Here is a 57,671-nt window from a genome sequence, read left to right as displayed (position 1 = left end):
TTGGGAACAAGGTTTGATACAGAAGTTCATATTACCCAAACCCAGAATCGGGATGAAGGTGCTGAACATGATGAATTTTTAGTGATTTATAAACCAAATTGAGTGCAGCAGCATGGCTCCTCCTCACCTTACGCTTTCACCAGAGTTATTGGCGAAAGCTTTTCCCTTCCACTTCGCATTTAGCCGTAACCGTGAAATTGTACAAACTGGTGATGTCTTGGGGCGCATTAGTCCTGAGCCATTAGTTGGTAAATTGATTGAGCAGCATTTTCAAATCAATCGTCCAAAAATTGTGGTCGATTTTGATACTATTTGTAAACAGTCTCGTGCCCTATTCATTTTAGAGTTTCTCCACAATGGAATGCAGCTCAAGGGTCAGATGATGTATCAACCAGAAGAGGAGGTAATATTTTTTTTAGGTTCACCCTGGATTACAAATACAACTAGCCTGACTCCTTTGGGTATAAAACTCAAAGACTTTGCGATTCACGACCCAATTGTTGATTTCTTGTTTCTGCTGCAAGCTCAGAACACTGCTTTGGCTGATGCCAAAAACTTAACAAGCGAACTGAAACAACAAAGAGCACAACTACGGAGTGCGCTGCAAATCAAGGAGAACCTAGCGGAAATTGCTGAGGCTCAAGCTAAAAGATTGGAAAAATCCCTCCGGGAGCTACAGCAAACTCAAGCCCAATTAGTTCAGGCTGAGAAAATGTCCAGTCTGGGACAGTTGGTTGCAGGAGTTGCTCACGAAATTAACAACCCCGTTAACTTTATTTACGGGAATTTAAAATATACAAAAGATTATACACAGTGTTTACTGAAGCTTATATATCTTTACCAGCAATTTTATGCCAATCCTGTGCCAGAAATTAAAGAGTACATTGAGGAAATTGAGTTAGATTTTTTACTAGATGATTTGCCAAACATTCTAGATTCGATGCAAGTAGGAGCCGAAAGGATCTCTGAAATTGTCTTGTCTCTACGGAACTTCTCTCGTCTTGATGAAGCAGGGATGAAAAAGGTTGATATTCACCACGGACTAGATAGTACTTTGCTGATTTTACAGAATCGATTTAAGAATAGCGTGGATCATCCTGGGATCAAAGTAGTTAAAAATTATGGCAACTTGCCTTTGGTAGATTGCTACGCCGGGCAACTCAATCAAGTGTTCATGAATATTATCAGTAATGCCATCGATGCACTCGAAAGCCATAACGATAAACGCGCGATCGCAGAAATTCATGCTAATTCTAATAAAATTACAATTACTACAGAAGTCATTGAAACGAGCTGTGTTATCCGAATTGCTGATAATGGTTCAGGAATGACAGAAGTAGTCAAGGAACGACTGTTTGATCCATTTTTCACAACTAAGCCTGTAGGTAAGGGTACAGGATTAGGTTTATCAATTAGCTATCAGATTGTAGTTGAAAAACATAGGGGAACACTGAAATGTGTATCAGAACCTGGACAGGGAACTGAGTTCTGGATTGAAATTCCCCTCTCTATAGACACACAAGCAGTTAATTGCGTCAAATCGTTGAGTTATGTTTTATGAATTATGAGAATTCAGAAATGCTTGCAGTGAGGGAGAGGGACTAACCATTTTCTTTTTTTGACTCTCTAAATTCTCAATTATTTTTAAAACTACTGCGTTTAATGTATAAAATATTTTTTTAGCTGCGGTGTAGAGATGGTACGCATAGCTTGCTTTGTTGTAAGGGTACGCCAAGCATAGCCAACGCAATTTGTCAAAAATATTTAACTAACCGTGTATTGAAGTTAAAAACTCTAAGATTTATAGTTTTAAAGACTACTTATGAGTTATAAGTTATGATTTATGAGTTTTATTTCTAACTCCTAATTCCTAACTTTTTACCTGTACTGCTCGTGAATCTACGCCGCCTGATTCCAATTTTTGATAGTTCAGTTTCCAACTGGGCACTAGAAGCGCGGTTGTTGCGCTGGTTAACGTTGATTTGGCTGTTTGTCGGCTTGATAATGCTATTTTCAGCATCCTATCCCGTCGCTGACGCGCGTCAGGGTGATGGATTGTACTACTTTAAGCGTCAACTACTGTGGGTCTTCGTTTCTTTAATCGGATTCAATATTATTGTTAATTTGCCGTTGCAGAAAATTTTGGGAGTATCCCATTGGTTTTTGTTGCTGTTTTTGGCGTTAATTTTTGTCACACTGATCCCAGGATTGGGAAAAAAGGCTTTTGATGCAGCCCGTTGGATTGCCATCGGGCCAATTCCGATTCAACCTTCAGAATTAATTAAACCCTTTTTGGTGCTACAAAGTGCGCGGCTTTTTGGTCAATGGGAACGTATCAGCTGGCGGGTTCGCTTTGCTTGGTTGGGTATTTTCGGTTTGGTACTTTTAGGAATTCTTGCCCAGCCCAACTTAAGTACAACAGCACTTTGCGGCATGACTATTTGGCTAATTGCTCTAGCAGCTGGTTTACCTTACAAGTACTTGGGAGGAACAGCAATTGGCGGAGTAATGTTGGCAATACTCAGTATTAGCATAAAAGAGTATCAGCGTAAGCGGGTGATGTCATTCCTCAATCCTTGGGCGGATGCTACAGGAGATGGCTACCAGTTGGTGCAAAGTCTACTAGCTGTGGGTTCTGGTAGAACTTGGGGAGCCGGATTTGGGCTTTCTCAACAAAAGCTGTTTTATTTACCGATTCAGGATACCGATTTTATTTTTGCCGTGTTCGCTGAGGAGTTTGGCTTTGTTGGGAGTATGGTGTTGTTGGCACTTTTAGCTACATTCGCCACTCTCGGATTAATTGTGGCGCTGAAGGCTAAAAATATAGTACATCGATTGGTAGCGATCGGCGTGACGATTGTGATGGTAGGACAATCACTCCTCCATATTGGTGTGGCTACAGGTTCTCTACCAACTACAGGCTTACCTTTGCCCATGTTTAGTTATGGTGGTAATTCCATGATTGCTAGCTTAATAGCTGCTGGGTTGCTGATTCGAGTAGCACGCGAGAGTAATGAAGCGGAGGTAGTACCATTGCGAAAACCCCTGTTTCAAAATGGGCGAAGACATAGGGGTTTTCAGAAAAATAAGAATTAAGCTATTAAGAGTCCGCGAGTTAGAGCTGGGAGTCGTCACTTCCGTCGAACTACTAGGAAACTAGATTGTTTCTCTTAAGACATGACGAATGCTGTTCGTTGGAAGCTCACGTAGGGTTAGTGAGGATCAAGCGCCTTAATCCAAATGTATTGGCTCATAAGTATTTGTAACAATTTAGACATAAATTATTGACAATGAAAACACTGTAGGAATATGCTACCCTCAGAGTGTTTTTACATATCTTAAACAATATTTCATTTGTTAAATAACCTAATTTTAGTGGTAACTAAGAAATGAATAAACTCATAGCCCGTAAAGTATATGACTCTAGTCTTTCTGACTCGTGGGCAAGTAGCCTGAGAAAAAAGCGCTTCTCTTTGTTCGTATCTATATTAGACTCACTGCCCTCTCCTATAAAAATACTCGATGTTGGAGGAACAGTAAGCTTTTGGGAGAATTTAGGCTTTTTGAATAAAGAAATTAAAGACGTAGAAATTACTCTACTAAATTTGAAATTTCCCGAAACAAGCTCAACACATCCAAAAATCAAGCAAGTTGTTGGGAGTGCTACAAACATGGTAAATTTCCAATCCAATGAGTTTGATATGGTTTTTTCCAATTCAGTGATTGAACATGTAGGAGATTATGATAAACAGTACCAGATGGCTACTGAAGTAATGCGAGTGGGAAAAAGATATTTTGTTCAAACACCAAATGTTTTTTTTCCGATTGAACCTCACTTTGTTTTTCCTTTATTTCAATTTATTCCCGTAAATTTTCGGGTATGGCTACTAACCAATTTTGCTCTTGGATGGTATGACAAGGTGGCTGATAAAGAGTTGGCTAGGACTATAGCTACTTCAATTAAGCTGCTAAGTAAGAGACAGTTCCTGAATCTGTTCCCTAGAGCGCAACTTTATGAAGAAAAGTTTTTCGGTTTAACCAAGTCTTTCACAGTCTATGGAGAATATCTCTAAGAGGCGGATAAACCTTACCTCTGAGGTAAGGGGATCTTAAATGAGTTAGGTGGAATTGGGTTAATGCTAGGTATAGGAGTAGGCACTACTTTTTTGAGGACTGTGATTACAAATCCTTTTTGCTGGGGTGGTTGCTTATTAGATATATCATTAACTTGCAGTGTGATTTGAGGTGGGAAGGCTAGATTAACTGGAAACTGCTTTGAGTCACTTAGTGCAACTTCATCGCCGTATGGCAGAAGTTTAACTTGAATATTTTCTTTTTCCCCTTCTACTCTCCAACTCAGAGTAGCAGTTGTTCCTTCATTAAGAATCAGATTTTGTTGCTCACTACCGTTAATTGTGAAAGAAATAATCCTAAATGGTTTTGGTAAAATTTCTATTTTAGATTCAGTCTTTTTAAAACTAGTTTTTTGACTTCCATTAGAAAAAGCTTTGATTTGAAAGGCAAATTTTCCGGCTTTATATGCAGGTAGAGGAATATTTGTACATCGTAGCTCTTGATTTTGTTGTGTACATAGCTTTTTAAGCTTAGGGTCTGCAAGATTACCTTGATTAATTTTATAAGCAATTGGTTCGCCGTAGGATGTCTCATCATCTGCACTGCCACCAATTTGAATTTGTTGCAGCAGTAATGGACGCGCAATAGTCCAACTTAAAAGAATATTTTGACCTTTTGTATACTGTGGTTTATCTGCTTGAAAATTAACAACTTCAGCAATTGGTTTCTCAGCTATTTCTACTTGGGTTGTTTGGGTTACTACTTGATTATTTCGAGAAAATAACTGTATACCATTCTGATAAGAGGCTTGTAATTGAAAAGTGTAATTTCCTTTTGTTTTAACTCCAGTTTTCACGTTGCTACAAATAAGCTCTTGTTCTTCTTGTATCTGACAAAGAGGTGTACTTTCCTTACCCAATGCTTCAGGAATGCCATTGCTAAAGTCATAGGTAATAGGCTCAATGGGTTGGGAACCTTTAGCCGTCAAAACCAACTTTTGCAACTGTTTATAGTGGTGAATTTCCCAATTCAAAGCAACCTCATCACCTTCGGTAATTTGAGAGTCTTTTGCACTAAAATTTTCTAATTTCAAAGGATCGGGATTTAAAATTCGCCAAATGATAAATCCTATTCCTCCTAATAATCCCAAAATTGCCAAAATTAACAGAATAAATTGCCACAAAGGACGGGGTTTCCATACCAAGCTCCCTTGAGGCAATGTGTTAGGTAGGGGTAAATTTTTTTGGTCTTTGATGTCAAGTTGAAAGTTAACCACTAGCCCTGCACCAAACCACGGTTTTCGCCACCAAGGTCTGGGTTTGACCGTCAAGTTGGCCACAGTACTTCTATTTGGTAATAATCTTATTTCAGTCGGATCAAATTTATAAGTATATAGTTCTTCTTCGTCTCGACTTTTTAAGCTTAATATCAGTTCGCGGACAATATTACCCTGGTTAGCTAGTGATAATTCGTACTTGCCCAGACTACGGCTAACTTGTCCCAAAATCGTATTAAGTTCTATGTCTAAGCGATAATTTGTCGGAATTTGAATGTACACCAAGTCTAGCAGTACTAAGTCGGGGGAGTTCTCCGAATACAAGCGGATTGTAGGAGAATAGCTTCCCGCGAGTGTATCCCCAGGTGGGTGAAATTTCAACAATATTTGACCTTTAGTACCAGGGTTGAGTTCTAGCGCAGTAACTTCAGATACTAATCCAGAACCCTCGTATCCACTTGCAGGATAATTAATTGTGAACCAGTCTTCGTCTAAATCTGGACAACTCAAGCGGAACCTATCGACGAGATAAGAGCGATTATCAACTATAACCTCTACTTGCAGAGGCTCACTAGGATTGAAAATTAGCGGCTTGTTGGGGTTGGTGTTAGGTCTAATGGAAAATGTCGGGTCATTCACCCGAATTGCAGTCTGTTCTTGTAGCAGAACCTTAATTTGGTTTGGGAAGGTTATGGGTGTATCTTGAGGATAATGTAGAGGTGAATCTACGACTAATGTATAGTCATAGGTTCCGGGAAGAGTATTTGCGGCAATTTGAAACTCAAATCTTACTTCGTCACTATTCTGTTGGGAAGCTAAGGCTAAACTTTCTCTAGGAGAACTAGACCAACCGGTTAAATTTTGAAATACTTCGTCAAAAACAAAATGTAAGTCAATAACTGCATCTTGGTCTCCTTGATTGATCACAACAACATAGAGTTCAATAGTATCTCCTGGCATTCCAAATTGAATTCCAGGTGGGTTGATAATAACTTGCAGTGGATTGAATTTAGCTTGCATGTCATTGACTCTCTTATTTGATGCGGTGTAGTTGGACTTGAAAATCTTCACTACCACTAACAATCATGGTTCCTTGATTAGTTTTCAAGTCGATACTATTGATTTTTTTAGAGCTTTGGTAAATTGTTTTACCTTCTGCTGCTTTTATTTTGTCGAGCTGATGTTCGGGAGTTAAGTACCAAAGTACCACTCGTCCATCATCGCCACCACTTACTAGCAAACCACCATCATCACTAAATGCCAGACTACGCACAGATGTTTTTGATGCTGGCCAGCGATCTATTGGCGAACAATTGAGTTCATTAACTTTTTCTTGCGGATTGGGATTTTTGAGAGTTTGGCACTGATTCAAATTCCAAATCGTGATGAATCCCGCAGAATCGGAGGTTGCTAGGATTTTTTCTGTGGAGTTAGGAACAAAAGCCAATCCCCAAATATAGTCTTCACGCCCAACTAATGGGTCTAGTTTTTCTAGATTTTGCACTGATAAACCTGGGAATTTTTTATCAGATTGAGTTGGGTTCCACTGCCACAAGATAAAACGCTTAAAGTTTCCGGCAATTACGAGAGTTTTGGCATCTGGGCTGAGATTTAATGCCCGGACTTGGAAACCTGATAATTTCAATGTACTTTGTACGTCGATAACTTGCGGTTCTGGCAGAAAATCGCTGTTAGGCGCTGGTCTTGACCATACTCTAACTTTACCACTGCCATAGCCACTGAATAAGTTAAGTGAGTTTGAGGTGAAAGCTAAATCAAAGACGCGATCGCCTTTTGCTTTAGGATCTTTAAGGTCTTGAAGTTCGCTAATCTTTAGACCTGATGGTACATCTCTGAGTTCAATTACACCATTATCGAGACCAACAGCCACACGATCGTTTTGTAATGGCATGAAGCGTAAGACTTCTACAGCATCATCGGTAATCGCCATTAAACCTTTGGGCTGTTGCCGTTGATCGCAAGCAAGGGGTTGCCCGGCGTATGTTACTGTATCATCGGGGTCTAAGCTATCAGCAGCAATTCTCCAAAGTCTTAATGTGCAATCATCTGAGCCACTGACCACCGATAAACCAATACCACTAAAACGGACTGAGTTTACAGAACGGGTATGCATTATATCTCTTGGTTGCAGTATTAATGCTAGGAGTGCAGCTAAGAGTGCGATCGCAGCTAGCTGTAGCCATAGAGGTATAATTGGCAGAGCCTCTACTTCTAATGTCTGCGTAGCGGGGTCTGTACTCCCTAAACGTTGGTCAGATAATTCCGATTTAGCCTCTAATAATAGAGTTTTGCCGATTCCTACCCAAGGGCGTTTTGTTTTAACATCAAGGATTACTTTACTTGTCTCTCCTAAATGGAGATTGGCATTTTCAGGAAGCTTTTTGAAACGACATTTTCGCCAGTCTCTACCCTGTACGTGGACATTAATTTGCTGGTTGAGGTTGCTAGCGTTTTTAAATAGTAATTCAAAGGAAGCTGTATCAGATTTCCAGTCAGGCAACCATGCCGATTTACTAGGAATTTTGAGGTGTTTTTGAGTGGTGGTAAAGTCTATAAAACCTACCGGTAAAACTTCAATGTTGCCTTCAGCACTGGTTGGATAACCATTATTGCTAACAGCTTCAATAGTAAAAGGGTAATTTTGACTGGGCGCTTGCACTACAGAAGGAGGTTGACATTGAAATGTGGCTTCTGCTAATCCACCTGGATCTAGAGATAATCGGCGTTCTGCACTACCTGCTAGCCAAGATGGATCAACACCTGTAAAACGTAGCCCCACATCAGTTGGTTGTTGCCCCAAGTTCCGCACCCGTATTGGTATATCTACTGCATTGCGGGGATAAACTTGGAACTCTCGCACAGGCAATTCTACACTTAAATGTGTTGGTCTGTTATCTCGTTCGATTTTCAGACGCAGCACAAGTCTGCACTGTTGTGCTAATTGCGGTGAAAAAATATTCACCATCAGGTTAACAGTACCGACAAATCCTGGAATGGGTGTATTGAATATGAAAACTTGAAATATGGTACTGCTGCCTGGTGGTTTAGCTGCTGCCACCTCTGGTTCGAGTCGATACCATCGGTATCCAGTGTTCCGGGTTTCTCCGGCTGCGGTAATTTCTACCTGAAAATTGACAAAGCGATCGCTGTCATTATTGACAGTTACCTCAAATGATACAGGAGTATCACCTGGACGAAAAGTTAGGTTCTGAGTAGAAAGGCTGGCATTAATAACACTTTTTTCCATGCTATTATTTATACTATTTTATTATTTTCCATGACTAATACTATTAAAAAATTAATATCTGCGAAAAAGTGACAATCGTTTTTTTGGTCTGATTATTCAAAGGAATTGTCTAGACCCAGTTTTCAGGTTCTTAAGATGAATAAAAAATGTAATTGGATAGTACTTGAAGATTTAGCTGAAGAATGGGAAGCTATTATGAAGTATGGTACAGAATTAGATGCTATTAATAGATTATCTGATAGCCTAAATAAGATTAACAAGTACATACCATAAATATTTTTTATAAAAATTTAGCTCGTAATTATATTCATGAATGAGGTAGAATTTACCCTTCGTGTTCAAAAAGTGGAGTCATGATTTCTAAAACACCGCAGTCGTAAGCAAACCGAGAACCTCTATGCTCACCTGTATCTCTCAGCAAGGCTTCAAAGGTTTCCCAGCTAATGTTGTGTAAGACTGTTCTTTGTTCAGCAGGCGGTGACTGGACAAGCATATTAAAATAATTCGTAATTCGTAATACTTCGGCTACGCTCAGTACAAGTTCGTAATTCGTAATTAAGTTTTGTAACTGGAATTTAGACCTTGCCACAAAACTTGCTGAATCCCTAGAATTAGTTAAAAAACTTCTTCTGCCAGGATGTCAGACAAAATTCCGATAACTTTACCTATGTCATTAATATAATACTCGCCCAAGTCAATTTCAACTACTTGCCCAATTAGCTTTAAAAATTTCCAGATGGTTCCAGTAGTAACAGTACCATAAATTGTTTTAATGTGATTTCCTTCACGTTCATTAAACAATTTAGCTGCTAGCATTTCTGCTACACACTGACCTAATCCTGCATTGATATTTGCTTTTTTCGCTTCTAAAATTTTTACGACTGCGGCATTAAAAATTAATAATTTTGTCGAACGTTTAAGAAATAATAAAATCGCAATTTCCATTTAGTTATTGTGGCGCATCTACAGTAAAATCAATACCTGATAACAAACTTCTAATTTAGCGTTGACCAAGTTCGGATACATTACTAATAGAGGCTTTTATGACAACTACTCTAACTACTACAGGTTGGGTAAGCGACGACCTTATAGGTGTTTGGACTCCATCTGCTGACAGTGTTACCGACTTAAATGGAGGCATCGTCAATCCCGAGGGTAACGTAGCAAATACGCTGGCTGGCAGAGACTCTATCGTTGGCAGTGGAGGCGAATTCGGGAGAGGTATCTCTAACAGTGGCACCATTGATACCGGGGCTGGCAATGACTCTATCTTTGGCAGTAGTGCAAGCGAATTCGGGACAGGTATCTACAACAATGGCACCATTGATACCGGGGCTGGCAATGACTCTATCTGTGCTATTGCAACCGGAGATTCTAGCACGGGCATCGTCAACAGTGCTGGCACCATCAATACCGGTCATGGCAATGACTCTATCTCTGGAAAAGGTAGGGGTATTGGCATCCTCAACAGTCGTGGCACCATCAATACTGGTGATGGTATTGACTCTATCTCTGGAACGGGTGCGGGTTTTGGCATCCTCAACCTCGGTAATATCAATACTGGAAATGGTAATGACTCCATCGTTGGCTGTGCAAGTGCAAATTCTAGCAGAGGCATTCAAAACAGTAACACTATCAGTACCGGGAATGGTAATGATTGCATTATTGGCAGTACAAGCGGAGATGAGAGCTACACCATCTTCAACACTAGCGATTCCACTATCGATACTGGAGATGGTAATGACTCCATCGTTGGCATTGCCAGCGGATCTGGAAGCAATGGCATCTTCAACATTGGCACTATCAACACGGGGGCTGGTAATGACTTGATTGTTGGCAGTGGGAGTGGAGGTGCGCGCAGCGGCATCTTCAACATTGGCATCATCGACACTGGGGCTGGTAACGATACAATCATCGCCAATGGAGGCTTCGCTGATGGTAATGGCAGCGTCAACTTAGGAACGGGTAACGATTATCTCAAAGGGGTTGGTGGAGGCTCTTTCAATGGAGGAGATGGTCAAGACACACTGGAATTAACAACAGGAACTTATACTGTTGGCATATCGGGAACAACGATCGCCTTCCAGATTAGTGAGTTCATTACTATGGAGACTTCGGGGTTTGAGAAACTGATCGCAGGTCGCACAATTTATAATTTCACAAGTTTGACCAATGGCCAGACAATTACTGTTGCCTAAACGAGTCAACCAATCAAGGAAAGACCCAACACAATTGTCCCTGGTGCTGGGTCATACGATCTGACCGAATAATTCGTAATTCGTAATTCGTAATTCTTAATTAAGAATTCATTAATTAGGAATTAATTAATAATTAAATCATTGAGGGTACAAGCCCCTAACTTCAGTTATGAAGAAAGAGAAAAAGCGTAGCAACTTTATTCAAGCCCCCGGATTTATCCGTGGGGTAATAATTACGAATTACGAAGTTAGTTATTACGAATTATTATGACTCCTTTGCTAGAACAATTTCAGATTCGACATCCAGCGTTCTGCTGTCATATATGGTCTCTTGTGGGGTTTGGAATTGGTCATAGACAGTCCACAGCAACCAGTATCTAAACATTGTCTACTGTTAACTAGAGAACCCAGCAAAGAAGTCTAGAGTTTCCTTCAATGCTTTGATGAAAACATCAATTTCTTCGCGGGTGTTGTAGAAAGATAGACTTGCTCGTGCGGTTGCAGCCAGACCTAAGTAACGGTGTAATGGTTGAGTACAGTGGTGTCCAGAACGGATGGCAACACCTTCTTGATCTAATAATGTAGATAAGTCGTTGGCGTGGACTTCCCCGGCAGTGAATGATGCAAGAGCGGCTCTACCTTCCCCTTTCGCATTGGGTTTGGGGCCGTAAATTCTAATTTGGGGAATTTGCTCTAATTGTTGGAACAAATAAGCTGTTAATTCGGCTTCGTAGGCGTGGATTTTATCCATACCGATGCTAGTAAGATAATCTATTGCGGCACCAAGTGCGATCGCTTCTCCAATTGCAGGTGTACCAGCTTCAAATTTATGTGGTAATTCTGCATAGGTAGAATGGTCTAAATATACCTCTGCAATCATTTCACCACCGCCAAAAAATGGTGGCATTGATTCTAACAATTCCAACTTGCCATAGAGAAATCCTATCCCAGTTGGGGCGCACATTTTGTGACCGGAAGCTACCAACCAATCACAATCTATCTGCTGGACATCTACAGGCACATGAGGGACACTTTGGCAAGCATCAACTAAGAATTTAGCACCGTATTTACGTGCGATCGCACCAATTTCTTCTACTGGGTTAATACAACCCAAAGTATTAGAAATATGCACCACCGACACCAACTTGGTTTTGTCGGAGATCAGCTTTTTAAACTGTTCCGAATCAAAAGTTTCTTCGGGTGTCAGTTCCACAAATTTCAGTAATGCACCCGTTTTTTGTGCTACTAATTGCCAGGGTACAATATTACTGTGGTGTTCCATCACCGAGAGAATAATTTCATCTCCCGGCTGCAAATTATTCATTCCCCAGCTATAAGCTACTAGGTTAATCGCTTCACTTGCGTTGCGGGTATAGATGATTTCCTGACGGGATGCAGCATTAATGAATTTGGCAATTTTATCTCTAGCACCTTCATAAGCATCGGTAGCTTTAGCACTCAGGGCATGGGCACCGCGATGGACGTTAGCATTATAGTGTTCGTAATAATCTCGTAGAGTATTTAACACCAACAAAGGCTTTTGCGATGTCGCAGCATTATCGAGATAAACCAAGGGTTTCCCGTTAACTTCCTGATGCAATATCGGGAAGTCAGCGCGAACTTTATCAGCAAGGGTTTTGGTAGAGGTAAAAGTCATTGGTAGATTAGTTATTACTCATTAGTCAGGGACTTGAGATTATTGACTGTGTTTAAAAGGATTTCTCGCAGAGAAGGAACTGGTATTTTGTTGATGACTTCAGCAGCGAAGGCGTTAATTAACAACTTCCGAGCATCGTTTTCATCAATTCCCCGACTTTGCAGATAGAATATTTCATCATCTTCCAATTGGCTAACGGTAGCACCGTGGGCGCATTTGACATTATCGGCAGTAATTTCCAATTGGGGTTTGGTATCAACTCTGGCTTTAGATGATAGCAGCAGATTGCGATTTAACTGGGCTGCATTTGTCAACTGCGCTGGTTTTGGTACAAAAACTTTACCATTGAATACCGCATGAGCGCGATCGCCTACAATACATTTATGCAATTGATCGCTTGTACCGTGAGGATAGTTAAGTGCGATCGCACTGTGAGTATCAGACAACTGCTTACCAGAAATGATCGTCAAACCGTTGAGAGTAGTTTGTGTCTGCTCACCAGTTTGCAAAATTTCTAAATTGTGCCGTGACAACTTCGCCCCTAAAGTTATGGCATGACAAGTATATCGACTATCACGAGCCTGTGCGATCGCAGTCTTCCCAATATGAAAAGCCTCTGCACCTTCTTGCTCAACCCTAGTGTGACTCACTTCAGCATTGTCACCAACCCAAACTTCCGTAACCGCATTGGTAAAATATACTCCTTCTTCCTTGGCGCTCTTGGCATCTTGGCGGTTCGTATACTCCTCAACCAACGTCACCTGCGAACCACTTTCCGCCACTACCAAACAACGCGGCTGCGAAATCGTCGCAGTCTCCCCCACAACCGAAATAAACACCAAATGAATTAGCGTTTCAACCACCACATTCTTCTTCACCCACACCACAGCAGCATCAGTTATCCCAGCCGTATTGAGAGCAGTAAAAACCTCCTGCGCTCCCTCAGCTTGAGCTAAATACGGCCGTACACCCTCCTGCTCAACCGCAGACAAACCAGCCAAATTACTCACCACAATACCAGATGGTAAATCTGAAACTGCTGATAACTCCGGTGCAAAAACACCATTAACAAAAACCAAACGACTGTTAGCCGCTTCTGGCAAAATATCAAATTGCAAAGACGTATAACTTCCCGTCTCTACATTAAATTGCAGCTTTCGCAGAGACGATAAATCAGTAAATCGCCATTCTTCCTCGCGAGTGGTGGGAATAGTCGAGTGGCGTACCCAACTAGCAGCACCTTCACGTAATTCCTGTAACCATCCTTCTGTTTTGGGTGCAGTTACCTGATTTAACAATTCAGTTAGATAGGTATCTTTATCTAACAGAGTCGATGTCAAACTGACAAAATTCGAGTTAGGTATTGGACTGGGAGATACTTGAATACTCATTAGATACTCGTAAACTAGTTTAGAATGTTAAGTAGTGCTGGAATTAAAAATCCCTATCAGGGATTGAAACATTACACACCCACCTCAGCAGCAGCAAATTCTTCCAGCACCCAGTCATAACCGCGAGACTCTAATTCCAGCGCCAGTTCCTTACCACCACTGGTAATAATTTGCCCCTGTGCCATCACATGCACAAAATCAGGCACAATATAATCAAGTAATCGCTGATAGTGAGTAATCAAAATTGTGGAATTTTCTGGGCTTGCCAGTTGATTTACCCCATTTGCCACAATTCGGAGAGCGTCAATATCCAAACCCGAATCAGTTTCATCCAAAATTCCCAACTTTGGTTCCAGCAATGCCATTTGCAGAATCTCATTCCGCTTCTTCTCGCCACCAGAAAACCCTTCATTCAAACTGCGACTGAGAAAACTGGGATTCATCTTCACCACATCCAGCTTTTCTTCAATCAAATCGTCAAAATCAAAAGCGTCTATTTCCTCTAAACCTTGCGCCTTGCGCCGGGAATTGTACGCCACCCGCAAAAAATCCAAATTGCTCACACCCGGAATTTCTAACGGATACTGAAACGCCAAAAATACACCACTTCTGGCCCGTTCCTCCGGCTCCAACTCCAACAAATTTTGTCCCTGAAAAATCACCTCACCGCCAGTCACCTCATACGCCGGATGTCCAGCCAACACCTTAGAAAAAGTACTCTTACCAGAACCATTCGGCCCCATAATCGCATGAATTTCACCCGATCGCACCTCAAGATTCACACCCTTCAAAATCGGTGTCCCATCAACATTAACCGTCAGATTCCGTACAGACAGCACAACTTCACTATTTTCAATAATCATCTTCTCTCCCTTCTCTTTCTCTGCGCCCTTGGCGTCTTGGCGGTTCGTTATTCTTCCAAAGACAAACACAGAACGCCTATATATCTGTGTTTATCCTTGCTTCCATTTATCCAACACTGCCTTCCAACTTCAAACTCAACAACTTATCAGCTTCCACAGCAAACTCCATCGGTAGCTGATTAAAAACATCCTTACAGAACCCGCTAATCATCATCGAAATAGCATCTTCCGAAGAAATACCCCGTTGAGCAAAATAAAATAACTGATCTTCCCCAATCTTAGAAGTAGAAGCTTCATGCTCCACCTTCGCACCGTTATTTTGCACCTGGATATAAGGAAAAGTATTCGCATGAGCATTATCCCCAATCAGCATTGAGTCGCACTGAGAATAATTTCTCGCTCCTTTTGCTGTCGGATTGACTTTCACCAAACCCCGGTAACTATTACTAGATTTACCTGCGGAGATTCCTTTAGAAATAATTGTACTGCGGGTATTCTTACCTACGTGAATCATCTTACTGCCAGTATCAGCTTGCTGCTGATGATTTGTCAGTGCCACCGAGTAAAACTCACCCACAGAGTTATCACCCACCAACACACAGCTAGGATATTTCCAAGTAATTGCCGAACCTGTTTCGACTTGAGTCCAGGAAATCTTGGAATTTACGCCCTGACACAAACCGCGCTTGGTGACAAAGTTGTAAATACCGCCTTTACCGTTGGCATCTCCAGCGTACCAGTTTTGGACAGTGGAGTATTTAATTTCGGCATTGTCGAGGGCGACGAGTTCCACAACGGCGGCGTGTAGCTGGTTGCTGTCATACATCGGTGCAGTGCAACCTTCCAGGTAAGAAACATAACTACCTTCTTCAGCGACAATCAAAGTTCGCTCAAATTGTCCCGTGTCACCAGAGTTGATGCGGAAGTAGGTAGACAGTTCCATTGGGCATTTTACGCCTTTAGGAATATAGACAAAAGAACCATCGCTAAATACGGCGGCGTTCAAGGCGGCAAAATAGTTGTCAGCGATGGGAACAACACTACCCAAATATTTTTTAATTAGTTCTGGGTGTTCTTGCAACGCTTCGGAAAACGAACAGAAAATAACGCCGTCTTCCGCTAGCTTTTCTTTAAATGTAGTGGCGACAGAGACGCTATCGAAAATTGCATCAACGGCGACATTTGCCAGCCGCTTCTGTTCCGATAGAGAAATGCCTAATTTCTCAAAGGTTTCTAAAAGGGTTGGATCAACTTCATCCAAGCTGTTTAGTTTTTCTTTCTTGCGTTTTGGCGCTGAGTAGTAAATGATATCTTGATAATTAATTGGCGGATACTTGACATTAGGCCAAGTTGGCTCCGTCATTTTTTGCCACTGGCGATAAGCTCTGAGGCGAAAATCCAGCATGAACTGCGGCTCGTTCTTCTTGGAGGAGATCAAGCGGATAACGTCCTCGTCTAGTCCACGCGGTATAGTGTCGGACTCAATGTCGGTAACAAAGCCGTACTTGTAGGGTTGGTTGACTAAGGTTTTGACAGTGGCACTCATCAGTAATAATCTCTCGTGTTCGGAACTCTTTTAGGATGGGAGGCGGGCTTTTCTCTAGCCGATTCCCATCTCCCGTTACGGAATGGTTACACGGCTGCTAGAATGGTGGTGGATACTAAAACAACTTCATTGTTGTTTAACCTATCTTCATTTTACGCTAGATTAACAACAACAATGTTGTCAAAGTCAAACAATTTTGGATTTTAGATTTGCAATTTGGGATTGAAAGAGTCCACAAGGGTACTTGGCTCAAGGATTTTAGATTGACGATCGCGCAGCCTCTTCTCTAACAAGAGGCATAAAGTAAGTGGCATTGGGGCATGTACCAAAAAACTTTTTTAATCCAAAATCCAAAATCCAAAATCTAAAATTGGCACGGTCAAATTTTCAAAGAAATTTTTGGGGCGTTCGCTGAACGTCTCGCACCAGAAGATGGCGACTACCCACCAGTCCTCAACCAAGCAAGATATCCTAGAATATCTGCACAAACACGAAAAAGCAACGGCTTTAAAGCTAGCTGAAGTTTTAGACGTTACCCCTCAAGCAATTCGTCGCCATCTCAAAGATTTGGAGACCGAGGAGCTAGTTTTGTATTCGACATCAGTGCAGACGGCGGGAATGGGGCGTCCGCAGCACCTTTATCAACTGAGTCGTCAGGGACGCGATCGCTTGCACCGCACAATGAGCGATCGCTTCGGTGATGGCCACGGCAATTTTGCGGTTTCGCTGCTAGACACCTTAGCCGAAACGGTAGGACACGATCAATTTAAATCGATTTTAGAGAAACAGTGGCAGCGCAAAGCTCAAGAATACCGCGATCGCGTCGGTAACGGTTCACTGCGAGAACGTGTGGCTAACTTAGTAGAGTTGAGAAAAGCGGAAGGCTTCATGGCCGAGTATCACCCGGTTGATGTGAATGACTGCTTTGAGAGCGATCGCTTTATATTAATGGAGCATAACTGCGCCATTTCTAACGTTGCCGAGTCTTTCCCTAGCATTTGTGGTCACGAATTAGAAATGTTTGCAGATGTATTACCAGATTGTACCATAGAGCGCACTCACTGGATTATTGATGGCGAACATCGTTGTGGCTATTTGGTAAAAGCTCGTCATTAGTCATCTGTCATTAGTGCTTTTTTTAATACAATACAGTTCAGTTAAGCTTCTCTTTCTTTGCGTCCTTTGCGGTTCGTTAAAAAAATTAACTTTGACAAACAGTAAAGTCTTAACCCAAGCGTATTATTTTTTAATAACTAATGCCCAATGCCCAATACCCAATACCCAACTAAATTTGAGAGTTTATGGACATACCACCACAGCAACCATCAGCACAATTTTTAACCCTGGAAGAGTCAGCAAAAGTTGACGCGGCTTTGTTGTCTTCTCCAGAAAAGTTTTTAACAAGATTGACAATTTCATCACTTAAGTTGTTGAAGCATATCGCTCAAGAATACGGTGTTGCTATTGAAGATTTGACAGCACAACAAGTAATTGCTTGGTTTGAAAAAGATGGCAAAATTCGCCGTGAGCAGGGAATTGAAGCTTCATATCTGAAATGGTGAATTAGGGATACAAGTAGATTAAACTAATACCCAGATCCCCGACTTCTTAGAGAAGTCGGGGATCTATTACATTTAGGAAATAGGCCTGAAAAAAAGCACCTTGAAAAAAGGTGCTTTTATTTAAAAAGAAATACAGCACTTACGGCAGCTATGAGGTACATTCCCAAATCTGAAAGCTTTGATAGGAGAGGGCAAGGAAAAAAACTGTATTGCATAATAGCCGGAAGCGCTGTAAGATTTGATTTTTCAAACAATTATTTAAGGATTGTAATTGTTAGTCCGGGGAGTGCGAGCGCCAGCTACGGCTCCTATCATTGCAGCTACTAAACCCAACAAAGAACCAAATACAAACCACCACAATCCTGAACGTAGATTAGCTGCCGTTTCACGAGCTTGCTGGGCGCTTATGTTTGCTTGTGGTACATTAACACCACCTTGCTGTTGTACCTGGTTTATGACTTCCCCAGCGTTGGAAGCAGCAACACCAAAAGCACCAGATACTCCACTTGCTAAAAGCCATGAGCTAACTGCCAAAGTCGTTGCCCAAAGAATTGCACCGTTAAGAAGAGCTGTATTACGGTTCATCGGCCCACAAGCACGGGCTGTAACCCAACCACCAGTAAATAGAGAAATTAGTAAAGCGACAGTTGACCAAAGCCCTGCATTACCCGCAGCGTTAGAGGCAATTGTTCTGGGCGCACCTGAACCTGCAACTGTACCAGCTGCGATCGCACCTATTATAGAACTTAAAATTAATTGTGTAGCTAAAGAAACCAACAAACCAGCAATAATCGGCCCCCAGCGAACACGATCGTGATATTCCGCTACTCTACCCGCTACCACCGTATCAGTAGATATAACATCATTACCTGTCCGATTTACGTATGACATCGCTTATGTTCTCCAGTGCTTTTTCAGCAAAGTTCCTGCTCAGGTACATTCATCTTTATGCTTAAAATTAAACAATGAAATCATCCGCTTTCATCTCTATCAATAGAAAGATTTAATAGGTCTATCTTTAGTGAGAAAAAAGACTTTATTTCACAACTTTTAATGCAATTTATTATTTATTAATGCCTGAATAATTATTTAGACATTTTTAGTCATAAAATTTCTAATTTTAACTTAAAAACTTTCATGAGAAACCAGCTTTAGTAGTGTTTGCAATTAAACTTAAAACAAAACAAAATTACGAATTACGAATTATTTTAACGCATCCTTACAGCTGTACCTGTGGCAGTAATCAGCAAAAGAACTCCTGACTGGTCAAGATTGATTGTGCCAGTATCAATTTCAATTCCGATTACAGCATTTGCTCCTAAACGTTGTGCCCGTTGTTCTAATTCTTCTAGTGCCTTGCGTTGACCCTGCTCAAAAAGACGCTCATAGCTCCCAGTGCGTCCACCGATAATATCTCGAATACCAGCCAAAAAATCCCGTAAGAAATTGCTGCCGTAGACTACTTCTGCTGTCACAATGCCTAAATATGACTCAATTACTGCTCCTTGAATTACATCAGTAGTAGTTATAATCATAAATTAACCTCCTAGATAATATACATATTGATTATTCAGATTTTTGTCAAAATATGTGAGAATTGTAACTTTGATTACAGAGTACAGGTTTAATAAACATCCTCTCGCGCAACTTGAAATTGCGCTTTCAGCTTTAGTATTGTCCTCAACAGAAACTAGGACTTAAAGAAACATTTTACTGATTAAATTTATCTTACCGTGTAATGACCAAAAGAAGATGTTAACGCCGCGATAATGACTTATAAAAAGGTAGTATCAAATACTAAAAATTGGATACAGAGTTAGCAAATGATTAAATTAAATAACAAACATAAATGAATATCAAACCCTGTAAGCTTGCCCTATCAAGATATAGGATTAAGTCAGATGCCTGTTGATATTTTTCGGATAATACGTATAAATACCGATTAAAAAAGGTGTCGTTTTGCTTTCATACCGTTTGATATAGGATCACTTCATTTGATTCTTGATAGCTTATACTCATCCTTCAGTAAAAACTCTCTTATGGAGTGCTGATGAATGTAAAGGAACAGTGAATGAACTATTAACATCTTAATTCATACGAATAAATACAGTTTTCAAAAATCCATATTTTTGTTTTAATGTACAAGAAAAAAGTCCTCTAAAATTTCAGGAAATTTACTGTGTACAAGCCAACATCATTCGTGTTTAGTGTGGTGTTACTAGGATGTTTTACCTTCACCATACCTTCAGTAGCTCAAGCTCAGGTATTAGTGGCGCAAGCCAAAAACCCACAATTAAAGCAACTACTAGAAGAAGGACGGAGGTTAGTAGATAGTGGTGATTATGGTGGTGCGATCGCAGTTTATCAGCAAGCAGCTAGTCTAGATCCCAAAAATGCTAAAATCCATTCAGGTATTGGCTACTTATATGCTCAACAGGGAAATTACCAGGCAGCACTAAGTTCTTATCGTCGTGCGATCGCCATCAACCCTAACAATAGTGATTTTTACTACGCTGTGGGTTACATTAAAGCCAATTTGGGAGATACAGCTGGGGCAAAAGAAGGCTACCGTCGGGCCATACAGCTAAACCGTAATAACGTTAACGCCTATTTAGGACTAGCTGTGACGCAATCTCGTATGGGAGATTATAATGCTGCTACTTGGGCATATCAACAAGCAATCGACTTGGATAAAAACAACGCCCAGACTTATGAATTGATGGGTTCGATGTATAAACAGCGACGACAAACCAAACAAGCCAACAGCTTGCTTCAGAAAGCCCGCGACTTGTACAAGCGGCGCAATGACTCACAAGGAGTGGACAGAGTAGAAGCCATGCTGCGGCAGTTAGGAGGATGAGGTTAATCTAACTAGCGTCCCGTTAATTCTACAAAAATATCTTCCAGATTAGAGGGACGCACCATCATTCTGGTTTTATCGGGCTGTTCGTTTAAGTAGACATTTACTGCTTTCAAAAATGGGAAAAACAAATATTCCCAACTACGGGCGCTATCATTTCCCACTTCAGACATACCCAATTGCCTCATCACCAAACCTTTTCTGTGAACAGAACGAAACTGTTGTAAAGTTCTCAAAGAAATCAGCCTGCCATCCATAATACCTATGCGTTCTGGCTTGGTAGAGCAAAAAGCATCGCACAAAAATTCAACCTCATCCATAAAATCCCCAAGTTTCACCAAGCTTGGTTTTGTGCAGTTTAACAAAGAATTGGTATCAAGTCGTCATACACCATAGTCCTACTCGGTCATTTATGAACAACAAAATTCCCGATTTCTTAGAGAAGTCGGGAATATGAGGCTTGAATTTTCACAAATCAAATAGGACTTATATAGCGGTTTTGATAGTAAGCCAAAATTTGCTTAACTCGTTGCCGACTTTCTGAACCAGAATTCGCTGTCCACGAGATGGACAAACCACCAATTTGACTTTGATTGTAATCAAACTGTTGGGATGATTGGGGAATTAAATCCACTTCTACCCCTTCAACTTGACGTAAATGAGCTGCTATCTCTCTATAGACAGCTAAAGGACAACCAGCGAATTCAATTTTTTCCTTAGTCTCCATCTCTATGAAGCTCCAACATTAAGAGGATTTGAGGAGGGGCGTTGTCACTGAAATAGGATTGCCATTAGCAGATGTAGCTGATGGCGTTGAGTTGACAGGCCCTTCCCCTACCATTTTGGCAACTTCGATACCAAATTGTTCAAGAATTACAATCGGGTTGGAGCCTCCATTCATTTCAATCCGTTTAATCAGTACGCCATTAGCTAATCGCTGTCCCGCCTGCACATAGCGACTTGTCGGCTCATCTGGTACTTTGATAATTGCCTGGGGTTCCTTACTAATTAGAACTACACCAGTCACAATAACTGCCCTTGCTAACTCAGGTTGTGCTGCTGGTGGCAATACAGATACTAAAGTCGAGTTGGGAACAACTTGAGGCAAAACTTTAGGTAAGACTGAAGTCAAAGTAGGATTGACTTTTTTTGGTACAGAAGCAATATTATTTTTCTTCTGATTTAAAGCTATGCGAGGTGTTGGAAGTTTTCGTCCTGCTAGCGATGCAGTCGGTAGCTTAGGCAAGACGGGAACAGGTTTTCCAGATATTTTAGGCATTCCCGAAAGCGTCTGCCCAAAAATTTGGGCAAACGGGTCAGTCCGTTCTTTTGATACTAGAATTAACGGTGCCCGCTCTGTAGGATTAGTGGATTGAATCAAGTTAACAGATGCAGGAGTAACTTGTGAAACCTGTTTGGCAGGTATCACTGGATTCTTAAAAGATTGAGCCGTTGGTGGGGACTTTGCTACTATTTTAGGAATCGGCGCAGGATTGACGGCTCGTTGTGTATCTTCAGAAGCACATCCAGCGATCGCTAAGGTTAAAATAGCTGCAATTGTAATTTTTGAATTTCTGCCCATGAGCTGTTCTCAAAAGCCATTGGAAAATTGAAAAATGGAAATATACATGCCTAAAATTTGTATCAAAGGCAAAGTATGTTACCTTTATAACCTAATTTTTTACATTTCAAGGGTTATTTTTAACACTAACAGCCCAGCATAACTGCGGATTTAGTTTATTTGCAGTTAATCGTCTGCTACACCCATAAGCTGTTTCATCAAATCCAGACCTTTCTTGACTCTACGGGAAACCGTTACGACACTTATCCCGAGATGTTCTGCAACTTGTTTTTGGGTCAAATCTTGCAAAAACACGCATTCCAAGACATCACGGGTGCGTTGTTCGAGTTGAACCAATGCTTGTTGCAAGCGAAGTTGGTCTTCTTGTGCTAATTGAAAGCTGCGATAGTGAGGATCTGGAACCAATTCTCCCAAACAAGTAGAACCTTCTTCTCCATCTTGGATTGGCACATCAAGACTTAAGGGAGCGCGATTTATCCACGCTAACTTAATTTCTTGCCATTCGTTTGGAGAAATTTCTAGCGCTGTTGCTAATTCGGTGTCTGTTGGTTGGCGATTATGCTTTTCACGCCAAGAACGTGACACTCCTATTGCTTGCTGTTGCAGTGCTAACCACTTCCGAGGAATTCGCACGGTGACACCTTTATCTCGGAGATAGTGTTGAATTTCACCCCGAATATAAGGAAGAGCATAGGAACTAAAGGCATGTCCCTTGGAAAGTTCAAATTTTTCAATTGCTCTGATTAAACCCAAACATCCAACTTGGAGCAAATCATCGTAGGTTTCATGACATTGATTTGTCCAGTAGTGAGCTTCTTTTCTCACAAGTCCAAAATTGAGTTTTACCAGTTGATTGCGAACATTTTCTGACCGAGATTGCTGATATTCTCGCAACAACTGCCAAATTTCATGTTTTAGTTCATTGGTGACTGTGGTAGGCATAGCACCGTGTTTATTGAGTAAATTAACAATCAATTACTCACTTTTAAATTCAGTTGCGAGCGGGCGATATTATGTTTAATATCGCGCTATATGTAATAGCAATTACTATGGTATTAACTACTTTTTTTAGACGAAATTCCATAGATTTGCTTGACAAACGCGCAAAATTTAAATGGGTGAAATTGGTATTTAGGTTGTTATTTATCTTTGGGATAATCTGTAGCTATTTTTAGAACTACATAGAAATAAAATATAAAATTAATCACTAAATATCAAACCGAGATTTTACTTAACTTTAATTAATTAATGGTGAAGCTAATTTCCAAAAACAAAACAACAGTAATCGGAATTTTGTTAGATAGTAAAAGTTTGATTTACAGTAAAATTACGTGTTCATTCAACCGAAATTCGGTTAATAATTAAAAATAACTAATAATATTTGGAAAATAGTATGTATATTTACGCAAGCAAACATAACAAAGTGCGAGATTGATCTTTGTCGTACTGGGGAGGTCTTGCGGGGCAAAGGATCGCTAATCCAAGCATATTAGGCTTTAAACTTTCCCCTCTTTGTCAGAAACCTATGTACCACCCTGAAAAAAGGCAGGGCTGTTTCATTCTTTCAAAGCCTCTTGAAAAGCTAAGGACAAGGGAAGGAGAAATTCTTCTCTTGTCTCTTTTCGTCTCTGTAAGGCTTTTATAGTAATGAAACAGCCCTGAAAATGGGGGCAAAGAAGTTAACTTTTGTAATGAAACCTGATGTTTACAGAATTGTAGTTCTGAATACCAGGTCAGTTATCTAACTCCAGAGAATTTAGCTACGACTTGGTTCAACCCGTGCAAAAAATAGACCGCGAATCTTGACTTCTTTAGGTTCGCCAGCACCCAAATCTGTATCAGATGGCTGTTCGCTCTCGAAAGTACCAGCAATTTCACCACTAGAGCTATCTACTTTGGCGATTTGCAGAGAAATCTTACCATTAAGATTTTCAGCACGCTTGACGTTAGTGCGGGTAAGTTCTTCATCATCGGCTTGAGCGGGGAGAGCTACGGCATTATCGTAGCCACTGACGACACCACGACCTTTGGGATCTAGAAAGGCAGCACCACGATAGGAAGGAACTTTGAAAGTGCCTTCAAAGTCCGTGGAGGTGTTAATACTGCTCAAACTGGGTTGGGTTTGAGCAACCAAGTTTTTGATGGTGAAGAGGAAAGGTACTCGCTCACCACCAGGAAGTTGAACAGTAATGGCTTGGAAGTCAAGACCATCAGTTTCCACAAAGGTCAAGCTATTATCTGAGTTGATTTTTAGGTCGCCTTGTACCTGATCAATGGTGGAAGTGTATCTGGTCAACAATTTGCCAGCAACAAATTCTGCTTCTTGGCGTTTATTAGCAGGTTCTTCTTTGATGAAGAAGCTAGTTGGTTCTAAGCAAAGTTCTTTGATGGCATAAGACTGGCTAGAATCAATGGGAATGGAGCCACGGCTTGTTTCTGCTAGTTGGGGGCATTTGTTTGCCAAGCCAGTGCCACGAATTTGGTCGTAAGTAAGTACATCTCTACTACTAGTAGCAGGAGCATCACTACAAGCAGTTATTAGTCCCAGGCACAAAGCCAAGAATGCAACAATTAAAGCGCGATACCTCATGGTCAACCTCAATCTCAAAAATTAATATCTAAGTTGTAAAACTGCATCGAAGCTTTGATTTCTGACGAGAAGCCATCCTTGAGCGGACACTGCATTGCTCTGATTACCAGAGTTGAAACAAGTGTCTAGGCATATAGGCTGGAAGTCGCCAGTCAAACTTTTCTCTGCTAAACGTAGTTAAACGTGTCGTTCTCTTGAGTTTGGGGTGTAAACCCCAGAGTAAGCCGCACACTGTATCCTTTTTGGATGTGTGTAACTAGGGGAGAAAAAACCAGCAGTTTTGCTGTTGGTGGCATTTGTTAGATTTGGGCGAGTGGATGAGTAAGCGCTATACAGAGCAGCATAAGTGCTTGTCTCAAAGAGTGCGAAGAGAGTTGTCTGCTTTGCACTTTGCTTTTGCCAATTGCAAAAGCAGCGTCGCCCAAGTCTTTTTGTATCATGTATGTGACGCTACTACATACAGCCCATTGTTTGATGGGTAAATTAGCCAGATCATACGATTTTTTTTAACTCAAAATCAAAGTACTCAAAATTCAAGAAAGTCTCGTCGCGATCGCATCTAGCTGACGTGGAGGCTATGTTAGACTTTAACGCTCCCTTTTAGGAGCGATCGCAATTGCTTTTAATAAAGATACAAATCTAGTTAATTCGACCCTTACTTAGGCAAGTGCAGGGATGAGCAAATGTGGTGAGTCTAGCAAAAAACCATCTAGAAGCCTACAGCAGGTTCATTTTCTTGACTCAATGTCTAGAGTTAAGTACTGGCAAACTAGGGAAAATTAAAAATCTCCGGTAAATTTGAGTTGGCCTCATTTATACGGAAAAGTTGGCATGAACGATAACAAAAATCTGGAATCAGGGGAGTTGTCCTATAAACTGCAAGCGATCGCAACTGTGGTGGATGATGCCGTGCAGGGTTGTAAAGGTGAGACTTCTGATCTTTTGGCTTTGCTGCGGCAATTGGAACAGTTACACAGAGAGATCCGAGATGGGGTTTTTCAAGAGAGTTTGCCTGTTAACCGTCGGCAACTTTACTCACTTTTGAAAGATATTGAGTCTGAGGGAGGCTGGCCTTATATCGAACGGATGAGGCTACAAGCCTTTTTAGTGAATTTGCCACAAGAGACTCCCCAAGAAAATAGCCGTGAAGTTTTAGAGAGCGATCGCTCCTTTGCTGATTAGCTCGAAAATAGTTTTCTAGCTCTGAATTAACAACCCCGATCGCCTCATCAACCGCTAAACCAAGAGCGGTTGCTCATTGAGGCTTTAATCTAATTCTTAATTCGTAATTCGTAATTCGTAATTAAAAATGGTTTGTACGGGGTATGCCATTACAAAGAAAGCGATCGCGCTCCTCAAGATTCCGGTTGTGCTTGAGGTAATCACCCACCCAGTCGCAACCACGAACAAGCAGATCGTCAAGGTTTAAATTCCACAGAATTATCGTGTTGTCATCACTAGCTGATGCTAGTGTTTGACCATCTGGGCTAAAACTGACACTTAAGACTGGGGCCCGATGCCCATTCAGACTTTTAATTAATTTGCCTTCATGACTCCAAAGTTTCACTGTACTATCCCAACTGGCGGCGGCAAGCAATTCACCATTGGGACTGAAAGTTACAGCGTTGACGCTATCGCTATACCCTTTTAATAAGGTTTTTAACAACGTACCATCCCGTCGCCACAGTTTTACTGTGTTATCCCAACTGGCAGAAGCCAGCAACTCATCAGTGGGACTAAAGCTGACACCTAAAACCCAACTGTCATGGGGCGAAAAAGTTTTGAGCAATTTGCCTTCACGGTTCCATAGTTTTACAGTTTGGTCATCACTGGCAGAGGCTAAAATCTGACTATCAGGGCTGAAATTTACGCTATTTACCCAACCCTGATGCCCCACTAAGGTTTTGAGCAATTTGCCTTCACGGTTCCACAGTTTCACGGTTTTATCTTTGCTAGCTGATGCCAAAAACTGACCATCGGGGCTGAAATTCACGCTCATCACACTATCGCTATGTCCGTGAAGAGTCATGATTAAAGTACCGTCAAGCCGCCAAAGTTTCACAGTTTTGTCATAACTTCCTGAAGCCAGCATTTTACCTTTAGGGTCAAAACTGACACTAGGAACTTTACTTGTGTGCCCCACTAAAGTTTTGTAAAGTCGAGTTTTGAACTCGCCATTACTAGTGTATTTTTTCCATAGTTTTACAGTGCGATCGCTACTACCAGAAGCCAACATCTGACCGTTGGGACTCCAAGTAACGCTCAAAACTCGATCTTGATGTCCTTGAAGAATAGACGGTGTTGGGGCATTTAAACTCCATAGTTTCACGCTTTTGTCGAAACTTCCCGAAGCCAGCAATTTGTTATTCGGACTGAAAGCGATAGTAACAACAGCATCACTGTGTCCTTTGAAGGTTTTGAGTAAAGTACCAGTTATACTCCAGAGGTTTATAGTATTGTCTTCACCTGCGGAAGCTAACTTTTTACTATCGGAACTAAAGCTCAAACTCCATACTGTACTGCTATGCTGCCGTAAATTTTTGTAAAGACGAAAGTCAAAACTGTCTTTAGTGTTGTTATTTTCACGCCGCCAAAGTTTCACCGTCTTGTCTCGACCTGCTGACGCTAAAAATTTACCGTCGGGGCTGAAAACAGCTACAACTACACCTTGCTGATGTCCCTGCAAAGTTGTAACCAGGCTACCATCTCGTCGCCAGATTTTCACTGTCTTGTCATCGCTGGACGAAGCGATGAATTGACCATCGGGACTGAAGTTTACCCAGTTAACCCATCCTCGATGTCCTCTCAGGATTTTTACTAATGTACCGTCTTTGCGCCAGAGTTTTATGCTTGTATCTTTACTGGCAGTAGCTAACAACTCGCCATCAGGACTGAAATTAACGCTATAAACCCAATCTTTATGTCCTTTCAGGGTTTTATATGGCTTAGGATCAAATTCACCTGTAACCGGGTTTTTATGCCAGATTTGTACTGTTTTGTCGAGGCTGGCGGACGCTAGGGTTTGACCATCTGGGCTGAAGCTTACACAGGTAACAGCATCAGTGTGACCTTTGAGGGTTTGGAGTAAAGTACCATCAGGATGCCAAATTTTCACAGTCTGATCTCGGCTACCTGATGCTAGGGTTTGGCCATCTGGGCTGAAAGTTACTCCCCAGACAATATCAGTGTGCCCTTCCAGGCGGTTGACTTCTGTCACCCCATAAACCGCCTGTTGCAGGGCTGTTACCACCCGCATTCGGGTATCTGGTTGCACTCCATCTGCCTGTTTCAGTTCTCTCCAAGCCCGCAAACTTTCTAATAAAGCATCAAACTCTTTATTAGAGGCAAATAGAGCTTCGCTAGCAGCCGTGATTCCACTAATCCTCAAGTTGGTTTCACTGCGTTCAGCGCGTAGAGTTTGGTGAATTGCTGCTGTTTTTTGCAAGTCGGCTTGCCACCATAATGCTGCTATTGTTCCCCCCATGATTGCCAGCATTGCGCCTACAAACCGTGCTTCTCGCAGTCGCCGTTGCAACACTAAATTGAGTTGCTTTTGACTCATTTGTTGGGCTACTTCTGCTCTAATTTTTTCGAGTTTGATTTTTTCAAACTCGGCGAGCATCCCATAGTTGTTTTTTTGGCGAATTGGTTCAACTAAATAATCGTGAACTAGCTGGTAGCGATCGCCTAATTCTTCTCTAAATCGCAACACCAAACCTGAACCCACCAATATTTCTAAAATCAGTTCCCCAACTGTGTCAAAGCTTGATATTGTATCTATATCATGGTTATTAACTAACGCAACCGCTAAATCAGCTTTACTTTTTAACGGTCGCGTCCCTTTTTCATCAGTTAACTCAAATAATAATCTCCAACTTAACTCTTCATTCTCAGGGCCGCAGTCTTTGATTACTTCCCCTAGCCAGCGTTCAACCAATTTTGCCGAGCCGCCACAAAGCTTGTATTGTCCAAGGTTAGTAATATTTTCTATTTGTAGTTGAGCGCCAACTATTTGTAATTCAATTGGATGTACTTCATCTAATTCTCCTGTCAAATCTTGGACTAATCGGTTAATTAATTCATCACTCAGTTCATAATGAGAACGTTGAGTAAGACTGTGAATTATGGCTTTAGCATCCTGACTAGAGAATTTTCCTAGATAATAACGAATGTCCTTATCGAGAATATTTTTATTAATTACACCTAAATCATATAGTCCAATACTATTTTTTTGACTCAAACGTTCAAATTCTAATAAATGATGTAAGTAATCTTCTCTTAAGGAAAGAATAATTTTTACAAATGAAATATTTAAACACTCACTAAAGAATTGATAAAATTCTATTCTTTGCGTGGGAGGATTACTAATAAAAAACAATTCTTCAAACTGGTCTAATATGATAATTATTGTATAATTGCGCTCGGTTGCTAAACGAATTTTTTCTAGCAGTATAGTGGATGTAGAGTCAGGATTAACTGATATTCCTGTGTATGCCAGCGCTTGGTTTAGATTGCTTATTAAGACTGTGAGCCAATCAGTATAAACAGACAAAACAATAGGTATAGGAATGCGTTCCCCGATAACTTTTCCTATCAGGGCTGGCACTAAACCAGCTTTGAGAATTGAACTTTTCCCTACGCCTGATGGCCCATAAATTACTGTAAGTTTATAGTCAGCACGACTAATTCTTTCAATCAAACGATTGACATCTTGTTGTCGTCCTGAAGCTGATATTTCTTGGGCAACTCCTTCAGGAATAAACGGTATTTTTTGAGGTTCCAATGCTGGGTTAATTCTAGATCGTTGCGGCTGTAATTGACTTGCCCCAATGAAGGCGCGAAACCCATACTGATGTTCTATCTGAATTTTTTCTTGCTTGAGTTTAAAGGCTTCTGTATAGTTATGACGCTCAAAAAAGTAAAGCGATCGCAGTTCCTCTAAAATCTCTAAATACAGTGATGGCTGATGTTGTAGCTCACAAACTACCCTCGCCCATTCCAGGCTATTGATAGCTTCTTCTGATTCACCTAGATGTCGCTGTGTACGCGCAAGCAACAGAAGATACCAACTTTCTTGTCGTCGTGTTCGCAAAGCATCTCGCAGAGAAACTTCTGTTGCTTCTTCGCAAATAGAAAGTGCTGCATTTGCTAATTCATGAGCTAGTACCCAATTCGACTCAGAAGCTGCCACATTTGCCAAAAAACCATAATTTTGAGCAATTTGTGCAGGAGTTCCATAGGTTTTATGTAGAAGTAATGACTTTTGAGCTAATTTTTTTAAGTCGTCCCAAGCTTGTAAACGTTGTAGCATTTCACAAGCGGGCAAAATAAATTTAGCAACTAAGTCTTCTCTTTGTACACCCTCCAATACATCTAGACATTGTTTAAACCACAAGAGAGCATGTTCACAATACCTACTATTACTATTGTGGTGTAAATCTGCCATGCGGTGATAACACAGCCCCAGATGGAATAGTACTATTGCTTGCTTGAGTAAAGGCGAGGGAGGAATAGTGTGAGGATATGAGAGAGGTAAAGAAGAATTAATCTCTAACTCAGCTACTCTCTTAGTTTCCTGCTGCCATAATGCTAGGCTTCTTTGATAATTGCCTAAAGCACCATTAATTTGATCGTTGGCATATTTATCTCGTCCTAACACAAATTCTAAACTAGCTTCTAATCCTGGTGTTAATTGAACACCATATAGGCGCAGCAAATCATTACGAGCTGATTCTATTTCGTGGCGGTGTTGAGACTTAGGATCTAAATCTAGGGAGGCATTAGATAAAAATGTTTCAGCACCAGCTTCTAAAACTTTGTCAAATAGAGATTCTGCTTCTTGGTGGATCAAAGCAATTAAATCTGCTTTTGCCATTTCAAATTTAATCGTAGTTGCAGCCCAACTTTTAAAATCAGGTGCTAATCTAGACAACAATGATGCCACTTCATCTTGTAGCCACAACACTACTGGAAATGGAAAAGTTGCGGCATATATATCTCGCGCTTGGTTAATACCTGTAAGTAAGTTTTCTAGATCGATTGCTGACTCAATACCAAAAACCATAACAGCAGCTGGCAAAGAGTCTGTGAGAACAGCAGGATTATCTAAAGATAATTCTGAGACTATTGTGCTGTGTAAGGAAGTAGCTGATGGATTGAGAACGATTTCTCTGATATTGATGTCTTTGGTAGTGGAGCGAATGTTTTCTAACATTTGCTCACGTAATTGCCCATAGTTACACCGAACTAAAATTAGGGCAAATTGACCTTCAGAAAGTGCGATCGCTCTAATCAGTCTTTGCAAGGTATGCTGATTTTCTTTTGTGTAGACTTGTAGCTGCTTGTCAGTAGTCATTTGTTATTGGGCATTGGGCATTGGGCATTGGGCATGGGGCATGGGGAATGGGGCATTAGTTATTAGTCCAATGACAAAGGACAAAGGACTTACCCAGCACTATTACTTTTTTTGTTGCCAAGCTAAAACTTTTTCTGTTTCTGCTAGGGCTGGACTAATGCCAAACCAGCGCCCAAGAGGATCGCGATATTCAAACAAATACATGCTTCGTAATAAGCTTTGATAGTCAGACTCACCTTTAACTCTCTGTTGTTGCACTACTTCAAACAATAGTTCCCACTGGGATTCATCAATAGCTAATAGCAGATCGTCGCGGTAGTCTTTAATCACAGCTTCTAAGCATTCTCTAGAAAAAGGTGGATCTTGTCGTTGCAGGCAGCTATAAAGTAAACCCAATAAGTTACGAATGTGGCCACCGCTAACGCGACATATCCGATCCAAGGTTTGGGAATGATCGAATAATTCTGTAATTAATAAAAGCCTTTCATTCAAAGGAATTTCTGGAAAAGCTCTTGCTAAGACTAACTGGCGTACTAGTGACATTCCTGGTTCGTAGTCACTGCCATCTCTTTGCCGCACTAACACCATCGGCAGTACTTTTGGTGCAATCCCTCCCCCCAGACGATTTTTTAGTGTCTCATACTCATTGGAGAAAATTAACGTTAGGGGAATGGTGTAAACTAGGTGGCATTTGAGTCGGCGTAATTGTTCGCCTCGGTCAATAAAGAGATATTCTGGTTGCGATCGCCCTGATGCTAAGGGACGCATATCTACTCGATCCAAATTATCTACGATCACTACCAGTCCTTTTTGACCCCGCAGCTTTAGCTGTTCAACAGCCTTTTCTAAAATTTCTTCGTTAATCGCTTGCAAAATACTATTGGTACGTGGTTCCAAATATTGCCTCAGTTGATTCCGCATCTGGGTGCTATCTTTGGTTTTGGCGGTAATTTTGGCAATACCCAAGGATAATTCTGCTTGTCCAGAAAGCTCTATGGGGGTTTGTAAAAAATCGCCTACTTCTTTAAACAAATTGGTAAAGTAACCACCTTTGAGTTTGATGTTAATGCCTTCTAAACTGGCACTGACTTGACGGGCTACACTCAGCAAAATATCGCTGATATCAATATCTGCCATGTCTAAGTCTTGACTGGACTCAAAATAAACCACATGAAATCCTGCCAATTCTAGTTCTGTTTTAAGGCGCTGCAATTCCGTTGATTTACCGCAGCCAATGTGACCCGTAAATAACTGACAGGTTGGCTCATCAGGAGAAATCCGAACTATAGTCCGTTGCAATTCTTCGACAATCTTGCAACCACGGACATCAGCAAAATCTATGTAATACTGGCGATCTAGGACGTTGCTTATATTAAGCGTGTAGCTTGGGTTACATGCTTTATAAAAACGTGACAAATTTAATGTCGTTTTCATGTATGTATAGGTGTATGTAGACACGTGTGTAGATGCAGTTAACTCGTATTTTTTATACAAACAATCTCTAACTTGGATGTAGGCACACAATTAATTCGCAAGTTGGTAGTGTCTTGCAAAAGACAGCACTTATTACAGGATCACTGTCAGTATCTGTCAGTAGTATGATGGAGATTTAATTGATCCTAATAACCTTAAACATATCTGTCCTTTTTACACCTGCTATTGAGGTTTTGACAATCTCATAGCTTTTCTTTAGCCTGACACAAACCTTGATAGCGGAGTTAATCAGTAAAAAAAGCTACTCGATTATATTATTCCCTCTTTCTATAGTTGATGAGACATGACTAGTATGAATTATAGCAATCTATACAGAGATCCAGGAATACTTCTTTATCACTTCACATTCTATTTGTCAAGAAAACAAAATCAGGAATATTTAAATTAAGATTTTGTAATCTTTAGAGAAAAAGTATTTGATGATCCCTTGTCAAAAAGACAACAGTGAGTTAAGAATGGACACCGGAAACTTTAATAGGAAGGATGACTAGAGACTATGTTCGTTTTGTAATTACTGTAAAGTGTTACTAAAAATAAAAAAAGTCTTGAGGAGAGCGGCTAACAGATGCCGACAGTGTTTACTGAGATTAATAATGATACAAGCGCGTCAAGGAATTTGGATTGTAAGTAGAAAGGGGTTTGAATGGCTGGCATAATATCAGTTTCCCGCACGGATCTAGCGCAGCGTCGTAAAAAATTACGTCGGCGACGGCAGATGAGAATTATTCAAGCTATTTGGCGAACCTTTGCCATTACCGGTTTGGCAGGTGGATTGCTGTGGGTAGCAGTTCAACCAGTATGGGTGTTAAAAACTCCCAAACAAGTAGTGATGAAATCAGGCAATCAATTACTGTCAGATGAGACAACTCAATCTTTATTAGTGCTATCTTACCCTCAATCTTTGTGGCGGATTGAACCAGCCGCGATCGCTAACTCTTTGAAAAAACAACCAACTATTGCCCAAGCGATCGTGAGACGCCGCCTGTTTCCTCCCGGATTAAACATCGAAATCCAAGAACGAGTCCCTGTTGCAATGACTCAAACAGCAAGTGGGCCAAATCAGGGCACTGGCAACAAAAAAGTCACAATCGGCTTACTAGATGCAAGTGGGGCCTGGATGCCTTTAGAAAAATACACATCACTGAATCCCACTAAGAAATTACCCAATCTCAGAGTCATTGGATCGCCCAAACAATACTGTCTCAACTGGACTCAAATTCATCAAGCTGTCAGCCAAAGCACCGTGAAAATAGTGGAAATTGATTGCCAAAATCCAGCGAATTTAATTTTGAAAACAGAACTAGGAAACGTGCATCTTGGCGTTCCAGGTTCCCAGTTGTCTGAACAAATTAAGATACTCGCCCAAATGCGCCATTTATCAGCGAAACTCAATTCTGGTCAAATAGAGTATATTGATCTGAAAAATCCCGATTTTCCCTTAGTACAAATGAACCAAAAAGACCAAAAATTAGCTCCCAAAAACCCTAAAAATATCTAGCGTGTTCAATGTATTGATAGCTCTTAGTAAATTAAGAAGCTTTATGCTGATAAATATATTTATTATTTTCAGTTTTCCATCAACTCGCACGAAAATCGGCATTAACTTCTAATTAAAATGAGAAGATCAATCATAAAATCTCTCTTGTGAGTAAAACACTCTCAAATTGTTACCTTAACATCTAATAATAGGGTGCAAGATGTCGGACAATCTAACTTTGGTCTGTTGAGGATACTTCCAAAGATAGTTTACTGAAGTTAAAATATGTAACTTAAAGTACTGTAAAAAGTCGTGTTTACGCAACTTTTGGGCAATCAGTTTGGACTACTCTGTACCAGAATTCCTAATTGGGTTACGAAACCTCTAGGAAAATCTTGATTTGTTGACCACACTAGTGAGGGTTCTCGTAAGATAGACTATTGCTCAAACAAAGTGTCCATTAAGACCCCCCAAACAACAAATTAATCAGGTATAGTCTGACAAGTAAATTCTTGCTTACTTAAACCTTAAGAATAAGTAAGTGTCAGGTAAATTTTGTGTCTAAAGCTGCAATTATCCCCAATGGTGAAACCTATTAACAATATTATTGAGGCAGATAAGATGCGCTGTAGTGTGTTTTTAGAAGTTATGTCCTCCGATGAAAAGAATGAAGAGATTAATGTCTGGTTGAAGGTATACAGGTCACTTTTAGATAAATATCGGTATACTTCTTTAGAATTGGCTGTGCGATCGGCTGCATTAAAAGCTTATCTCATAGCAAATTTTCATACCGCCAATTCTGTTAGGCTTGGCAGTAGTGAAAACAATAAGGAACAGTGCCATAGTATTGTGGCAGTGTCAAACTATAGTTGACTCTTAAGTGAATAACACCTGGAAAAGTCGTTTATCTACCCTTTCACAAATCCAATGACACTTGATAATAACCAAGGACTCACCTATAAAAATTCCCAATCTCCGGGACAGCCTGGGTTTTCTCTGGCAGTTAACTCGACCAATCCCTTTAATAACTCTGGGATGAACTTTGGACAAAATCACGATAATAAGAAGATTTTTACGGAAAATAGCCGAATTGGGGAAATTGTTCCGGGTCGGGTTGCCAACATCAAAGTGATTGGTGTCGGTGGCGGCGGTGGCAATGCCGTTAACCGCATGATCGAATCTGATGTCTCTGGTGTAGAGTTTTGGTCAATTAATACTGATGCCCAAGCTTTAACTCTGGCAGGCGCTCCCAGTAGATTGCAAATTGGACAAAAGCTAACGCGGGGTTTAGGAGCAGGTGGTAATCCTGCCATTGGTCAAAAGGCAGCTGAGGAATCACGAGACGAAATTGCTACCGCTTTAGAGGGTGCAGACTTAGTATTTATCACTGCTGGTATGGGCGGTGGTACTGGAACAGGTGCAGCCCCAATCGTGGCAGAAGTAGCCAAAGAAATGGGCGCTCTTACTGTTGGGGTCGTCACACGTCCATTTGTGTTTGAAGGTCGCCGCCGTACCAGCCAGGCGGAACAAGGTATTGAAGGATTAAAAAGTAGAGTAGATACACTGATCATTATTCCCAACAACAAGCTGCTGGAAGTGATCCCCGAACAAACGCCTGTGCAAGAAGCTTTTCGCTATGCAGATGATGTGTTGCGTCAAGGGGTGCAAGGTATTTCTGATATCATTACGATCCCCGGTTTGGTAAATGTTGACTTTGCTGATGTCCGGGCTGTGATGGCAGATGCAGGATCGGCATTGATGGGAATTGGCGTTAGTTCTGGAAAATCTAGAGCCAGAGAAGCTGCGATCGCAGCTATTTCTTCACCTTTACTAGAATGTTCTATTGAAGGTGCTAGAGGCGTTGTCTTTAATATTACAGGTGGTACTGATCTTACTTTACATGAAGTGAATGCAGCCGCAGAAGCAATCTATGAAGTAGTTGATCCCAACGCCAATATTATTTTTGGGGCTGTAATTGATGACAGACTCCAAGGTGAGGTCAGAATTACTGTAATTGCCACCGGGTTTACAGGTGAAGTGCAAGCTGCGGTACAACAAAGCGTAGCTAGCGTTCGAGTAGCACCTAATACCTCAAAGCGACCAACAACACAACAACCCGCAGTTAATCCCCCAACCTCGACTCCAAGTTCAACTCCAAGTTCAACTCCAACTCCAACTCCAATTCCAGAACCAAAAGAAAAACCTGGATTGGATATACCTGACTTCTTGAGAAACCGAAGTAAACCACGGAATTAAAAGATTTTGGACTTTCCTGCGGAACGCTACGCGAACGGCTACGCTCAGTCGAACGATTTGAGATTTTAGATTAAATTAGCAGTCTCAGGTTAGGTTGAGTGCTGTATAAAATCTGTTAGTTTCAGGGTTTTACCAAAAGCAGGGATAAGCAATCCGTTGCCATCCCTAATTTTGCTAATTGGTAATAGAAACTTGTTAACGCTACTTATAGAATTAACTTGGGCAGGGTTCTGCTAGCTCCCATGTCTAGCTGTGCTTTTGGAACAAAAAACTGAAAGACCTGCCATAAATGCTTAAGCGTAGCTCATCCTGGACATAGCTACATCTACCACCGCAATCCATTAAACTTATATTCGGTATAAAAAAGCTGCGTGGGTGAGTTACCCACGCAAGCGTCCGAAGGAATTCTGTTAGACACCAAGTAAAATAATTACATTTATGTTTTGGTTTTTAGTGACTGTTCAATCCATTGAATAACCTGATAACCAAGGCGAGTACCATCTAGACGATCAATTTCACGAATTCCTGTAGGACTGGTGACGTTAACTTCAGTTAAGTAGCCACCAATAACATCTATACCCACAAAAATTAAACCGTCTTGGCGTAAGCGTTCGGCTACTTGGGTACAAATTTCATTTTCTCTTGGAGTAATTTCGGTTTGAGCGACTGTACCACCAGTTGCCATATTATTGCGAAAATCAGTTCCGCTAGAGAGACGATTGAGCGCACCAATCGGTTCGCCATTGAGCAGGATAATTCGTTTATCTCCTTCTTTTGCCTCCGGTAGATAGGTTTGTACCATTACTGGCACTCGACCTTGGAGGGTACTGAGTTCGACAATGGAGTTAAAATTGCGATCGCTTGATTGCAAAAATAAAATTCCTTCCCCAGCTTTGTTTCCCAGTGGTTTGAGAACTGCTGCCCCCTTTGCTTCGACAAATTGTCGAATAAACTGCTTATCAGCACTGACAATCGTTTCTGGAATCGCTTTGGTAAACTGGAGGGCGTACATTTTTTCATTTGCCCCTCGAATGCCGCTAGGACTGTTAATCAGCAGAGTTTTATTTTGGTCAACATAATCCAGAATGTAGGTGGCATAGAGGTAGGAATCATTGACAGGTGGATCTGTACGTATAAATACGGTATCCATTGTCTCTAAAGAAGTTAAAGAGGAATCGCTCAACTTATACCAAGGATTCGCCGCTACCCAACGTCCCTCCACCAACTGCACTGGTACAAGTTCGACTCGCTGTAGGACAGCCAAAGCTTTGCCCTCCACCACACTCAGCAGATTTGCTTGAGTTACCCAAACTTCGTGTCCCAGGATTTGCGCTGCTTCGATCAGGGCAACACTGGTATCATGACACGGGTCAAGCAGATGGATGGGATCAATGATAAAAGCCAGTTTCACCCTTTATACCTCAATCACCAAGAAATTAAATGGTTATTCAATTATTATCTCTTGATGATCTTACTAATTGATGTACATCTGTACTGCTGAGTAGAAACTGGAGGGTAAAGTCTTGTGGACAGATACTTTTGCGAGAAAAATTTCGTAAACAGAGTTGTAGCGACTGCCGTGTAATTTGCAGTGGCTTGTCGCCAGTGCAATATCTTTTAAACTTACACGGAAGTTAGTAGCTCATCCAGCTTGCCTTGACTGTCTAAAGCGTGGATATCATCACAACCACCAATATGGTTATCATTGATGAAAATTTGCGGTACAGAGCTCCGTCCATTTGCTCTTTGAGACATTTTATTTCTGGCTGCCTCATCTCCGTCGATGCTGTATTCGGTAAATTCAACCCCCTTGTTTTTCAGCAAACTTTTGGCACGGATACAAAACGGGCAAGTCCTCCAGGTGTAAATTTCTACTTTTGCAGCCATAATGTCCTCAATTTGATTTAATACTTCTTAATTTTAGAACTTTGCCACTGGCTGTAGCGGCTCTATCCTGGTTGGTCTTCATCCTCAGAAGCCACCAACTAGTAAAGCACGGCGTAAATAAACAGCCCCTGACGCTCGTTCGCTCTTAGCGTCTCCCCTTGGGAGAAGACTCGCTCATAGCGTTGCCATGCCGTACCACTTCGTGGAAGCAAGCTAGCAAGAGCGTCTCTAAGAGTTAGCTCTACGCTGCGCTAACGGGTTCGGCAGTTCCTCATGGGGGGAACCCCCTTTCTGCGGACTGCCTCACCATTCCAAATCAACGAAACGCCTACGCTATATTAATTTTTAATTTTTAATTCCGCCTTGCGGTACTAGGTTTATACCAAAAAAAATTAGCCAAGAGATAAAGTCTGGACTCTTGACTAACGATATTATCTCTATACCAATTTTTTTTAAACAGGATGGCTTTTATTTGATTGTGAGAATTGCTTATAAGGCGTAACTCAGTTTTCAGTTAGTACTCAAGTTCTGATTTAAGCTAAGACTAAAGGCTTTTTCTTAGCAACCCTCAGCACACCGACAGCAAACAAACCAAGAGCAACTGTTGCACTAGACTCAGGTACTCTTCTAGGTGGAGGTGGCGGAGCAATATAATAAGTACTAGGCTCATTTAAAGCAGTACCATACTGAAAACGAAGATTCTGAATCTTTGTTAAATCAAAGCCAGTAGGTAGCCCTGAAAAAACGAATGTCGCAGAGTTTTTGATAAAAGTCCCCCCACTTACTGCTGGATTTGCACTATCGTAACCAGTAATAATACCGTAATTGAATTGCTGTCCACCCGAAAGACCGAAACCTGGGGATATACCAAAACCTGCTGTACCAATACCGTAGTGCTGAGTTACTGGGTTAGCTACGCCAGCAGCACCACCAAGTCCAGTGCTAGCGGTAGTCTTAGCAAAACCCCATTCAACTTTATTTCCTCCAACCTTAGTAAGATCGACATTAGTTGCGGTAGTTACATTATTCGTAATTACGGTTGGAGCTTTGGCTGAAGACAACGTTAAGTTTGTTAAGGGAGATCCAGCATAATCCCAGAAGAGTCCTGTTAGAACATCAGAAGGGGCTGATGCACCTGGGCCCGTATTAGTAAGGGTCAGTGTCAACTTACCTGCGATTGAATTATCAAAGACAGCTTTCGCCGCAAGGGCTGTGCTGCTTCCACCTGATATTGGGTTAGTACCTGTGGCTGAAAAACTCAGAGATGCTGCATCTGCTCTAGACATCTGCGAAACTGTCACCACAGCTAATGCTGATATACAGTAGGCTGCATAACCTACTATTTTCTTGGAATATCTTTGAGACATTTGTTTTAAACTCCTTTGCTTTCTATTTAAGACATTTAAAATGTCTCAAAATAACTTTTTTCTGAAAAACGCTCATGTATAAATTGGCATAAGGAACTATTGCTTGTCTAGCTTATGAATTAAGATTAACTAAAACTTTAAATTGAGAATAGGCAACATATTTTTAACAAATTAATTAAGTATTTTAAGTATTTACACTTATGCTTCTGTTTGAGATAAACTATACATAATGAGCTTGATTGATTAAGCTTCTATTTTTCAGTATTTTTTCTTAATCAATCAATTTATATGGAAGATTGGTAATTTGCTTCACGAGAAAAGCTGATGATTTTCCATACAATTTGATGAAGATTAAATGAAGAAGGGAAGACGATTTCGCCTTCCCCAAAGTTAAAAATTTAGGACACTAAAATATATAAAATGCTGACACTGAATTCGCTATTCGAGTTTTAACCACAGTCAACGGCATATTCAATCAGCTGGGCAAGGCGGTGACGTAGGGTTTCTAATCCCAAGCGCTGACTCGCTGAAATAAATACCGCTAGGGGGAATTCTTCTCTAGCTAAAGCTAGTGTCTCACTATTTGCTTGATCGATCTTGTTAAAAATCACTAGCGCCGGGCCAGGAGTTATTGGCATTTGCGCCAAGATTTCTCTGACTGAGCGAATATGACGTAACCAAGCTGGGTGAGACAAATCCACCAAGTGTAGTAGGGCATCGGCTTCTGTGACTTCCTCCAAGGTGGCGCGGAAGGCATCCATTAATGATGCAGGCAGTTCGTGTATGAACCCTACCGTATCTGTAATCAGAATTTCCTGATGTTCATTGGTTTCGCCATAAGGAATCACCAGGCGGCGGGTGGTAGGATCGAGGGTGGCAAATAATTGGTCGGCTGTATAAACTTCTGCATTAGTGAGAGCATTCAACAGGGTAGACTTGCCAGCGTTAGTATATCCAACCAAAGCTACTGAGGGAACTTCCCGATGTTGCCGTCGTTGCCGTAACCGCGAACGATGGGCTTGCAACTGCGTTACTTCTTTTTGCAGTCGGGAAATCCGCTGCCCAATGGCACGGCGTTCAGTTTCTAATTTTGTTTCACCAGGGCCACGAGTCCCTATACCACCACCCAATCGGGACATGGTGCGGCCTCTACCAGCCAGTCGGGGTTGCATGTATTCTAGCTGTGCTAGTTCTACTTGCAATTTACCAGCACGGGATTGAGCGCGTTGAGCAAAGATATCCAAAATTACTTCGGTGCGGTCAACTACCCGGATACCAATTTGCATTTCTAAGTTGCGGACTTGGGAGGGTGAGAGGTCGCGGTCGAAGACGACGAGATTGACTCCTAATGTTTGGGCAGTTAGGGCAATTTCTTGTACTTTACCTTCGCCAACTACTGTTTGGGGATGAATGCGCGATCGCTTTTGTTGTATTGTCTGTAATACATCTCCCCCAGCAGTATCAACTAAACGTGCCAATTCAACTAGGGTATCTTGGAATTGTAGGGGAGTTGTCTCACTGGTCATCAGCCCCACAATTAGCACGCGATCGTGGTCAGCGTCTACTTCCTGGGCGATAAATTCGCGCTGGAATTCTGCTTCCAGATTTTCTACCAAGTCTACTAAATCCTGGTCTGCCAAATCATCCAAGCCCATAGGTGGCGATATATTCCAACTTGGGGTTGGAATTTGGTTATCCTCTACTTTAAAAGCAGCAGGACTGGTAATCAGGGTGCGAGACTCTTGGGGTATTAGGTGAGCTAGATAAGCTTCTTTAACATATCCAGTCGCACCGCCTCCCCGCCGTGTAAATCCTGTTCCGGTAATGTTTAGGACAACTAGGGCATCTAAACGTTGCAGGGCCATAGCCGTGAGTGCCGCTTCATTTGGCGGTTCTGGCTTCAGATGGGTGGCAATACAACGAATACCACTGAGTCGTTCTGCACCGTAACGGGGCAATTCCATCGGTGGTATTTGTGTTTGACGCGGTGTGCCTACCCCGACGCGAATCACTTGTCCGCGTCGGTTGATATAGGCGCACACAGGCTGATTGACTTCTGTGCTAATTGCTGCCAGACGCTGGGAAAACTCAGGCGTGGTGATGCGATCGCCTGGTATACGCTGGTGATACAGCCGCTGTAGTTGTTTCAGCTGGCTGGACTTTAAACCTTGGAGATTTCCGAAGATAGTTTCTATAGGCGTTTATGACCAGTAAATGGCCCCCCAAATCCTTCTTATGTCTATTTTACAACAGGGTTTAGGCTGCCATCTATATCTTTTGAGGGATGCATTGGGAATTTGTCACCCATAGTCTTGATTTGAAGCTGTTTTAGTGGTATGGGTCTAACAATGCTAAACCAATAACATAGCATTCCGCGATCGCTTCACTGCTGTTTGTAATTCTTCCGATAGCCAGCTATCAAATTGCGGATAAACTGGCGATCGCGTCACTAATTCCCACCCCGCAGGTTGTAAAATATTTCTCAAAGCCTGTTCCTGAATATGGGGATAATCAGGATTCACTTCATCTTTTGGCCCAATTCCGCCCAAATCTCGCGCACCTGCTTCGATACAAGCGAGTAACCAGCAGTCATCCTTAACTAAATTTGGCGGAATTTGAATAGTAATATCTGCCGATAAAATCTCACGGGCTTTAGCAATTACTTCTGGTAATTGATGGGGATTAAAAGGAGGTGCATCAAAAGTTTGCTGATTTCCTGGACTATGAGGTTGCAAGATAACTTCTTGAATATGATGGTAACTTTGGTGCAAGTCAGATATAGCTTCTAAGGTTTCCCACCAATCATTAACAGTTTCTCCAATTCCCAAAAGTAACCCAGTTGTAAAGGGAATTTGTAACTCTCCCGCCCATTGCAATTGTTGTAAACGAACTTCTGGTAATTTACTCGGTGCGTGTCGATGTACACTATTTAACAATGTTGGCGTTAACTGTTCCAACATCAGCCCCATCGAAACATTAACAGACTTGAGTTTTTGCATTTCCTCAAAACTCAATGGCCCCACATTCGTGTGTGGTAAAAACCCCATTGCAAGCGCTAACTCGCACAAATCATAAATTCGCTCGAACCACGCCTCACGCCTTGACGAATGGGGATGTACTTCACCACTGAGTATGAGGATTTCGCAGATTTTTTCGCTTTGAATTAGTTTTAAAATACTTTTCGCATTTGAAATACTCATCCAGGGACTTTTACCTGGTTCACTACGAAAGTTGCAGTAACTACACCGATTAAAGCATTCGTAAGTGGGAACGATTGTATAAGCAGGGCTATAGGTGACAAGACGAGAATTATTAATTGGCATAATCAGGATAATCTCAAAGAATGCCTTGTTCAAGCTATATATAGCAATTCTATCTGAGTTGTAATAATTATTTTTTAACGAACCACAGAGGCACAGAGAGAAGAATCAACAGAAATTTTAAAAAATGATTTGGTAATGCTAGAGATTACCGTGTTATTCTTGTTGCCAAGATATTTAGATAAACGAGAACTATTTTGTTTTATAAATTTCTGGTAACTGCCACCAAGTGACATGTGGATACTCGTGATGTTCCTCGTGGTAGCCAAAATGATAGCACGTGATAAATGACCACCAAATTGGACGGTTAATTGTTTGGGAACGATGAGGCTGAATATAACCTCCTATGGGTTCACTATGAGGTAGAAAAGTACCAAAATAAAATAATTGAAATGAACTTAAAAGCGAAGGAATCACCCAAAAGTACGTTAAATTAGCAGTGGGTATATGGAGGACGTGATTATTAAAGTGATAGATAATAGTCAAGGCGATGATTTGTCCCCAACTCCAGTAACCCTTCATAAAATGAAAATACCACGCGAAGAAATTTTTGTGTTTCCCGTTATGGAAATCTGGGTCTATTTGGCTTGCTGGATTGTGGTGGTGTATCCAATGTTTTCTTAATAATTTTTTATATGGTAAAAGACCATATAAAGATAAGGTTAATGTCCCAATCAAATGATTAATTTTGGTGTTCTGGGGAAACACTACCCCATGCATAGCATCATGAGATGTAATAAATAATCCTGTATATAAAAATGTTTGCCAAAGTATGCTAGGAAATAGTATCCAAAATGTTAAGTTAGAGATGTCAAGGGAAAGTAATAAACTCAGGCTAATGACCCATGTTGCAACAATGATGATAGCAATGAAAATTCCCTTAAACTGAGATTTATTTTTCACTGCTGTAGTCAGTTTTGTTTGATGATTGGGTGGTTGTTCTAATTGAATCACGCTTTTACTCCGCCTAGTATTCAGATGAAAATTCCTAGAATATAGTCACGACAAAAAGCACTAACCACCATCCAGAAAACTCTATTAGTGGTCAGTGTTTTGAATTGGACAATGCCAATACTCTAATAATATGTACAAACATTAAGATACTTTAACTATTATTACACATACAACCGCTATACCCAAAACTGTTTTCAGTTGAGACATCAAAGTATAAATAAGAACTCTAATAAATTCAATACTTACTGAAAGCAGTGTTTCTATCTGGTAATTTCTAAACAGATGAAGCATTAGGAAAGGGCATTCATGCAATAATTAGCGGTAAAACGGTGAATTATGTTCATTAATTACCGTGTTGCACTGTAGTTTTTAAAGCTACAGTGCAAGTAAATGCCGAAACTTACTATAGCCACGCCACTGTTCCAAAGTTCGAGCTAAAGACATTTTCTCGTTAGAAAAAGCGGCCTTTTACATTGGTACAGATTTGGAGTGAATAAACTTGTAATTTTGAGATAACTGTATTTTTCAGCACATTTTGCTATCGTGACTCACATTCTCGTTTGGTTACATAGTGGCGATAACGAAACATTGCTTCTAATTGCGCTTGCACTAACCAACCACTGACAAATTCAACTGTTCCTCCACCAGGCATGGAGAAGGAAATAGCATCAGTCAGCCTAGTTTTGCCGGCTTCCGGTTCAAATTCATGTCGATGTACCCAAGACTCAAAGGGGCCAGATATCTGTTCGTCGGTAAACAGGCGATATTTGTCGCATTCAGTATGACGCGCTAGCCAAGTTAATGGTAATGGGCCGAGAAACAGGCGAAATTCTGTGATAGCGCCCACGTTCAGTCCCCCTTCACGACGAACCACTTGAACTGGCTGCCAAGGTGGATTCAGCATTTGCAAAATGTCTGGCCTTTCGTGAAATTTCCAAACTACTTCTGGTGGCGCATCAATTACTGAGGAATGTTTAAAGTGCAGCATGGAAAGAAAAACCTAAAATTCAACTTTCTGATTCTGTATCAATCTCGATATCTAGGGTATCTTCATCAACCCGCACATACAAAATATTTGGGTTACAGCAAACTTGGCAATCTTCTACATAAGATTGCTGTCCTCCAGCACTCAAATCAATAAAAGTTAAGTTTGGTTCGCCGCAATAGGCGCAGTAATACTCAGCTGTGTTTTGCATCAAGTTTTCAGGATTGGGAATTGGGCATTGGGCATTGGGAATTGGGAATTGGGCATTAAATTTTAATCTTAGTCCTTAATCCCCAGTCCCTAGTCCCTAGTCCCTACTGCCCACTAACGGCTGTAGTTCTTTTGGAGATGGGTTGATATAACTCTGAGCATCAGCCAAATGCTTTAGTAGTGTAGACTGTGGTAGAGGCCCTTGCAAGTGGTTCCAAGGTAATACTTGTTCTATAGACCAATCAGCGTGGACGTAGAAATCTAAGTCAGGGATTTGCCCTTTGAGTTGCTTGAAAGCACGTTTGTAGCTACCCAAGGAGTCGCCAAAGTCACGAGTCATCAGAAGAAGTTGAGAGAGTCTGCGATCGCCTCTCGATAACAAAGCTTGTATAATCGACCAATTATAGCTTTCTGGGCGAAACTCTATCCCCTGCGGTTTTAGCTGTTTTTGCAAAAACTGTAACCGCTTTTCTGCTTGCCGATTCACGCCAAACCATTGAAACGGTGTGTGTGCTTTGGGTACAAAGGTGCTGCATCCAAATGTTAGGCGTAATCCTGGTGCAGCTTTTTTGATACTACGCATCATCGTCACCGTTTGCTCTAAATCCTCTGCTTCTTCACCAGGAATTCCTGCCATTCCGTAGAGTTTCAAGCTTTTTAATCCGCCAGCTTTGGCATTTATCGCAGCTTGGATAATTTCGTCGTTATGCAGCTTTTTGTTGACGATTTGCCGGATTTTCTCAGAACCACTTTCTACTGCAATGGTAAGCGATCGCGTGTCTCGTTTTGTCAAAGTTTCTGCTAACTGGACTGTTACAGTATTGGTTCGCACTGAGGCAATACTGAGACGAACATCATCGTACTTTGGCTGACTTATATAATCTAGCAAAGCTTCAAACTCTGGATGCTGAGTTACAGAAGCCCCCAATAATCCTAGCCGATTTGTGACTTCTAAGCCTTTTGCGATCGCTGGAATTAAGGAATCTTCCAGACTCGCTGTTCTAAAAGGCAGTGTGAGATAACTTGCCAAACAAAAGCGGCACATTTCTGGACAACTTCTCACCACTTCCACCATGTAAATATTTTCCCATGCGGCTTTTTCGGTGACTACAGTCGAAGCTGATAGAGTATTTCCGCGATAAGTTTGCTTTTGCACTACTGCGGGAATTTCGGAAGAAATTGGTTTAATTGACTTTATTGCACCATCTTTTGTGTGGTATTCGACTTCATACAAACTGGGAATATAAATTCCTGGGATTTGTGCAAGTCTTTTTAGTTGAGTTTGTCTAGAAGCATTTCTTACTTCTTTGTACGCCTCAATAAAATTTCCCAGTAGGTTTTCGCCATCTCCTAGTAAAATTACATCAAAAAAATCTGCAAAAGGTTCTGGGTTAGCTGTGAGAACGGGACCACCACCAAAAATTATGGGATGAGAATCATCACGAGAAGTTGCTTGAATAGGAATTTCTAAAGATTCCAGCAAATTTAAAATATTCACATAATCCAGTTCCCAGGAAATCGAAAATCCCACAATTTCTGGCGTTCTGGGGAGTTGTTCGTGAGTATCTGTAAACAGGCGACTCACCTGCACATCATCACGCATTGCCAAGGTTGCCCAAACTACCTGATAGCCAAGGCTAGTGATGCCTACGCTATATTCATTGGGAAAGGCGAAGATTATGGGGATAGCGTTGGTGTCTGGGGTGGTGGGGGTGAACAGCAGGCGTTCAGAGTCAAATACAGATGATGTCATGATAATTCGTAATTAATACAGTTAGACTCAGGTTATATACAGGCAGCATTAATTGTTTTTGTTCCTGCTATTCACAGAATATATCCTTTTTATCCTGTCAGAGGTTTTAGTTATGAGCAGGGTTATCTATATTTAATTTTAAGCCATAGAATTATCAAGTTAAAAAGCAATGTCACGCTATTAGCAAGAATAATTGGTAAGGATTGTAGATATATTCCATAAATTAACCACAAAAAAATTCCAGTTATGAATGTAATCAGCGTTAAAAAAGAAACATCTTTTGCTGATTTTGTTTGCCATGTTTGAAACATCTGTGGCAAAAAAGAGATTGTGGTTATTGTGGCAGCCGCTAATCCTAGAATTGTCAAAAAATCCATTGCGATACAAACCTATAAAATAAAGTTTTTAGTGGTTGAAAAATTTAGAAGCTGATTTTTATAATTTTGTTGCATGGGTAATATCCTTTTCTTAGATGACCCTAGTGTATGATCGATAAGGTTATTCGGTTCTGGTAGGGAGCAGCTACCAGAGGTAACGGGGAAAGTTCGGTGCAAATCCGGCGCTGTCCCGCAACTGTAAACCAATTTGAGATGTAATCTAAAATCCCAAATTGAGTAAGTCAGGATGCCCGCCGAAATAGTTTTACTAGTTCCACATATCTGCGAGGTACAGATGACTACTAATGTAAATATTTCCCCAATGAATCCCTTGGGTGTTGCTGACCATACTTTATTTGTTTGCAAAACTTGTGCTAGCGTTTGGCAAGACGGAAAACGCTTAGGTGAAAGTGGGGGTGAAAAACTTCTACACCAACTTCAGCAGCTTGCACAAGATTGGGAGTTGCGAGATAAATTCCAAATTCAAGAAGTTGAATGCATGAGTGCTTGTAATCGTTCCTGTGTGGTTGCCTTTGCTGCCAAAGGTAAATTAACATATTTATTTGGTGATTTAGCCGTTGATGATAGTGCATCTGCGGTACTAAAATGTGCTAGTCAATACTATGCCAAAGCAGATGGTTTGCTGCCTTGGTCAGAGCGTCCAGAAGCCCTGAAGAAGGGCATTTTAGCAAAGATTCCACCTTTATCTCACTAATGCGCGTTTTGATTCTGGGTGGTACGGGAAATGCCGCAGAACTAGCTGCCAGAGTTGCGACTATCCAAGGGTTAGATGCAATCACGTCTCTAGCCGGTCGCACCCGTGAACCCTCAGTTCCGTTGGGCGATTTACGGGTTGGAGGCTTTGGTGGTGTGGGTGGATTGGCTAACTATTTGCGAGTAATGCAAATCGACTTATTAATTGATGCAACCCATCCTTTTGCTAGTCAAATTTCTTTCAATGCAGCAGATGCCGCAAAGGAAGTCGGAGTACCCCGTCTGATGTTAATACGCCCGCCCTGGGAAAAAGGAAGTGGCGATCGCTGGATTGAAGTTGAGAGCGTTGAAGCCGCCGCCACATCTGTAGCAAATCAAGCACATCGGGTATTTTTGACGGTTGGCAGACAAGAACTCGCCACCTTTGCTCATCTAGAGGAAATTTGGTTTTTGATGCGGATGATTGACCCTCCTACTAATGATGCCTTAGTACCACCGGGGATGGTATTGTGCGATCGCGGGCCCTTTACCCTTAATAATGAAAGGCAAATCCTGATTGATAACAAGATTGATACCATAGTAAGTAAAAATAGCGGCGGCAATGCCACAAAGCCCAAGATTATTGCAGCGCGAGAACTGGGCGTGAAGGTTGTGATGGTAAATCGTCCAGCCATACCGCCAGGAGAGCAAGTTAATGATGTTGATGGGGCTTTGGCATGGCTATTTGACAAATTACATGATTAGTGATAATACCAATTTTCTATATAATACTAGGGAATTTTGTAGAAGAAACGCGATCGCATCAATAAAAACCCACCCCAACGAGAGAAGTTATTTAAAATTTGGCATATTACAAAGGGAGCGATCGCCCTCTTCCACTGCGGTGTTAGGCTCCAGTATCGCCATAAATCATAGCGATAGATGCCAAAGTAGCTTGGGTTGGGGGGATATGAAGAACTCCACCCACTCTTAGGATGAAGTTTCCCGTCGCTTTCAATAAAAGCGTCTGGGATAACACTACAAGACTTGTGTGTAAATCATCACTTACCAGGAGAGAGCAATAAAAGTGAGGTTTTGCAAATTCAGTGAAAAAGAAATTTATTTTACCGAAAAATTGGGTCTACGGCGGGTCACGTCGGAACTAACGCCTCTGGAGACATCGACGCATTGCCTGGGTGGGGAAACTCCTCCAAGTAAGTCGGGTCGTGGAAAGAGGAAACCCAAGGAGTGATTCTTGGAATCCCCGACCGTTTACGGCGGGGAGGATGTCAATCTCTGCATAAATTAATCAAAATGAGGTGAAAAATAATCAAGCTACTCGTGGAAGATAAGCACTCCACAAAACAAAAATTTATAAACCCCATCATGATTATGGGGTACGAGGTAATTAAGTATGATTCATCACATATCTATTTCTGTTAAAAACCCTCAGCACGTTGCCGAAGTTCTAGCTGAAGTCTTGAATGGCCAGGCTTTTCCCTTTTTCCCTCACCCAGGCAGCTATATGGTTTTTCCCCTTGACGAACATGGAACAGGGATTGAAGTTTACCCGTTAAAAACTCAGCTAATGCCTGGTGAAGGAGATAACCAATGTACATTTGCAGAAAATCCCACTCCTTCTGGGTTCACAGCTACTCATGCAGCAATTTCAGTTTCTTCTAGTCAAGAAAAAATTGAGTTAATTGGTAAACGTGAAGGTTGGAGAGTGTTACGTTGTAATCGCGACTCTTTTTTTGATGTTATGGAGTTCTGGTTAGAAAACACAGTCATGATAGAACTACTTACACCGGAAATGTCGGCTCAATATTTAGCAGTAACGCAGCCAGAAAATTTGAAGAAAGTTTTTAATTCATAACTCTGCTACTGCTAATTTAACAAAACTATTAGCAATTTAAAATTGTTCGCACAGCCTTTCCTAAAGAAGTGAAGAGAGTAGGGGCAATTCATGAATTGTCCCTACGTAAATAAAGCACAGCTTCACATAGAATTGGTATCAGCAGTAATGAGTATTGAAAAAGAGGGGGTTTCCAATTTGACTCTCACCCCCTTTTTATGTGTCAAATTTTTGGATGAAAATTTAGCCAGCGCAACTTTTAAACTGCTGGCACCTTATTAACCTGTTGTTATGTAGGAAATAAAAAAACAATGTCTTACACTAATATCTCAGTAATTTTTTTGATTTTTACTTGAGTGAATAGCTTTGTTCAAATCCTGGAGCAAGTCTTCTTCCGCATCCCGCTCTTGCTTGAGTTCTCTAATTATTTCCTGACTAGAACCAATTAGCAAACCAGCAACTGCACCCACAAGGACGTATTTTTGCTCCAAATCTTGATACATTTGACTTGTGTAGGGGCAAGGAAGTAAATTAGCAGCAATAAAACCAATTCCTGCACCCAAAAATACCGTCACAAAGCCAGAGAAAGCGATCAGTTTAGCATTCATTTGCTTTGCTCCAATGCTTATAACTTTGCTAAATTATTGAACAGAATTCAGGAGTCAGAATTCTTCTTCAATAGGAGATACTCTACATTGTCTCCGCAGTTGCCAAAGTTGCTACTTAATCTTTACCTCTTGTAATAGTAGACAGAGTGGGAGGATGAGTGAGATGAAAAGAATAACTCCCAACTCCTAACTTTTAACTATTAACTCTTTATGGCAGTTTGCGATCGCGTGGATCTATAGATAATTTGTAGGGTAGGATCTGAACTTCTCCTATGATTGCCGTTTCTTTACAAAACGCGATCGCTAACGGTGATTTTGAATTGCTTACTATAGTTTCTTCTTGGGAATTGACCCTTCAACTCCCTCAACATACCAATCCATCGCCAATTGTTCTCGATCTTCCAACACCTTACCATTTGGCACTCGCACCACCCCTTTTTGGTCTTTCACCGGGCCATCAAAAGGATGTGCAGTACCCTGAATAAACTCATCGCGCTTCGCATTCACCAGTTGTTGTACATCTACCGGAATCGCCTGATTCATCGGAGAAATATCCACCATTCCTTCACCAATGCCATCCCAAACGTTTTGAGATTTCCAGGTATTACTCATTACAGCCAAGGCTTTATCTGTATAGAATTTGCCCCATTTGTTAATAACTGATGTCAGGTGGGCTTTTTGAGCAAACTTACTCATATCACTGTTGTAGCCAAAAGCATAAATGCCTTTTTCCTCAGCTAATTGGACAACAGCGCCAGAGTCGGTATGCTGCGTCAGTACATCTGCACCTGAATTGACCAAAGCAATAGCTGCTTCTCTTTCTTTAGCTGGATCGTACCAACTTTGTACCCAAAGTACCTTAAGTTTTGCTTGGGGATTTGTTAGCCGCATTCCTTGTGTGAAGGCACTGATTCCCCGAATTACCTCTGGAATTGGGTATGCGCCAATAAAACCAACTATATTTGATTTTGTCATTTTGCCAGCAATCATGCCGGTTAAGTAACGCGGTTCTTCAAAGCGTCCTAGATAAGTGCCGACATTGGCAGCACGTTTGTATCCTGCACAGTGTTCAAAGATAACATCACCAAAGTCTTTGGCGACTTTAATTGTTGGGTTCATGTACCCAAAGGAAGTGGTAAAAATCAACTTGTTACCATCTAATGCTAGTTGGCGAATCATCCTTTCAGCGTCAGCACCTTCATTGACATTTTCGACAAAGGTCGTTTTTACCTTATCGTTAAGATTGGCTTCCATATCTCTGCGACCTAAATCATGGGCATAAGTCCAACCAAAATTACCCACAGGCCCCACATAAACAAATCCTACCTTGAGAGGTTCATTTACCGCCACAGGCGACGCTGAGGGAGACACCTCACCCTGCAATTTGGAATTTTTGCCTTGAACACAACTCGTTAAAGCAAAACTAGAGCCTGCTAAAGTGACATACTTTAGAAAATTCCGACGATCCATATTTTATCAATGGGGTTTAGTTGCTGAAAAATATTTTTCTGATTTCTAGTAACGACAGATACACTATTTACTTAATTTTAGCTCTTGTTTTTTGCCGTCAACTTACTAACAAAAGAAAGCAAATAATGGTTGATATTATACAAAAGCACAATACTTTTTAATAAAAAGAAGGGAATGAGGGAGAAGCATTAATAAACAATGCCCAATTTTACTAATCTGGAGGTTTTTAATGAACTTATTTGAGCTTTTAGCAGGGGAAGACAATCATTTAGCCCTCGTTACACCTGGGGGGCGATCGCTAACCTATAAGCAATTGCGCGAGAATATTATTGGCTTAGTATACCAACTCAACAGCTTTGGATTGACACGGGGCGATGGCTCCGCCAACGCCAAGGGCGAACGCATTGCCATTGCCATGACTAACGGTTCACCAATGGCTATTACCTTTTTGGCTGCCGCCTTGTGTGGTACTGCTGCACCCCTAAATCCTAAATACAAACAAGACGAATTTGCCTTCTACTACGAAGATACTCAAGCAAATGCACTGATTACCTTGTCTGAAGAACCAGAAGCAGCTATTGCCGCCGTCACACCCAATATGATGCTGATTAATGCCAAGGTAAATACTGACGGCACATTGAGCTTTGAATTAGTCAAAACAGGCTCAAAACCAATAGAATCCTCGAATCCCGCAGCCCCTAACGCCGACGATTTGGCAATGATTCTCCACACTAGCGGTACTACCAGCCGTCCGAAGCGTGTGCCGATTCGTCATCGCAACTTAATCGCCTCAGCCAACAACATCATTGGTGCTTATTCACTCACCGCAGCTGACACTACACTTTGCTTAATGCCCCTGTTCCACGTTCACGGATTGGTAGGCTGTTTGCTGTCAACCCTAGCATCGGGCGGCACACTAATTTGTCCTAATGGTTTTAATGCCCTGGAGTTTTGGAAACTCGTAGATACCTACAAACCTACCTGGTACTCCGCAGCGCCAACTATGCACCAGACAATTTTAGCCCGCGCTAGCCGCAACACAGAAATTGTCAAAGCTAATCGCTTTCGTTTCATTCGCTCTAGTAGCGCCTCCTTGCCCCCAATTATTATTGAACAGATGGAGGCAACTCTTAATGCTCCCGTGGTGGAATCTTACAGCATGACTGAAGCATCCCACTTAATGACTACCAACCCCCTACCACCAAAAGTCAGAAAAGCAGGTAGTGTAGGTTATGGCTTTGGTGTGGATGTTGGCATTATGGACTCCGAAGGCAACCTATTATCTCAAGGAAGCTTGGGTGAGGTGGTGGTAAAAGCACCAAATGTCATCGATGGCTACGAAAACAACCCAGAAGCCAACGCCACAGCTTTTGTCAACGGTTGGTTCCGCACTGGAGATCAAGGTACTGTGGATGCAGATGGTTATCTCCGCTTAACTGGACGCATTAAAGAATTAATTAACCGGGGTGGGGAAAAAATTTCTCCCTTAGAAGTGGATGATGTTTTGTTGCGCCATCCCGCCGTCGCCGAAGCTTTAGCTTTTGCTGTCCCCCACAAATCTTTAGGTGAAGATATCCACGCTGCTGTTGTTCTCAAGGGAGAAGCTAGCGAAAAAGAACTTTTAGCTCACTGTTCAACTATGTTGGCAGACTTCAAAGTTCCGAAGCAAGTTCACATTTTAGAGCAACTACCTCGTGGTGCTACCGGTAAACTGCAACGATTGGCTATGGCGAAATTGCTTAACATCTGCTAAATCAGCGATACACTAAGGAAAATTCCTTGAGGAAGCGTCAATGGCACGGTCAAACGGGGTTCAAACTGAAATGTCTGCACAGGAATTGCCTACAATCTCAGATGAAGATACAGTGACAGTTGAAGATTTGCCGGAACAAGTAGAGGATGTGCAAGATATTGACGACATCTTGAACTCACTCAAAACCTTGCTGAGTAGCCTAGAAAAGCTCCAAAAAGTCCGGCAGGAAGTGGGCGATATCAAACCGTTAATAGGGCGGATGCTGGATGGAGAACTGGTTGCTGGTGAAGAACTTGAGCAACTCAAGGCAGGTGTGAGCAGTCTTTCTCGCCTTGTTCGGGCTTATAATGACCATCAAATAGCGTTGGCTAAAGCCCAACCTGCGAGAAGTTTGCTAGATCAAGTCCTCAAAGAGCGGAAAGCTAATTGAAACAAGCAGCAATGTCTATGACGGGCTACGCCTACGCACTTTTTAATTTCAGGAAATGCGTAGGCGTAGCCCTAATTACCCAAATACCTAAATGCACATCGGCTTGTCGCTATCTGACGCTGTAAGTAGATGGTAAATTCAACTTGTGGCTAGATGTTGTTCAAAATCATTTATCATGAGCTTCAAAACAGTAATCTTTTATGGTTCCTACAGGAGCGATCGCCAGGGCATCAAAGCTGTTAGATTCATGATTAATCAGCTTAAGCAAAGGAACCATAAGGTGATTTTTGTGGATGCAAAGGAGTATGACTTTGGCATTTTAGACCGAATGTATAAGGAGTATGATACAGGTCAGGCTCCTGCAAAGATGGAAGAACTGGCAGACCATATCCGAACAGCAGACGGTTTTGTAGTTGTTGCGGGAGAGTATAACCATTCCATTCAGCCAGGGTTAAGCAACCTGATGGATCACTATCTAGAAGAATACTTTTTCCGTCCGGCTGGTATTGTTTCTTACTCAGTTGGTGGCTTTGGAGGAGTGCGGGCAGCCGTACAGTTACGTTCTTTTCTGTCAGAGATGGGAATGCCTACGATTTCAAGTATTTTTTCCATCTCCAAAATTGGGGACTCTCTGGATGAAGCAGGTGCTTCACAGGTGATCGCTTTGACAAAGAAAGTCGGTCAATTTTTGGATGAATTAGAGTGGTACGAAGAAGCATTGCAACGACAAAGATTTGAAAAAGGAAACCCATTCTAATCAAGTCAGCATAAGTATTGAGCGACAGCGATCATTTTTTCATGACTAAATGTGTGGTTTCATTTGAAGGATATCGAATTTTGCAAGATATCTACTTATGATGATGAACGTTGCACCCGCCATTGTAATACTAGGTCAAAATAGCGTGACAGTAGCACGCAAAATAATCAGCGTTATACCAGGGGCGACGCTATACGGTCTAGTGGGTCGCACATCGGGAGTTGATGTCAGCTTTACTAATTTTGGCGAGACGTTACGCGAGTTATTTGCCCAGGGAACGCCACTAATTGGCATTTGTGCCGCCGGCATTTTAATTAGGACGTTAGCTCCCCTAATTTCGGATAAACAACAAGAACCACCTGTGTTAGCTGTAGCCGAAGATGGTAGTGCTGTTGTCCCCCTCTTGGGCGGACTTGGTGGGGTAAACGATTTGGCCCGCCGTATTGCCGAAGCGCTTGATGTCAAACCTGCAATTACGACTACAGGTGATTTACGTTTGGGTACAACGCTCTTGTCTCCTCCCCACGGATACCGTTTAGCAAACCCAGACGATGCTAAGAAATTTATTTCAGATGTGCTAGCTGGGGCAGAAGTCAGACTAGAAGGCATAGCGCCTTGGTTGAGCGATAGTAAATTACCCATAGATGCAAAGGGAGATTTAACCATTCAAGTTACGGAACGTTTGGTAACTCCTACTGCTAACTGTCTTGTGTATCACCCAAAAACTGTAGCGATCGCAATTAATGACACCATTCAACAAGAGGCAGGGGAGCAGGGAGTAGGGAGAAAAGGGGAAAATTCCATCCCCCCTCCCCCCGCCCCCTGCCCCCTGCCCCCGTCCCCCTGCCTCTTCATTGATGATGCAGTCGCTTTAGTACAGCAGCTACTAGTTGATGCCAAACTAGAAAAAACATCAGTCGCCGGGATATTTGCACCTGTCAGTGTTGCAGCCGAGCCCGCAATTCATGCTGTAGCTAGCGCCTTGGGAGTGCCTGCCCGCTTTTTTACCCCAAATCAGCTAGAAAGTCTGTTATCACAAGGTTATAGCCCCGCCCAAGCTGCTGCGATCGCAGCCACAGGCACATCCCCCTTATCTTCGTCATCTCCCAACATAGCGATCGCTATTGCCCCCCAACCAATTGACCCCAACACCATTGGTCAGCCACGCGGACGATTAGCGATTATTGGTACGGGGCCTGGTGGGGAGCAATGGATGTCTCCCGAAGTGAAGGAGATACTCAAGTCGGCAACTGACCTCGTGGGTTATAAAACTTATTTAGATTTAATCGGTTCTCTGGCTAACGGCAAGCAACGGCATGAGTCTGACAACCGCGAAGAAGAGGCACGGGCAAAAATGGCCCTTGATTTGGCAGCATCTGGGCGATATGTAGCTGTGGTTTCATCTGGTGATCCTGGTATCTATGCAATGGCAACAGCAGTTTTTGAAGTATGCGATCGCTATGCTAAACCCGAATGGGACAGTATTGACATTCATGTAGCACCAGGTATCTCAGCTATGCAGGCAGCAGCAGCAGCCATTGGTGCGCCCCTTGGACATGACTTCTGTGCTATTTCCCTGTCTGATATCTTGAAGCCTTGGTCTGCGATCGCACAACGAATTACTGCTGCTGCCGAGGCTGATTTCGTCATTGCTTTCTACAATCCTGTTTCTAAAGAGCGGACTTGGCAACTGGCAGAAGCGAGAAATATTTTGCTGCGCCATAGAACACCAGATACCCCAGTTGTATTGGCGCGGAATCTCGGCAGACCAGGACAGACTGTGAAAGCGATCGCACTTGACCAGTTAGCACCAGCCAGCGCTGATATGCGGACAATTATTCTCGTTGGTTCCACAAAAACCCGAACCATCAAGCGTAGCGATGGTAATCTCTGGGTTTATACGCCGCGCCGCTATACCGAAGAGTAGGTATGATAAACGCTGTAAAAACAAGGCAAACTTCTCTTTTGTTGGGGAGGCATTTTTTAAATCCGCTTTTTTGTGCGATCGCATAATAAAACCCCAGGATTGGGAATTCATTCCTGGGGCTGTAATACCTGACCACCTTTACCTTTTTAATCTAAAAACCTTGTAAATATTGAACTTTAAAAAGACATATATCTCTGTATTTTGTCCAAATATAATTATATAAACTAGTTAGTTTATGCTATTGCAAAACTCTGTTTTATGAAATAACAATAAAATGTCTTCCAATTAATATATAATTATTTTGATTGTTTTAGAAAAGATATAATTCCAGTAAATATGTCCATTAATTTAGCTGAGATATCTTGATTTTTTTTGCTCAATCATCAACAATAAAAGCATCATGATTCATACATGATTGTAGCCGAAAAAGTGACAGAAGCCCTTATTTAAGTCCGCGAAAGCGGACTTTTTCATATCTGTACATACGTGATTGCAATCTTTATAACCCAATACGGTTCAGTTAAGAAAAATAGTAGGTTGGGTTGAGCAATAGCGAAACCCAACAAATGGTTAATAATGTTGGGTTTCGTTCCTCAACCCAACCTACACAACTTTTAGTTTTTACCCTTAACTGAACCGTATTGCTTTATAACCTATATTTTGCAGATACCAAATTGCTAGTTACTTATTTAACAGTTATCAATAAACAGTTAAAAGTTTTAATAATTTCGTTTAAGTTGCCCACTATATCGGCGTTAACTGACAACTAAAAACTAATCACTCTTTGCCCATTAATGGTATGTGTTAAGCTGTTACGCAGATAGATTGTATAATATTAGATTAAGTAATTAATTTAGTATCAGCCATCTATGCCAG

The 57,671-nt window shown here is 41.5% G+C and carries 46 protein-coding genes, 2 pseudogenes and 1 riboswitch (1 of these 49 running past the window's edge); of the genes and pseudogenes, 19 read left to right on the top strand and 29 right to left on the bottom strand.

Translation table 11 applies throughout. The features are described 5' to 3' along the window. The 4 genes from HWQ36_RS08570 to HWQ36_RS08555 form a co-directional block, all read left to right on the top strand. Nucleotides 1–102: the 3' portion of a heme NO-binding domain-containing protein gene (locus HWQ36_RS08570; protein WP_292700639.1), read on the top strand. 450 nt of this gene lie to the left of the window's left edge; 102 of the gene's 552 nt are visible here — the last part of the coding sequence; its start codon lies off the left edge, out of view; the stop codon is at nucleotides 100–102. Nucleotides 103–112: 10 nt separating this feature from the next. Continuing rightward, nucleotides 113–1,561 carry an ATP-binding protein gene (locus tag HWQ36_RS08565; protein WP_292700636.1) on the top strand — a complete coding sequence of 483 codons (1,449 nt, stop codon included), beginning with the start codon at nucleotides 113–115 and terminating at the stop codon, nucleotides 1,559–1,561. A gap of 332 nt (nucleotides 1,562–1,893) precedes the next feature. Then, on the top strand, nucleotides 1,894–3,096 hold the full coding sequence (locus HWQ36_RS08560) for an FtsW/RodA/SpoVE family cell cycle protein (RefSeq protein ID WP_292700633.1): 1,203 nt from the start codon (nucleotides 1,894–1,896) through the stop codon (nucleotides 3,094–3,096). Between the two features lie 293 nt (nucleotides 3,097–3,389). Beyond that, nucleotides 3,390–4,073 carry a methyltransferase domain-containing protein gene (locus HWQ36_RS08555; protein ID WP_292700630.1) on the top strand — a complete coding sequence of 228 codons (684 nt, stop codon included), beginning with the start codon at nucleotides 3,390–3,392 and terminating at the stop codon, nucleotides 4,071–4,073. Between the two features lie 14 nt (nucleotides 4,074–4,087). Here HWQ36_RS08555 and HWQ36_RS08550 read toward each other — a convergent pair whose 3' ends face one another. The 4 genes and pseudogenes from HWQ36_RS08550 to HWQ36_RS08535 all read right to left on the bottom strand — a co-directional run bounded on the left by HWQ36_RS08550 (nucleotide 4,088) and on the right by HWQ36_RS08535 (nucleotide 9,563). Then, entirely contained in the window at nucleotides 4,088–6,370 is a 2,283-nt protein-coding gene (locus tag HWQ36_RS08550; protein WP_292700627.1) for a hypothetical protein, read from the bottom strand. 13 nt (nucleotides 6,371–6,383) lie between these two features. Next, complete coding sequence (locus tag HWQ36_RS08545; RefSeq protein ID WP_292700624.1) at nucleotides 6,384–8,618, bottom strand: hypothetical protein; 2,235 nt, start codon at nucleotides 8,616–8,618, stop codon at nucleotides 6,384–6,386. Between the two features lie 331 nt (nucleotides 8,619–8,949). Beyond that, nucleotides 8,950–9,111: pseudogene (locus HWQ36_RS08540) on the bottom strand (Uma2 family endonuclease); the annotation flags it as partial. Between the two features lie 122 nt (nucleotides 9,112–9,233). After that, nucleotides 9,234–9,563, bottom strand: a complete 330-nt coding sequence (locus tag HWQ36_RS08535) for a hypothetical protein (RefSeq protein ID WP_292700621.1) — start codon at nucleotides 9,561–9,563, stop codon at nucleotides 9,234–9,236. Nucleotides 9,564–9,661: 98 nt separating this feature from the next. On the opposite strand from HWQ36_RS08535, the gene HWQ36_RS08530 reads away from it, so the two are divergent. Continuing rightward, entirely contained in the window at nucleotides 9,662–10,816 is a 1,155-nt protein-coding gene (locus HWQ36_RS08530; RefSeq protein ID WP_292700618.1) for a calcium-binding protein, read from the top strand. A gap of 394 nt (nucleotides 10,817–11,210) precedes the next feature. Here HWQ36_RS08530 and HWQ36_RS08525 read toward each other — a convergent pair whose 3' ends face one another. The 4 genes from HWQ36_RS08525 to sufB form a co-directional block, all read right to left on the bottom strand. Beyond that, entirely contained in the window at nucleotides 11,211–12,473 is a 1,263-nt protein-coding gene (locus HWQ36_RS08525) for a cysteine desulfurase (RefSeq protein WP_292700615.1), read from the bottom strand. A 14-nt stretch (nucleotides 12,474–12,487) separates the two neighbouring features. After that, nucleotides 12,488–13,864 (bottom strand): Fe-S cluster assembly protein SufD, encoded by a 1,377-nt coding sequence (gene sufD / locus HWQ36_RS08520; RefSeq protein WP_292700612.1) that lies wholly within the window; start codon nucleotides 13,862–13,864, stop codon nucleotides 12,488–12,490. Between the two features lie 71 nt (nucleotides 13,865–13,935). Next, nucleotides 13,936–14,727, bottom strand: coding sequence for a Fe-S cluster assembly ATPase SufC (sufC, locus tag HWQ36_RS08515; RefSeq protein WP_292700609.1), 792 nt, complete (start codon nucleotides 14,725–14,727; stop codon nucleotides 13,936–13,938). 106 nt (nucleotides 14,728–14,833) lie between these two features. Further along, entirely contained in the window at nucleotides 14,834–16,273 is a 1,440-nt protein-coding gene (sufB, locus tag HWQ36_RS08510; protein WP_292700606.1) for a Fe-S cluster assembly protein SufB, read from the bottom strand. Nucleotides 16,274–16,705: 432 nt separating this feature from the next. On the opposite strand from sufB, the gene sufR reads away from it, so the two are divergent. Both sufR and HWQ36_RS08500 read left to right on the top strand, forming a co-directional pair. After that, nucleotides 16,706–17,389: an iron-sulfur cluster biosynthesis transcriptional regulator SufR gene (gene sufR / locus HWQ36_RS08505; protein WP_292700603.1), complete on the top strand. Its 684-nt coding sequence runs from the start codon at nucleotides 16,706–16,708 to the stop codon at nucleotides 17,387–17,389. 185 nt (nucleotides 17,390–17,574) lie between these two features. Then, nucleotides 17,575–17,835 (top strand): hypothetical protein, encoded by a 261-nt coding sequence (locus HWQ36_RS08500; protein ID WP_292700600.1) that lies wholly within the window; start codon nucleotides 17,575–17,577, stop codon nucleotides 17,833–17,835. A 258-nt stretch (nucleotides 17,836–18,093) separates the two neighbouring features. Here the strand turns inward: HWQ36_RS08500 and HWQ36_RS08495 are convergent, their stop codons facing one another. Together HWQ36_RS08495 and HWQ36_RS08490 are read right to left on the bottom strand one after the other, a co-directional pair. Further along, a complete protein-coding gene (locus HWQ36_RS08495) occupies nucleotides 18,094–18,726 on the bottom strand; it encodes a hypothetical protein (protein ID WP_292700597.1) in 633 nt (210 codons plus the stop codon). A gap of 317 nt (nucleotides 18,727–19,043) precedes the next feature. Next, nucleotides 19,044–19,370: a YbjQ family protein gene (locus tag HWQ36_RS08490; protein WP_100900674.1), complete on the bottom strand. Its 327-nt coding sequence runs from the start codon at nucleotides 19,368–19,370 to the stop codon at nucleotides 19,044–19,046. 644 nt (nucleotides 19,371–20,014) lie between these two features. Between HWQ36_RS08490 and HWQ36_RS08485 the strand changes: the two genes are divergently transcribed. After that, on the top strand, nucleotides 20,015–20,695 hold the full coding sequence (locus HWQ36_RS08485; protein WP_292700590.1) for a tetratricopeptide repeat protein: 681 nt from the start codon (nucleotides 20,015–20,017) through the stop codon (nucleotides 20,693–20,695). 11 nt (nucleotides 20,696–20,706) lie between these two features. On the opposite strand, the pseudogene HWQ36_RS08480 reads toward HWQ36_RS08485, so the two are convergent. The 5 genes and pseudogenes from HWQ36_RS08480 to HWQ36_RS08460 form a co-directional block, all read right to left on the bottom strand. Beyond that, nucleotides 20,707–21,018: pseudogene (locus tag HWQ36_RS08480) on the bottom strand (ABC transporter ATP-binding protein); the annotation flags it as partial. 152 nt (nucleotides 21,019–21,170) lie between these two features. After that, complete coding sequence (locus HWQ36_RS08475) at nucleotides 21,171–21,422, bottom strand: hypothetical protein (RefSeq protein ID WP_292700588.1); 252 nt, start codon at nucleotides 21,420–21,422, stop codon at nucleotides 21,171–21,173. A gap of 18 nt (nucleotides 21,423–21,440) precedes the next feature. Continuing rightward, nucleotides 21,441–22,277, bottom strand: coding sequence for a hypothetical protein (locus HWQ36_RS08470; RefSeq protein WP_366828641.1), 837 nt, complete (start codon nucleotides 22,275–22,277; stop codon nucleotides 21,441–21,443). A gap of 165 nt (nucleotides 22,278–22,442) precedes the next feature. After that, nucleotides 22,443–23,219, bottom strand: a complete 777-nt coding sequence (locus tag HWQ36_RS08465; protein WP_114086117.1) for an RNA polymerase sigma factor SigF — start codon at nucleotides 23,217–23,219, stop codon at nucleotides 22,443–22,445. An 814-nt stretch (nucleotides 23,220–24,033) separates the two neighbouring features. Then, nucleotides 24,034–24,867, bottom strand: coding sequence for a photosystem II manganese-stabilizing polypeptide (locus HWQ36_RS08460; RefSeq protein WP_292700584.1), 834 nt, complete (start codon nucleotides 24,865–24,867; stop codon nucleotides 24,034–24,036). An 831-nt stretch (nucleotides 24,868–25,698) separates the two neighbouring features. Between HWQ36_RS08460 and HWQ36_RS08455 the strand changes: the two genes are divergently transcribed. Beyond that, entirely contained in the window at nucleotides 25,699–26,049 is a 351-nt protein-coding gene (locus HWQ36_RS08455) for a hypothetical protein (RefSeq protein WP_292700581.1), read from the top strand. A 121-nt stretch (nucleotides 26,050–26,170) separates the two neighbouring features. On the opposite strand, the gene HWQ36_RS08450 is transcribed toward HWQ36_RS08455, so the two are convergent. Further along, a complete protein-coding gene (locus tag HWQ36_RS08450) occupies nucleotides 26,171–31,222 on the bottom strand; it encodes a hypothetical protein (protein ID WP_292700578.1) in 5,052 nt (1,683 codons plus the stop codon). Nucleotides 31,223–31,324: 102 nt separating this feature from the next. Continuing rightward, nucleotides 31,325–32,656, bottom strand: a complete 1,332-nt coding sequence (locus HWQ36_RS08445; RefSeq protein ID WP_292700575.1) for a P-loop NTPase fold protein — start codon at nucleotides 32,654–32,656, stop codon at nucleotides 31,325–31,327. A gap of 703 nt (nucleotides 32,657–33,359) precedes the next feature. Between HWQ36_RS08445 and HWQ36_RS08440 the strand changes: the two genes are divergently transcribed. From HWQ36_RS08440 to ftsZ, 3 genes are all read left to right on the top strand, one after another. Continuing rightward, the gene (locus HWQ36_RS08440; protein ID WP_292700572.1) at nucleotides 33,360–34,214 is read left to right on the top strand and encodes an FtsQ-type POTRA domain-containing protein; all 855 of its coding nucleotides are present in this window, start codon (nucleotides 33,360–33,362) and stop codon (nucleotides 34,212–34,214) included. A gap of 561 nt (nucleotides 34,215–34,775) precedes the next feature. Next, nucleotides 34,776–35,066: a hypothetical protein gene (locus HWQ36_RS08435; protein ID WP_292700570.1), complete on the top strand. Its 291-nt coding sequence runs from the start codon at nucleotides 34,776–34,778 to the stop codon at nucleotides 35,064–35,066. Nucleotides 35,067–35,120: 54 nt separating this feature from the next. Then, the gene (ftsZ, locus tag HWQ36_RS08430) at nucleotides 35,121–36,449 is read left to right on the top strand and encodes a cell division protein FtsZ (protein ID WP_292700567.1); all 1,329 of its coding nucleotides are present in this window, start codon (nucleotides 35,121–35,123) and stop codon (nucleotides 36,447–36,449) included. Between the two features lie 436 nt (nucleotides 36,450–36,885). Here ftsZ and gshB read toward each other — a convergent pair whose 3' ends face one another. The 10 genes from gshB to HWQ36_RS08380 form a co-directional block, all read right to left on the bottom strand. Further along, on the bottom strand, nucleotides 36,886–37,860 hold the full coding sequence (gene gshB / locus HWQ36_RS08425) for a glutathione synthase (protein WP_292700564.1): 975 nt from the start codon (nucleotides 37,858–37,860) through the stop codon (nucleotides 36,886–36,888). 212 nt (nucleotides 37,861–38,072) lie between these two features. Beyond that, nucleotides 38,073–38,336: a glutaredoxin 3 gene (grxC, locus tag HWQ36_RS08420; RefSeq protein ID WP_292700561.1), complete on the bottom strand. Its 264-nt coding sequence runs from the start codon at nucleotides 38,334–38,336 to the stop codon at nucleotides 38,073–38,075. A gap of 533 nt (nucleotides 38,337–38,869) precedes the next feature. Next, nucleotides 38,870–39,703 (bottom strand): XDD4 family exosortase-dependent surface protein, encoded by an 834-nt coding sequence (locus HWQ36_RS08415; RefSeq protein WP_292700558.1) that lies wholly within the window; start codon nucleotides 39,701–39,703, stop codon nucleotides 38,870–38,872. Nucleotides 39,704–40,152: 449 nt separating this feature from the next. Next, nucleotides 40,153–41,898 carry a GTPase HflX gene (hflX, locus tag HWQ36_RS08410; protein WP_292700827.1) on the bottom strand — a complete coding sequence of 582 codons (1,746 nt, stop codon included), beginning with the start codon at nucleotides 41,896–41,898 and terminating at the stop codon, nucleotides 40,153–40,155. A 156-nt stretch (nucleotides 41,899–42,054) separates the two neighbouring features. Next, entirely contained in the window at nucleotides 42,055–43,026 is a 972-nt protein-coding gene (cofG, locus tag HWQ36_RS08405) for a 7,8-didemethyl-8-hydroxy-5-deazariboflavin synthase subunit CofG (RefSeq protein ID WP_292700555.1), read from the bottom strand. Between the two features lie 189 nt (nucleotides 43,027–43,215). After that, nucleotides 43,216–43,977 (bottom strand): beta-carotene ketolase CrtW, encoded by a 762-nt coding sequence (crtW, locus tag HWQ36_RS08400; RefSeq protein ID WP_292700553.1) that lies wholly within the window; start codon nucleotides 43,975–43,977, stop codon nucleotides 43,216–43,218. A 538-nt stretch (nucleotides 43,978–44,515) separates the two neighbouring features. Then, nucleotides 44,516–44,965: an SRPBCC family protein gene (locus HWQ36_RS08395; protein WP_292700550.1), complete on the bottom strand. Its 450-nt coding sequence runs from the start codon at nucleotides 44,963–44,965 to the stop codon at nucleotides 44,516–44,518. A 19-nt stretch (nucleotides 44,966–44,984) separates the two neighbouring features. Then, the gene (locus HWQ36_RS08390) at nucleotides 44,985–45,173 is read right to left on the bottom strand and encodes a CPXCG motif-containing cysteine-rich protein (protein ID WP_012411100.1); all 189 of its coding nucleotides are present in this window, start codon (nucleotides 45,171–45,173) and stop codon (nucleotides 44,985–44,987) included. A gap of 96 nt (nucleotides 45,174–45,269) precedes the next feature. After that, nucleotides 45,270–46,925, bottom strand: a complete 1,656-nt coding sequence (locus HWQ36_RS08385; RefSeq protein WP_292700539.1) for a radical SAM protein — start codon at nucleotides 46,923–46,925, stop codon at nucleotides 45,270–45,272. Nucleotides 46,926–47,047: 122 nt separating this feature from the next. Beyond that, on the bottom strand, nucleotides 47,048–47,302 hold the full coding sequence (locus tag HWQ36_RS08380) for a SemiSWEET transporter (RefSeq protein ID WP_292700537.1): 255 nt from the start codon (nucleotides 47,300–47,302) through the stop codon (nucleotides 47,048–47,050). A 109-nt stretch (nucleotides 47,303–47,411) separates the two neighbouring features. Further along, nucleotides 47,412–47,576, top strand: a riboswitch (cobalamin riboswitch). Between the two features lie 21 nt (nucleotides 47,577–47,597). On the opposite strand from HWQ36_RS08380, the gene HWQ36_RS08375 reads away from it, so the two are divergent. The 3 genes from HWQ36_RS08375 (at nucleotide 47,598) to HWQ36_RS08365 (ending at nucleotide 49,871) form a co-directional block, all read left to right on the top strand. Then, nucleotides 47,598–48,017: a DUF1636 family protein gene (locus HWQ36_RS08375; protein WP_292700536.1), complete on the top strand. Its 420-nt coding sequence runs from the start codon at nucleotides 47,598–47,600 to the stop codon at nucleotides 48,015–48,017. Next, the gene (locus HWQ36_RS08370; protein ID WP_292700535.1) at nucleotides 48,017–48,760 is read left to right on the top strand and encodes a cobalt-precorrin-6A reductase; all 744 of its coding nucleotides are present in this window, start codon (nucleotides 48,017–48,019) and stop codon (nucleotides 48,758–48,760) included. Before HWQ36_RS08375 ends, HWQ36_RS08370 begins: the two co-directional genes overlap by 1 nt. Nucleotides 48,761–49,409: 649 nt before the next feature. Next, complete coding sequence (locus HWQ36_RS08365) at nucleotides 49,410–49,871, top strand: hypothetical protein (RefSeq protein ID WP_292700532.1); 462 nt, start codon at nucleotides 49,410–49,412, stop codon at nucleotides 49,869–49,871. Nucleotides 49,872–50,179: 308 nt separating this feature from the next. Here the strand turns inward: HWQ36_RS08365 and HWQ36_RS08360 are convergent, their stop codons facing one another. Continuing rightward, entirely contained in the window at nucleotides 50,180–50,458 is a 279-nt protein-coding gene (locus HWQ36_RS08360) for a hypothetical protein (RefSeq protein ID WP_292700529.1), read from the bottom strand. 327 nt (nucleotides 50,459–50,785) lie between these two features. Beyond that, on the bottom strand, nucleotides 50,786–51,928 hold the full coding sequence (locus HWQ36_RS08355; protein WP_292700527.1) for a BMP family ABC transporter substrate-binding protein: 1,143 nt from the start codon (nucleotides 51,926–51,928) through the stop codon (nucleotides 50,786–50,788). Nucleotides 51,929–52,157: 229 nt separating this feature from the next. Between HWQ36_RS08355 and HWQ36_RS08350 the strand changes: the two genes are divergently transcribed. The 4 genes from HWQ36_RS08350 (at nucleotide 52,158) to cobJ (ending at nucleotide 56,795) form a co-directional block, all read left to right on the top strand. Continuing rightward, nucleotides 52,158–53,681 carry an acyl--CoA ligase gene (locus HWQ36_RS08350; RefSeq protein ID WP_292700524.1) on the top strand — a complete coding sequence of 508 codons (1,524 nt, stop codon included), beginning with the start codon at nucleotides 52,158–52,160 and terminating at the stop codon, nucleotides 53,679–53,681. Between the two features lie 40 nt (nucleotides 53,682–53,721). Further along, a complete protein-coding gene (locus HWQ36_RS08345) occupies nucleotides 53,722–54,111 on the top strand; it encodes a hypothetical protein (RefSeq protein WP_292700521.1) in 390 nt (129 codons plus the stop codon). Between the two features lie 175 nt (nucleotides 54,112–54,286). Continuing rightward, a complete protein-coding gene (locus HWQ36_RS08340) occupies nucleotides 54,287–54,868 on the top strand; it encodes an NAD(P)H-dependent oxidoreductase (protein WP_292700518.1) in 582 nt (193 codons plus the stop codon). Nucleotides 54,869–54,965: 97 nt separating this feature from the next. After that, nucleotides 54,966–56,795: a precorrin-3B C(17)-methyltransferase gene (cobJ, locus tag HWQ36_RS08335; RefSeq protein WP_292700515.1), complete on the top strand. Its 1,830-nt coding sequence runs from the start codon at nucleotides 54,966–54,968 to the stop codon at nucleotides 56,793–56,795. Nucleotides 56,796–57,671: the final 876 nt, after the last annotated feature.

Origin of the sequence: Nostoc sp. NMS2 (assembly GCF_017115105.1) — a bacterium.
In the GTDB taxonomy this organism is placed as follows: Bacteria; Cyanobacteriota; Cyanobacteriia; order Cyanobacteriales; family Nostocaceae; genus Nostoc.
The sequence above is the reverse complement of the archived record's forward strand: the minus strand, read 5'-3'. Positions and strand labels throughout refer to the sequence as shown.

Excerpts from the sequence above, each read along its gene's own strand:
- HWQ36_RS08565 (WP_292700636.1), top strand. The coding sequence starts at position 113 with ATGGCTCCTCCTCACCTTACGCTTTCACCAGAGTTATTGGCGAAAGCT.
- HWQ36_RS08555 (WP_292700630.1), top strand. The coding sequence starts at position 3,390 with ATGAATAAACTCATAGCCCGTAAAGTATATGACTCTAGTCTTTCTGAC.
- HWQ36_RS08550 (WP_292700627.1), bottom strand. The coding sequence starts at position 6,370 with ATGCAAGCTAAATTCAATCCACTGCAAGTTATTATCAACCCACCTGGA.
- HWQ36_RS08545 (WP_292700624.1), bottom strand. The coding sequence starts at position 8,618 with ATGGAAAAAAGTGTTATTAATGCCAGCCTTTCTACTCAGAACCTAACT.
- HWQ36_RS08535 (WP_292700621.1), bottom strand. The coding sequence starts at position 9,563 with ATGGAAATTGCGATTTTATTATTTCTTAAACGTTCGACAAAATTATTA.
- HWQ36_RS08530 (WP_292700618.1), top strand. The coding sequence starts at position 9,662 with ATGACAACTACTCTAACTACTACAGGTTGGGTAAGCGACGACCTTATA.
- HWQ36_RS08525 (WP_292700615.1), bottom strand. The coding sequence starts at position 12,473 with ATGACTTTTACCTCTACCAAAACCCTTGCTGATAAAGTTCGCGCTGAC.
- sufD (WP_292700612.1), bottom strand. The coding sequence starts at position 13,864 with ATGAGTATTCAAGTATCTCCCAGTCCAATACCTAACTCGAATTTTGTC.
- sufC (WP_292700609.1), bottom strand. The coding sequence starts at position 14,727 with ATGATTATTGAAAATAGTGAAGTTGTGCTGTCTGTACGGAATCTGACG.
- sufB (WP_292700606.1), bottom strand. The coding sequence starts at position 16,273 with ATGAGTGCCACTGTCAAAACCTTAGTCAACCAACCCTACAAGTACGGC.
- sufR (WP_292700603.1), top strand. The coding sequence starts at position 16,706 with ATGGCGACTACCCACCAGTCCTCAACCAAGCAAGATATCCTAGAATAT.
- HWQ36_RS08500 (WP_292700600.1), top strand. The coding sequence starts at position 17,575 with ATGGACATACCACCACAGCAACCATCAGCACAATTTTTAACCCTGGAA.
- HWQ36_RS08495 (WP_292700597.1), bottom strand. The coding sequence starts at position 18,726 with ATGTCATACGTAAATCGGACAGGTAATGATGTTATATCTACTGATACG.
- HWQ36_RS08490 (WP_100900674.1), bottom strand. The coding sequence starts at position 19,370 with ATGATTATAACTACTACTGATGTAATTCAAGGAGCAGTAATTGAGTCA.
- HWQ36_RS08475 (WP_292700588.1), bottom strand. The coding sequence starts at position 21,422 with ATGGAGACTAAGGAAAAAATTGAATTCGCTGGTTGTCCTTTAGCTGTC.
- HWQ36_RS08470 (WP_366828641.1), bottom strand. The coding sequence starts at position 22,277 with ATGGGCAGAAATTCAAAAATTACAATTGCAGCTATTTTAACCTTAGCG.
- HWQ36_RS08465 (WP_114086117.1), bottom strand. The coding sequence starts at position 23,219 with ATGCCTACCACAGTCACCAATGAACTAAAACATGAAATTTGGCAGTTG.
- HWQ36_RS08460 (WP_292700584.1), bottom strand. The coding sequence starts at position 24,867 with ATGAGGTATCGCGCTTTAATTGTTGCATTCTTGGCTTTGTGCCTGGGA.
- HWQ36_RS08455 (WP_292700581.1), top strand. The coding sequence starts at position 25,699 with ATGAACGATAACAAAAATCTGGAATCAGGGGAGTTGTCCTATAAACTG.
- HWQ36_RS08450 (WP_292700578.1), bottom strand. The coding sequence starts at position 31,222 with ATGACTACTGACAAGCAGCTACAAGTCTACACAAAAGAAAATCAGCAT.
- HWQ36_RS08445 (WP_292700575.1), bottom strand. The coding sequence starts at position 32,656 with ATGAAAACGACATTAAATTTGTCACGTTTTTATAAAGCATGTAACCCA.
- HWQ36_RS08440 (WP_292700572.1), top strand. The coding sequence starts at position 33,360 with ATGGCTGGCATAATATCAGTTTCCCGCACGGATCTAGCGCAGCGTCGT.
- HWQ36_RS08435 (WP_292700570.1), top strand. The coding sequence starts at position 34,776 with ATGGTGAAACCTATTAACAATATTATTGAGGCAGATAAGATGCGCTGT.
- ftsZ (WP_292700567.1), top strand. The coding sequence starts at position 35,121 with ATGACACTTGATAATAACCAAGGACTCACCTATAAAAATTCCCAATCT.
- grxC (WP_292700561.1), bottom strand. The coding sequence starts at position 38,336 with ATGGCTGCAAAAGTAGAAATTTACACCTGGAGGACTTGCCCGTTTTGT.
- HWQ36_RS08415 (WP_292700558.1), bottom strand. The coding sequence starts at position 39,703 with ATGTCTCAAAGATATTCCAAGAAAATAGTAGGTTATGCAGCCTACTGT.
- cofG (WP_292700555.1), bottom strand. The coding sequence starts at position 43,026 with ATGCCAATTAATAATTCTCGTCTTGTCACCTATAGCCCTGCTTATACA.
- HWQ36_RS08395 (WP_292700550.1), bottom strand. The coding sequence starts at position 44,965 with ATGCTGCACTTTAAACATTCCTCAGTAATTGATGCGCCACCAGAAGTA.
- HWQ36_RS08390 (WP_012411100.1), bottom strand. The coding sequence starts at position 45,173 with ATGCAAAACACAGCTGAGTATTACTGCGCCTATTGCGGCGAACCAAAC.
- HWQ36_RS08385 (WP_292700539.1), bottom strand. The coding sequence starts at position 46,925 with ATGACATCATCTGTATTTGACTCTGAACGCCTGCTGTTCACCCCCACC.
- HWQ36_RS08380 (WP_292700537.1), bottom strand. The coding sequence starts at position 47,302 with ATGGATTTTTTGACAATTCTAGGATTAGCGGCTGCCACAATAACCACA.
- HWQ36_RS08375 (WP_292700536.1), top strand. The coding sequence starts at position 47,598 with ATGACTACTAATGTAAATATTTCCCCAATGAATCCCTTGGGTGTTGCT.
- HWQ36_RS08370 (WP_292700535.1), top strand. The coding sequence starts at position 48,017 with ATGCGCGTTTTGATTCTGGGTGGTACGGGAAATGCCGCAGAACTAGCT.
- HWQ36_RS08365 (WP_292700532.1), top strand. The coding sequence starts at position 49,410 with ATGATTCATCACATATCTATTTCTGTTAAAAACCCTCAGCACGTTGCC.
- HWQ36_RS08360 (WP_292700529.1), bottom strand. The coding sequence starts at position 50,458 with ATGAATGCTAAACTGATCGCTTTCTCTGGCTTTGTGACGGTATTTTTG.
- HWQ36_RS08355 (WP_292700527.1), bottom strand. The coding sequence starts at position 51,928 with ATGGATCGTCGGAATTTTCTAAAGTATGTCACTTTAGCAGGCTCTAGT.
- HWQ36_RS08350 (WP_292700524.1), top strand. The coding sequence starts at position 52,158 with ATGAACTTATTTGAGCTTTTAGCAGGGGAAGACAATCATTTAGCCCTC.
- HWQ36_RS08345 (WP_292700521.1), top strand. The coding sequence starts at position 53,722 with ATGGCACGGTCAAACGGGGTTCAAACTGAAATGTCTGCACAGGAATTG.
- HWQ36_RS08340 (WP_292700518.1), top strand. The coding sequence starts at position 54,287 with ATGAGCTTCAAAACAGTAATCTTTTATGGTTCCTACAGGAGCGATCGC.
- cobJ (WP_292700515.1), top strand. The coding sequence starts at position 54,966 with ATGATGATGAACGTTGCACCCGCCATTGTAATACTAGGTCAAAATAGC.